The following is a 53424-nucleotide window of genomic DNA, read 5'->3' as shown; positions in this document are numbered from 1 at the left end:
CGGAAGGCTGGGTCGGCCCGCAGCTCGTGGAGGTCTTCGCGAAGCACGGCATCGGCGAAGTGGTGGCAGCCTGATGGCATCGAAGCCGCTCGCCGAGTACCCGAAGAGCGCCAACGGCGGCATCCTCGAGTACAACTACAACCGCAGCATTCCGATGGTCCCGAACACGCCGTTCGAGGCCACGCTGGAAGTCGTCGGCATCGAGCGCGGTCGCTCCGCTGCACGGTTCCGGCTCAACAACGTGGACACCGAGGCGACGTACCCGATGTTCATGACGGACATGCTCCACATGGTCCAGACGGCGACGATCGACGCCGGCCGAATCCGCGGTACGTGGATGGCACAGAAGCGCGGCACGAACTACGGCGTGAAGCTGGTCAGCCAGTGAAGATCGGATTGGATCTCGACGGCTGTCTCTACAACTTCGAAGACAGCCTGAGAGAGTTCCTGCGCTCCGAGGACTACCCCGAAGGATTGATGACCGAGCCGCAGCGCTGGTCCTTCCACGACGACTGGGGCCTCTCCTATGAGGAATTCCGGGACGCCTGCAATGAGGGCGTGGACGAGGGCTATGTGTTCTCTTGCGGCGAGCCATACGAGGGCGTCCAGGAGGGCGTGCGGCGCATCAAGGAGATGGGCCACTCCATCCACATCATCACCGCCCGCGCCTACGGCAGCCCCGGTATGGCACAGCTCAATACCGCCCGCTGGCTCGCCGCGTACGGCATCGAGTACGACACGCTCACGTTCTCGCATGACAAGACCGTGGTCCAGACGGACGTGATGCTCGAGGACAACATCGGCAACTACGAGGCGCTGGAAGCAGCCGGAACCATCGCGGTCCTGATGGACCGGCCATGGAACCGGGGCACCCCCGAGGACTACCGGCGCACGCGAGTCCTCTCCATGGACCACTTCGTTGAACTGATTGAGGAAATGCATGACTGACGAGATCCGCTCTGTATCGAGCACGGGTGGCGAGAAGGGCGTGAAGCTCGCTCGCTACGACCTCATTCCCGCCGTCCCGCTTCGGGACCTGGCTGAGCACTATGGCCGTGGCGCGGAGAAGTACGACGACAACCAGTGGCGCAAGGGTTACGAGTGGAGCAAGAGCTTCGCCGCCCTCCAGCGCCACGCCTGGCAGTTCTGGTCCGGCGAGGACTATGACGAGGAGACTGGCTCCCCGCACATGGCGGCGGTCGCCTGGCATGCTTTCGCGCTTCTCGAGTTCATGCGTACGCACCCGAACTTCGATGACCGGCACACCGCGACGCTCCCACCCGACCTTCCGCCACTGAATCCGGTGATCGGCACGATCGAATCCGGCCTGATTGGCGCATCGTTCGACCCGAAGGTGATCACCTCCACGGTCACCAGGCAGCTCCCGGTCGACACCATCGTTCTGAACCACAACCACGACGTACAGGGCTTCAACGTCGGAATCACCGGAAGGGCAGCATGAGTCTCAAGGAAGACCGCTACGAGGTCACCACGCATGAGGGCGAAGAGATCGTCGTCTTCGACTGCCGCCTGTGGTGGGTGATCCGCGACGGTATGCGCTGGAGCTACTACCTGGACGACCATCCGGAAGACTACGACATTCCCGGTCTGAAGAAGTTGGCGAAGGAATTCGAGCTGTACGTGACATCTGCTCACGGCCAGGACGCCGACTACGACGGCCAGGATCGGTTCCACATCATCCGTCGCCTGTCGGACGACAAGCTGTTCGGCTTCGACTTCTACCACAGCGGTGGGAAGTACGGCGAAGCGTTCATCGACTCGAATGGCGGCAACTTCGACATCGAGTCCCACGAGAATCCCGACTATGACGAGGATTACGACGGCTTCATTGAAAGCGAAGATGTCAATCCGGATTGGGTCGACTATTACGTTTTCCGTGAGGTCAGCCTGCAACCGCTTGAGGCCTACGGATACGTGAACTAGAACACTCTCAAAAAGCTGCACGGGGAATATTCCGTGCAGCTTTTTGCTATAGTGGACAGTAGGAATTCAGTTACGAATTCCTTATCCGAATCAGTCCCGAATAAAGGGCGTCGGACCACAACTTCATATTGCGAAACGGCGATCTGGCTATCTGCGCCTCGCCGAGCGTTACCGGGTCAATCCGCATATCTTTGCCGACCCGAAGCCGCCCGCCCGTTGGCTTCGCTACCCCACGGGCGGGCGCGACAACTTCCTCAAACACCGGAGACCGGCATGGACCGAGACAAACAAATCAGCACCATCCTTGACGCGCTGTCTGACCTCTCGGATCGAATAGTCCTCTCCCGGTTCATTCACGAACACCAGCGAGCGAACGCCCTCCGGGCCGAATACGCGGAGCTGGAGAACGAACTCTTCAAGCTGATAGACGAGGCATGAGCATCCTTCCCCAACCCAAGCCGGCGTCCGGTGTCATCTTCGCGCAGGACCGGGACCTGAACCTGTACATCGGGCAGTCCACCGATGTGGAGATCCGCACCGAGCGGGATTTCAATGACGACTACGGCTACTTCAATGAGCCTGTGGTCACCCTCCGTAGTCAGACCGTCACCTACGTGTGCGGTTGTGGCCACGAGGTCACCCTGAGGCCCCCGAATCAGGGCCTCACTTGGCAGCACAAGATCGTTCGCGGTGCCGCCCATGATCTGATTATCTTCCGAGCGCTCGGCCCGCTGTGTCCGCACTGGACACATGTCGCGCACGGCAAGCTCGCAGTCTGAGCCTCGGGACTAGCGGGCCAAAAGCCTCCCCCTGAGGACGTGAAGAAGCCCCGCACAGCTAACCGTAGCCGTGCGGGGCTTCCTTGTATCTATCTGGCCTTCAGCGACATGAGGATGAGGTTGTCGGATGCCATATTGGCTATCAGGCCGTCTTCAGCATACGCCAACGCCAACCCGTAATCGCCATCCTCATGCGCCTCTTCGGCCATTGCCAGGTACGCCCCGGCCTCGTAATCCAATGCCTCTCGCGCGTTCGCACGGACGGCGATCTCGACGTTCTTCTCTCTCTGCATCTGTCGCAGAGTACTCGCGTCCGCTACGTTCTGAAAGAAACCCGGCATACAATCAATCTCCTCCCAGATTGCTCCGGAAACGATCGGCCAGGGTCTGTGCTGCACGCTCTGAACCGGCCGTTGCCAGCTGCTTCCCGTCCGAATCGAACAGGGTAATAATTCCCGAATCAGTCACAGTCGTTTTGAATTCGGGACCAAGAAAAAGGGACATTGCAAAGCCTTCCAAGGAAATGGGATAGAACTTTCATTTTATCCCATTTCCCCGGTCCGCGATTTAACCGATGTCCCAATTCGGATTGCCGGGGAACCGCACCTCAACGCAGCCCCAGTTCGCCTGCCCGTAGTCATGCAGCGGTGCCACCAGCACTTCCTCGTCCGGCTCCGCGTCGCCCGTCCAGACGATCCAACCCGACGCCATGCGACGCTCCTTCAGGTTGTCGTCCGGGCCGTCACGGTCCACGTACAGGTCGAAACGGGCGCGGTGGTAGTCCTTCTCGATCCGCAGACCCTCCTGGATGCGCGCCAGCTGCACGGTGATGTTCTCCGGTGCCTGGCCCGGCCCCATCACGCCGACCGAACTATCCTCATCCTCACGCGCGAAGTGATCCTTCGTGATCACCCAGCCCCACGTGGACGGCTCCTCTTCGAATCCCATGCTGGCGATTGCTGCAAGGTAGTAGCTCATATCGATTCCTTCCAGAGTGTTGTTGCTCGGCTGATCAGGCCAGGCGATCGTTCAGTTCGGACGAGATCTCAGCGACCCGCTCAGCTGCTTCCGCGACCTTCTTCTTTGCCAGCTCACGCGCCCGCTGCCGGGTGTTCGGGTCGCGGGCCACATTCACATCCGTCCGGCCATTCCACGACACGTAGTGGCCCTTGCAGTGCAGAGTCTCGCAGTCGCATGCCACGTCCGGATCGACGGCCTGTGAGCTGCGGTCGACCGTCCACTGTCCGTCCTCGAAGCCCTCGTACTCGTAGTCGATGCGGCAGGCGTCATAGCCTTCCTCGGTGGACACCTGCCAGCTGTCCTCATCCACGTGAATCAGCGGCAGGCCGCTCATCAGCTTCATGCCGAGACTGCTCGCCGCGTCGATGTACGCCGAGAAGTTGTCGCGGAACGCGTATGCGCCGCCGTTGTGCCAGCCGTCGCAGTCACGACCAGACTTATACATCACAGCCATCAGAAGTCTCCCATTAGTTCGATTACCTGCTCCGGGTAGTAGGCGCGCGCCTGGTAGCTGGAGATGAAGATCTTCAACACCTGCCGCGTTCCGTGACCCTCGTATTCCCAGTGATAGCCAAGGATCGTGAACCATCCCGGTCGGGGTCCGGTGTTGTCGAACCGGATCAGCGATCCGACGTGCTCGGGGCCGAAGTTCTCTGCCTCAACCATCTCCAGCTTCATTCGTCCTCCTCAGGGATTTCTACGACCTGATACATCGACCAGTCGCCTGTTTTCTGCATCTCGGTCATGCTCTCCATCGCCCCATCCAGGCTGATGAAGCAGTAACCGACGTTCTCGTACTCGAACCAATCAGGGATGCCATAGAAGATCCCGTCCGAGTTGATGACCTTGAAACCAGTTGCAACGCTTGAACTCATTCGGTCCCCAATTCTGCCCACTGCGCACGCAGCTGAGCGATCTCCTCGTTCTTCGCCTCCAGCTCGCGGTGCAGCGCCAGGATCTCTTCGACCTTGTGCCGCTCCATCGTCTCGAAGACCTCTTCGACATCCTCCCGGTCGTACGGGTCGAAGTCGTACCCGACCGCGAACGACAGGCGCGGCATCGGAACATCCCCAACCGCCTGTGCCATCGTCATCAAGCCGTCACCGTGCATCATTGTCATCTCTCCTTGTTGATTGTGATTGTCAGCCGACGCTCTGCAAGAGCTGCCCGCGCCAGTATTCGGTCTTCCCGAGCTTCTTTGCCTCCGCGACCACCAGCTCCCGCGCCGCGAACGTCCCGACAGCTGACACCAGCACGTCCCACGCGTTCTGCACATCGCCGCCCAGCTCGGCCGCGCGGATCACGACACGAGCCGCAGTATTCGGGTGGCGCATAGCGATTTCCGTTCCACTGATCATCTTCATCCCTTCCATTCTGGCGCCCATTTAGCACCCAGAGCGCCCCCGCGCGGATTCGAACCGCACACCTTCGCCAACGGGGGCAACCTCGCTAGTCCTTCTTCACAGGCGGATCAACCCACCCTTCGACCTTCCAACCCGCGCCGGCTCCGATTCCGAGCTCGAATGCGTGACCGATTCTGATCAACGCTTCGGTCAGCGAGACCTCATCAGCCCCATCGGAAAGCTCGACCGTGATCGTGATCTTCTTGCTCATGCTGCTTCCTTCACCCTGGTCCTGCTGCTTGCCACCATCAGCGCGCCAGACAGCCCGAGGATGATTGCTTCAGCTTCCGCCCGCGTCCACGAGCGGCCGAACATGATTACCTCCACGTCGTCCGGATTCGTTACATCCAGGACGATCGGTTCCGGGGTGTCCCAACCGAGCACGGCCCCATTCGCCGAAACGTACGTCGGCGCGAAATCCTTCACCTTTGCCATCTTCATCCCTTCCAGAGGATTCTTGATTCTCAAACTGCTGTCATACGGAACGTGTGTCCCGTGAACAGCTTGGACTGGACAACGGAGTTGTTGTCGTGGTCCAAGAACATGACGGCCTTGAACAGCTGGCGGACTACGACGCGCACCGCGTCCAGTTCCTCGCCGCGTTCCGGCCGGACTGCCTCCAGCGCCCATTCGATCGTCTCGTTGATCGATTCATGACTCGGCACGACGCCCAGCGTGTCGACGCTGCCCGTCATCCCGCAGATGATGTCCAGCTCCCACCACTGCTTCTCGTCACCCATGTTGATCAGCTCCTTCTCGATTTGAATGGTCATCGGTTCTCCATCTCCTTGTGCATCGCGGCCATGATTTCCCGGATTCGGTCTTCGACTGCATCCTGCGCGTCGCAAATATCAAGCGAATCCCCATGTGCAACCCGGTCGCTCAGTCGGGTCAGCTCCCAGTAGAAGCCGTTCTCGTTGGTCCAGATCTCGGCATAGAAGGTCCAGATCATGAGCGTTGCATGCGGCCCCTTCATGGCAGGGCTACTAAACTTCCACTCAGCGGCGTACGGCGCATTGATTCGCATGTCAGGCCTCATTCTTTCCGTCACGGGCGGGAACGTACGAACGCCACACCAACTCGTGGCCGATTAGGTAGTACGGCCGATCGCCGCTGCCGTCGTCGTACGGGCTGATGATCTCCACGTAGAGGCCCGAGTCCTCCGACTTTGATTCCACCACCTCCACGGCCGTCACGGTGCGGAACGAGTGGTAGCTGAACGAGATTCGGTCGCCAACCTGGATCTCATTGACGGGCACCCTCTTCGCTGCGAAATCATTGATCACCTCGTCATCCACGATGCGATCAGCCTGGCAGAACGCCAGTAGACCGGCGTTCGTGTCCGGCCAGTAGTTGATGCAGTCCTGGTCCTGTCCGTTTCCGGTCATGCCCTCCCGCATGAAGCTCAGGAACTTATCCCAGTCCGACCAGGATTCGATCCAGCGATCCAGCATCATCATCGTCTCGATCTTGAGCGAGTCCTCCCTGTATCGGGAGTCGATGAACGAGAAGTAGCCACTGCACGACCCATGCCGACCGCCGTCCGCCATCTCTGATTCGAACGTGTATGTGGTTGTCTCCCACCACTCCAGCAGTGCCGTCAGATCCACGGTGTAGTTGCCGTAGAACGCGTCGGTCGTGAAGTTGTACTCCTTCGGAGATACCGTCTCCACGAACTCGATCGACTTGATGATGTCCTCAGGCTGCTCCTCGAGGAGGTACTGGATCAGCGTCTCGGACAGCATCTTCTTCCAGAGCTTGTTGTCGTACCTCCAGGTGAAGTCGTCGTAGGACAGTTCACCCTCGCTGCCCGTGTACGTCTCCATCAGGTATTCCTGCTCGTAGGACTCGTAGTCGCCACCGCCGACCGGGAACAGGTTGTACGTGTCGATTGAGACATCCTTCAGATCGGTGGTGCCGATCTCGCAGGTGACCAGGGTGTGGCCGGTTGCGCCGTCGGCGCGCATGATGGTTTCGATGACGTCAGTCATTGCATTCACCTTCCAGAGTGATTCGGTTGTCAGCGGTTGTACTGCGGGTAGTAGCTCTTCATGACCTGCCCGTCCGGGCAGACCTCAATTCCCGAACCGTGGATCAGGAACTCCACCGTGCCCGGACCCATGAAGGCCCACTTCGTGGAGACCGCCGAGTCCACCGTGTCGCCCTCGCCGAGCACGATGACAGCCTTCTTGTACCCGCCGCCGATGTCCTCGCCGCGCTCCAGCATTCCGTTGTAATCGATGTGCGACATGCCATTCACCTTCCAGATGATTGTGTTGGGACAGGACGGCCCGGCCTGAGGAATTCAGACCGGGCCGTGTAGATGTGGATCAGATCATATGCTGTATCTTCCGTGCAGCATACAACAGCTAGACCTGACTGACCAGGTGCCTGACCATGCGGGATGCGTCCGCCTTTGCCTTGATCAGGTTTGCTGCCGCCGCCGCCTGCTTCGCCAGCTCGCGGTAGATGTGAGCGCCGATGTCGTTCGTGACCGCATCCAGCATTCCCGACTTCTCGTGGTCGTCGCCGTAGTAGCCCCAGCAGGAACTGTCGATGTCATCGCAGATGTAGCCGTACACGTCCCCGCGCACGTAGGCGGCGTACACATCCCATTCCGGCTTCGGATCAACCCCGGCCGGCGCGAGGATCAGAGCCCTCCACTCGTCGCCCTGCGAGTAGCCGTTCGTCCCGTGCTCGGTGAGCGTGAATGTCCGATCTCCGGTGATTGCCTGCCACTTCGCGAACCGCCGCATCACGTCCTCGGCCAGAGACTGCCATTCGCATTCCTGAATGAACGCATCCAGCGCCTTAGCTGACGGGATTGAGCCGCAGTAGCTCAGCTCATTGAGTGAGCAGGACCATCCGCGGTCCAGTGTCCACACGAACATGATCGTGGTGTCGGCCTCGTACACGCGCGGGCTTTCCGCGCTGACATCCTGCTCCACCGTCGCGATCCACTCCGAGTTGGTGAGGCGGTCGAACAGGACCAACTCGTTGCGGAGGTCGTTGTCGAACCAATCGAAGTCGATTGACGGCTTGTCGGGGAACGTAGCGGTGTAGGTAAGCATGGTATTCATCGCCTTCCAGAGCGTTTGTGATGGATTGGGTGAAGCTAGAGGCGGATCAGACCCACGGCTCGTCGTCGGGCTTGCCGGTGATGCAGTGGCTGCCGGGAGGGTTGTCGAACGCCGCCCTCAGCTTCTCGCGGACAGCCGGGGATGCGTTCGCCAGCGATTCGTCGCGGTGGGCCTTCCAGTCTTCCCATTCGTGGCCCGCGCCAGCGTCGATCTCGTAGTAGTGGATCTTGACCGGACCATCCTCGCTGATCTTTTCGCCATCCAGGAACATGTCCGGCTCGGACTCGTATCCATCCGGATCGCGAACGTCGATCACCTCAAGGATCGGCTTTTCCGTGCTCTTGGTGACCGTGTAGCCGAGAGCTTCGGCGAGCATGAACATTGCTTCCTTCGCGGTCGGGAAGTCCGCCTTCTCGCCCATGATTCGCGTGATGCGGTCGCACTCGTCCTCGTCGCCGCACTCGCAGTTCGCGTTCACCGGGCCGTTGTCGTAGTTGCTCCAGAGCACGTCGCCGTCCAGGCAGGTCGGGTCGATGTGCCATGTGTTCGTCTTGCCGCTGGGATCACGCTGGAGGTAGAGCGACACCGATTCTTCGATGTAGTGCTCGTATTCAGTCGGTCCGTCGTTGAGGATGCGGTCGAAGGTCATTTCAGTTCTCCTTGTTGTTGGTGGTGGTGAATCCGCAGCCGTGGTCGCATTCGCCATCGTTGCGGAAGTCGTCGCACTTCTCACCGGCCGGTGCGGGCGTGACCCAGTAGTAGCCGTCCATCGATCCGTCACCGAAGGACATGCGGTAGCCGTATTCGCGGCCCGCCTCGAGATCCGTCCTCATGCCGGACAGGATGTCGCGGAAACCCTCAGCATCCATGAACATCGTTCCGTCCAAGTCCACCGGGATGTATTCGTACCTCAGCAGTTCGATCATTCCCGCGTCGGCCGCGCTCTCGCAGTCGGGGTCATCCTGGCACACCTCGTCCGAGTGCTCGAGGTCCCGAACTACCTCATCGACCAATCCGATTGCGAGGTACCGCAGACCCAGATCTGATCCATCCCAGTGCATCACGGACAGATTGTCGGGGTCGGGAGAGTAACCACCGTACATCTTACCAACGGTAACCAACATTTCATTCACCTTCCAGTGTGATTGATAGAGAACGGTTTACATCAAGTGATTGAGCGACGATTCGATGTCACGCAGACGACGCTCCGCGTTATCGATCTCCAGCTGCTCCTTGCGGATGCGACGCCGACGCATCATGATCGCCGCCTCAACCTCGCGCTTAGCTTCCTGGAGCTGGACCACATACTCAGCGCGTTCCACACGGCTGATCTTCGAAAGATCCTTGACCACTGCCATTGATTCCTTCACACCCTTTCGTTGGTGAAATGGATAGCGATTGACGCTATTCCGCGCCCCGCGCAGGATTCGAACCTGCAAACCTCGCCAACCGGGGCTGTGTGTAACTACTGAGTGAAGACGTAAACCTTGCCGTCGTAGTCCACGAATGACCAGCCCCAATTGCACTTAGCGATCATTACGGCCTCGTCATAGTCAATCTTTATGAGCAGTGCCATTTCTTCGCCGTGCTCCTTGCGGGCCATTTCCTTCACGGACTCTTCGAATTCCTCGGTGAATGCCCATGCCCAATCCCTCTCGGATTCGTAGGTGCCATAGAGGCGGTCCGCATCGAAGTCGTCAATGTAATCGACGCTCTGATCCGAAATCCACGCGAGAACTGTGTCGCCATGCTCCACTATCAGCTCAGCCAGCTCGGCCAGTTCCTTGATACCCATGTACTCACTGAGCCGGACCGGGCCAAACCCTTCGTAGTCGTGGATAGCCCACTCCTCCGCGCCATGCTCCGGGGACTGCTCAAGCATCTTGCGAATCTCGCCGTAGATACTCTCCTCGTCGGTGTGGATGCTGAGATCAACCCACACTCCATGCAGCGTTCCGGCGTTGTAGGCAGCGAGATCCGCGAAGTAAACCCTGACATCCGTCATTTCTTCATTCCTTTGCTTGATTTCCAGAGGGCGCAATCGGCCGATTTGCCGATTGCGTTGCGTCGCCGGATGGGATCGAACCATCTGCCCATTGAGATGAGCAGTCACCAGACCGGGACAGCCTTGCTGATTACGCGGGTGGACCTGCCACCTCCTTGCCTGCCAGTCGGCGCGTCACAGGAATATCTCTGCGCCGACGAACATCATCAGGTAGCCAGCGATCATTAGGGACAACAGTCCGGCGAGCGCCAGCAACCAGTGGAACGTGTTTTCCCAGCTGAAAGTCTTCACAGGATGATCCCCCGGTAGCGCTTCATCGAACGACGGTGGCGCATATCGAGATCACGCTCGCGATCCAACCGACGATCAGCTCGGATATTTCTTTCATGCACGCGAAAGCCAGCCATGATTAACACCTTCCAGAGTGTTTTCGAACAGAGCATCAGGAATTTGACACCCCAACCCAGATGCGGTCAGATTCAGCCGGCCGCATCCAGGAGTGGAATCAACGCCTACTTGCTACGGATTTCCTCAGCGATCACACGGGCGAGATCCTTCGCCACGTCCTGCATATCGAAGCTGTCGCCACCGGGTGCATCGGGGTGGTATTCCAGGTATTCCTGTTCGCCGTGCTCCATTGCGTATTCGTCTGCACGTTTGCGATCCACGTGCTCATCCGGGAAGTCGTCTCGCTTCTCGAAGTCGATCAGCTCTTCCAGCTCTTTGCACACGTCCTGAATGAAATCGTCCAGGCCTGTGTCGTCCCAGTGCTCGTCCCGCGCCTCAGATTCGCGGTTTGAGTGATCCTCAGAGTCGTACTCGGCGTGTTCGTCCGCCAGTGTGGCGATTGTGCGCGTCAGATCCTCCGGGATGTCCACGTTCACCGGGATTGCCAGGCGCTTACCGCCATTGTTGCGTCCGTAGCTGATTTCGATGAACAGTCCCAGCATTCCGAAGTCCCGAACCAGGCAGTAGTAATTGGATTCGTGGATCAGGTTGTCGCCGTCATCGTGCGCAGTGGCCGGGACCTCGAACCAACGCGGATACTCACCGTTGTAGGTGGATTTGTCGAGCACGCTCGCACTGCCGGTGGATTCCATTGCATATGCGCCACGCGTGCCAGCGCCCACACCATCGAGATTGTCGGCGTCCGTCGTCATCTCCAGGCAAGGCAGCTCGTCATCCTCGCCGTGCCACGCGTAGACAGTGGGCACGTTACAGATTCCCTCGAGCAATTCCCGCACCGATTCGGATACGCGCGGGGAATCAGCATTCTCGGCCGTCCATTCGCCCTCAGCGGCCACGCCGTCGCGGTGCGGCCAGAAGAACCTGCCGGTGGCGAATTCGTCGCCCTGCTCTGTAGTCACGAGGAGCTGCACACCGATTCCGTAGAAGTCCGTTGCGATTCGCTCAATCTTCTCGAGCGCGTCATGCATGTCTTCGAAGCCGTCCAGCTCGAACGGGTTTTCATTCGCGATTCCATTGATCTTGAACATTTTCTTCATTCCCTTCAGAGCGTGACGAGGCTGATTGACGGAGAAATTGACGCGTACGGATTCACGTCGGTGATGATCCAGTGCCTGATGTTGAATACCGGGCCGGTGCCGTCGCGCCGCCATTCCTGCATGATGTGGCCCGGTGCTTCGTCGTACCACTGAGGCAGGCCGATCTCGATGAATTCCGGCGACTTGTCTTCGGCGATCTCGTTGTCGACGTACGCCTGCGCCTCATCCTTCGATTCGAACGCGTGGGAATCCGAGCGCGTGCATGAGACGTTAATGCCGTTGAACCACTGATCAATGTTGATTGCGTAGAACATTCTTCACACCTTCCAGAGTGTTTAATTGATGGATGAATCAGGAATGCGAGGAACCGTCAGGTTCGATCGCGATAAAGATTGTCTTGTTGACGCCCTGGTCGCCGCCGACCCAACCTTCCACGAATCCCGGCGTCCAATTGCCGTTGATGTCGTGCATGAAGTAATCGTCGCGAATGAACGACACGTTGTAGCGCTCGCACAGATCTTTCATCTTTGCGATCTGCGGATCAGTCCAGCCGTTGTGCATTGTGATGGCATCAGTCAATTCGCCATCGGTGAAGTTGATGAATCCCTCGAGTCCCTTACCGTCCAGCACGCGCAGGCCGGTGATCATTCCGCCGCGATCCTTTTCCTGCCGCACAACCTGGAATTCGGTGCCGACGAATTCGAAACGACGACCGGGAACGAAATTGCTGTACGTCCAACGCTTCATTTTCTTCATCTCCTGTGATTGTGAATCGGGGTGAGCGCATCTTGTTTGATACCTCGGCGAAAACTCCCAACAATTGCTGGAAGCTCTCGCCGTTTCATCAGGCAGGACGCATCATCAAGAATTGCTGGAAGTCCACGAGAATGTTTTCACTCAGCATCAGTGCCCACGAATCGGGAATGATCTGCTTTTTCTTCGCCAGCGACACGCCAGCGGGACGGGCAGGCTTAGCGAGAGAGACCTTGTTGTGAACGCGCATTTCTTTCACCTTCCAGAGCGATTGTTGATTGACGAATTCAGAACTGTGAAACGGGCGTGTATTCGATCAAGTGCTGAAACTTTCCGCCCTGCACAAATCGTTCGCATGCATCCACCACGCGGTCACAGTTATTCCACGACGTGAGGGATTCGCTGTGATCCAGCTTGACGACCATTCGACGCCGGTATTCCATCATTCGGCCGTGAACGTCGCGGTAGCAATACAGCGCGGAAATTGTGGTGGACTTCAGAACAGTTTTCATTGTCTTGACGTTCATTTTTCATCACCGTTTTTCTTTCTTATGCCACAGTTCCGAATGAACTGTGACGTAGTGGAATGAGGAGAATCGAACAACCTATTAACCCAACCAAACCATTGCAACGTCTCCCGACGATATGCGTTTGGTCCGTTACATTCCGGCCAGAATCGACGCGCGTATCTACGCGCGCCACGAAACATTGGAGCGGCCAAAGCATCATTCGAGCCAGGGATTCAAGTCACCTTTTCTCTCGAGCGCTAGGCAATGGATTAACCAATGCTTGATTCGCACACTATGAACCCATATGACGTGTTGCAATTTGTCGGGTTATTTATTTGACGACAACAGTTTTGTGTATCTACGCGCAAGCGTCCAAACTGTTTCGGTTTCTCGAATATTCGAGCCGCTGAAATTCTCACGTTCTCAGAATCTCAAATTCAAATGATGTCTATTTGAATCCGCACACTGTGCGGTATGCGTAGCCGTGGAGCGGGTGGAGCGTGGAGCGTGGAGCGTGGAGCGGGTGGAGCGTGGAGCGGGTGGAGCGGGTGGAGCGTGGAGCGGGTGGAGCGTGGAGCCGGTGGAGCCGGTGGAGCGTGGAGCGGGTGGAGCGTGGAGCCGGTGGAGCCGGTGGAGCCGGTGGAGCGTGGAGCGGGTGGAGCGTGGAGCCGGTGGAGCCGGTGGAGCCGGTGGAGCGTGGAGCGGGTGGAGCGTGGAGCCGGTGGAGCCGGTGGAGCCGGTGGAGCGTGGAGCCTTACGGATGATGCCACAAACATAATTCTTACGCCATTTGACGCCGTGGAGCGGGTGGAACGTGGAGCGTGGAGCGGGTGGAGCGCCTGCCGCTGGCGAACTGTGATGCCAGCGGCAGGCAGTCAACTACTGGCGAACCAACGCCGTGGAGGTTTCCACGGGTGCCGTATCGGCAGACTTAGAGCGCTTGACGTAGACGCGCGGCGCGCGTCCACGCTCCACGGCAGCGGCAACCATGTCGGCCGTAAGGCCTGCCGTTGCGTTCTCGCGAATCACAGCGACCAAACGCGCTGCCATGCCCTCAGCGCGCGTTTCAAATTCCACAGCGACTGCCGTAGCAATTTGCGCGTCTGCCTCAGCCTTTTTGTATTCCACAGTCGCGACTGCCAGCGCGTCGCGACGCGCCTCAGTATCAGTCTTTTCGCATGCTGCCGCTGCCTTCTCGGCAGCCGTAGCGCGCTTACCCAAACGGGTTACGGCGTTCTCGGCAGTCTTACGGCGTGCCAGCGCCTGCCGCTCGGCAGCGCCTGCCTTACGCGCTGCCTTCTCAATAGCCTCGAGTGCTGCCGCTATCGGGTCAACCGTGGAGCCGGTGGAGGTGGAGCCGTAGACGCGCTTACCGCGCGCCTTCTCAGCGGCTGCCGTTTCGCGCAAGTTCCAAACGGAATCGCCGATAGTGGCGAACGCGCGCGTTTCGACGTTGGCCACCGGCTGGCACAGGTAACCCGTTTCGTTGCGCATAAGCGTTCCAATGAATTCCGCGCCAAACCAAACACGTCGGAATCCCATAGTTTCCTGTTCCACGTTGCAACCGTGGATAACCGTCACGCGTCGCTTACCGCGCGCGCTGCCGCTGCCGATAGCGCGCTGTGCCGTATCGGCAGGCGCTGCCTCCACGGGTGCCTCCACGGCAGGCGCTGCCTCCACGGGTGCCTCCACGGCAGGCGCTGCCTCCACGGGTGCCTCCACGGCAGGCGCTGCCTCCACGGGTGCCTCCACGGCAGGCGCTGCCTCCACGGGTGCCTCCACGGGTGCCTCCACGGCAGGCGCTGCCTCCACGGGTGCCTCCACGGCAGGCGCTGCCTCCACGGCAGCCGTTGCGCTGGCGGGGAACAGGGACGCGTCGAAACGGTGGAGGCGCGCGTCAAGTTCGGCCCGCTCGAGCGCCTTAAGGCAGGACTTGCACGTAACGGCAGCGTCCACGGTGGTGGAGGTGGAGGTGGAGCGCTGGCAGCGCGTAAGGGCAGCGTTCGCATAGACGGCGTGGACTGCCTTACCGCTGCCAACCGTGACGTTGGTGGAGGTGGAGGTGGAGGTGGAGGTGGAAGACATTTTCATCCCTACTTTCTGAGGTGGAGGTGGAGCCGGTGGAGGTGGAGCCGTGGAGGCAGCGGTATGGCTGCCTCCACGTGGAGCGCCTAGCGTCCCGAGAACGCGCGCTGTGCCTTACGCCCGTAGTGCTCGGCAGTCTCAGCGGCAGCGGCAGCGGCAGCGCTAGCGGCAACGTGCGCAACATGTGCCCTACGCATGCCAGCCTCAGCGGCTGCCGTATCGGCAGACAAACCGAACGGGTCACTAGCCGTAGCGGCGCGCCATACCCGCACAGCGTGACGGTAGGCAGCGGCAGCGTCGGCCTCCACGTAGTCGGCAGCAACGGACACGCGCTGTGCCTTCTCTGCGCTGTGCTCGAGCAACGTGGACGTGAGCACAAGCGACCCGAGGATAAGGGCGGCAGCGACTACGGGACCTGAGGTGAGGAAGTCGAGAAGCAACATGGTCAACACATCCTTGCGAGTGAGTGAGGCGAACTAACGCGGATAGAACTGTGGTGCCGTCTCAGAAAAGTCTTATATGGAGAACACGTCAAGCCGAATGTGACCGACGTCACACGAAATAGACGGTAAAACAGACATATCGGGCGCACTATCTCAACACGTGGGAACACGTCCCAACACGTGGACACTCTCAAACGGCAGTCGAAACACGTCGAAACAATGGCCAAACGATCGAAACATGTTGGAACACAACGACACTCACAACACGTCACGAAACATGTTGGAACACAACGGAATAGGGCACAGCACAGCGCTGCCAGGCCTCCACTGGCAGGCAGCGGCAGGCAAGCGCGCGCCTTACGTCACAGTGACGGAATGCCAATGGAAACGGGTGGGGGCCGCACCCCCCTCCCCAGGGTCCAGCCCGCTGCGCAGCACTCAGTGGCTCGCTGGGTGTACGGGTTTCCAGGTCGTTTCTGACAATCATTTTCATTACCAGGGCCGGGAGCGACGCAGTTCTGGGGTCTTCCTATAACGTCACGTTCTGTCACTGTGACGTAAGAGAAAGCATTGACCACCTGCACAAATGCTGTAAGCTGTACGTCATATGCAGCATTTCGCGCATACACAGAAGGAGTGACGGAACAGCGTGGCAACACTGACCTCGAAAGAACGCAAGAAGCTCAACAACCTGAAGCGGCGGCGCACGCATCTTCAGGACCGCATAACCGATCACGCGACCAACCCGAACTGGCGCGGATCGTCGTGGGACGAAGCGGAGTTCGCCGCCCTTGACTGGGCCATCGACTTCATCGAGAAGGCCGAGGACGCCGAAGAGGCCGTAGAACTGACGTGCGCCGCATGAAGAACTGGCTCGGGCAGGACATCCAGGAGGGCACCTTCATCGGTCGCGGCTCCCGCGATGGCGATCACTCGTCGTACCGCATCGGCCGCGTCAAGGCCCTGAAGGACAAGGGCGCGGTCTCGGTCAGGTGGATCGCCGAAGTCCAGAGCTACGCACGCACGCCGGTCGCGCGCGAGCTGGACCTCACGAGCAACGTGAACGTCCACAGCCTGATGGCGATCGATCCGACCACGCTCGGTCCTGAGATGGAGGGCTTCGACCTTGCCTAACAAGCTCATCTCCCCCGAGGTGGAGAAGTTCGCTCAGGAGCTGGAGAGCATTCTCCAGACCGGCCGGCACCTCCTGGTCATCGGCGAGGGCGATTGTGAATCGATCGTGATGTGCTCGTGCGGCGTCGACATCGGCGTGTATCGCCCCGACGTTGCCGCCGATCTGATCGTGAACGACTGGCAGCGCCACTCGATGGGCCTGCCGTGGGCTCAGTCCCGCTAATGGCTCCTCCGATTGGCCTGATGCGCAAGCCGATCGCGCACGGGACGAACAACGGCTATCAGCAGCACAAGAAGCACAAGACCGAGGTCTGCGTCGCGTGCCGGATGGCGCACAACGCCTACAACGCCGAGAGGCGTCGACTGAACCGCGAGGAGAACCCTTCGGTGACGATCCCGATCGCTCTGCTCGACAAGATCTACTGGCAGGCCTCTCCTGAGGTTCTGGCCGCTCTTGATCAGCATTTCGGTGCTAAGAAGCTCGACGCTCTCCTGAGCTAACGACCGGCCCGTCTGGATCTTTCGCGTCCAGGCGGGCCTTTTCGTGTCCGCAGCATGTCCCGCTCCAGTTGCAGCTTTCGCCCGCGTAATTCTGGTAGCCTGTCGAGTTAGGAAGGGATTCACATCACGGGTGCAGGGCGCACCTCGTCGCTATCTCCACGAGTCCGACGTAAACCGACCGTGACCGGGTAATTGTCCACTTACTAAGCAGGCCTGAACCGGCAGGACTGGACCGTCTCTTCGTCTGATCAACGTTGGGGTGGTAATACCAAAAGCCTTGTGTCTCAGTAGACACGAGGCCAGAGGCGTTGGGGTAGCAAGCGGTGGGCGGCAAATCTGGTGGGCGGTCCTGGTGGGCTACAGGACTTCTGGGTTTACTCCGTCTGGAGTCTTTAGACCTGTTACCCACCCCACTGAGATCATCTGGGAAACCCTCCACGCACATGAAACGATGTGGGTGTGACTATCAAAGGAACCCTCGCTCCCATCGGATCTCTCATCCTTGAGACACCTCCGCTGGAAGAACTCGATTCGTACGACTTCGCGGCATCTGTCATCAATGGACATCTGATTCCCCATCTCCGTGCCGACGAGTTCAAGATCATCCCGTACGAAGAAGGCATCGTTGTCAGTGGATTGAACCTCGTCGTCAGGACCGCATTCATTTCGGACGATCCTGACCAGTTCGAAGATCAGGGTCCACTGGCGGCTCGGGTTGCGGTCGACCACGAACCAGGCGTCAATCCGGACTACATCGCGAACGGCCTCGCTGAACTCCTGGACGGTGTGCGAGACAAGACCTCGGACCTCACATGGGGCGCGGGCGCATTCGTAGACGGCGGGCCTGGTGTACGGATCACCGTGGCGGGCGGATCGGTTCGGAAGACGTACGAGCTGAAGATCAAGGAAATCGACTGATGCGGTACGACGAAGCGGGCGACCTGATCATGCCCGACACGGGCAACTGGCCCGAGCCTCAGCCCGTGGACATCGACATCGTGGAGCTGGTCCCGGACGAGTACGCCGACAACCTGGCCTTCAACATGGGCGCGCACGGACTTATGAAGACCAATGCCCTGTTCGTGAACGGACAGCGCGTCATGGTCCCTCGGGGTGCCGCCGTGAGCGTCGACAACCTGATGCCCAACATGGACGGCCAGTGCGTCGCCGTGACCATGACGGTGTACGCGCGCACGGTCAACATCACCAAGGCACTGGCTCGTGAGTTGGTCTGACCAGCGGGGCGAGCACACGAACGACCCCGAGTTTCGAGCGAACCGGCCGAAGGTTCTGGCGCGCGACGGCAACCGCTGTCAGATCGCCGGCTCGGGCTGCGAGGGCACGGCGACCGAGGTCGACCACAAGCGAAACTTCAAGTCGGGCGGGTCGCATGACCTGGCGAATCTCCAGGCCGTCTGTGCAACGTGCCACCGGAAGAAGACGCAGGCCGAGTCGGCGCGAGCCAGGGCGAAGCTGAAGCGTGATGCGATCCATCCTGATGCTCGTCGGAAGCATCCGGGCCTGAAGTAATCATCTTGATTCCGCTGGATTTCCATCTACCATTTAATGGTGTAAGATGTACAGTACGTGCAGGACATCGTTGAGATGTTGCATGCACGTCCCGGCTGAGGCTCGGGAGCGCTTGGTGTAAGGGCAGCACGCCACCGCGCGCAGGAGGAGGGGTTCGAATCCCCACGCTCCTGACCCTCGGCATCCGGTCCCCTCGACAGAGAGTTGAGGGGGGTAAGCGGGGCATACACTCCCCGGCCACGCCGTCCGGTCCTTGCGGCTACGAGCAAGGTGAATTGGGAGTCCTCCCCTCCCAGCCGGACATTAGGCGGAGTAGGGCAGCTCGGTCCAGCCCGCGAGGCTCATAACCTCGAGATCGTCAGTTCGAATCTGACCTCTAGCCACGAGTGCCATTGCAAGGGGCCGAATACCTTGCACGTGCTGAGCCGTGGCACGTAAAACGCACGGTCAATCGGGACGTGGCGCAGCTTGGTAGCGCTCCTGTTTTGGGTACAGGAGGTCGGAGGTTCAAATCCTCCCGTCCCGACTGTGTGCCGAGCAACACACGCAAAAAGGCTCGGATCTCTTGTAGCTCAGCGGTAGAGCAGCCCAATCGGTGGGTGTGTCGCAGGTTCGATTCCTGCCAGGTGATCATTTCTGCGCAAGGTTAGTTTCCTGCGTAGTTTGAGCAGTGGTCCGTGAGACGAATGAGAACTCGGGCGCGACTGACGTTCCTGATGTAGCTCAATGGCAGAGCCCCGGCTTGTGGTGCCGGTGATTGCGGTTCGACCCCGCACTTTGGGGCTGATTTACATTGGCCTGTAGCTTAATTGGTAAAGCCCTGGACTGTTAATCCGGTGGTTGTAGGTTCGACTCCTGCCAGGTCAGCGCCTCCGCGACTAATGGCGTCGCAGGTGAGACCGGCCACCACGTGCTCTGCCGGTCGAGCTGCTGGTGTTGTCTAACGCCAGGGAAGGCTCCAATGCCCTCTCGTCTAGCGGCAGGACTACCGGTTCTGAGCCGGTCAACCGAGGTTCGAATCCTTGGGGGGCAGCCTGTTACGTCTCCGTAGCTCAGTTGGTAGAGCAGCCGCCTCTTAAGCGGCGGGTCGATGGTTCGAGTCCATCCGGGGACACCGTTCGTCCATAGGAGTCTCATGGCACGCATGCTCGGTATCGCCACCGCGATTGGCTGTCGTTGCAGGCGTCACTGCCCCGCACAGCTTCGTCGCAATGGCGTCGCACGGCACCGAGAGAAGCGTGTCACGCAGAAGTGGTTGGACGAGTACGAGAACCGACCAGACGAGGGCCTGTATATGTGCCCTCGCGATGGACTGTCATGCGTCTGCCTGGCAGTGGGAGACCTTCACTGCGAAGCGTCCCACCTTAACAATCCGGGAGACTAGATGCCGTACCCGCTGCGCTACATGACGGTTGTGGGCAACCTGTCCGCGCTCGTCGCCGATGGCGCTGACGTGGGCGACGTTCCCGACGCCATGCCGATCACCGGCAAGGTCGAGTTCCGACTGATCACGTCGGACGACTACGTGCTATGTCCTGATGCCACAGGCGGGCCGACGATCAAGTACGTCGCGCCGATCATCGCGAACATTGATGTCGACGGTGACATTTCCTGGCAGGGCCTGAAGAGCGTGAAGCTGTTCACGCCCGACGCGCACACCAACCCTACTTCTGCTGCCTACAACGTCCGATTCACTGGACTGAAGTACGGCACAACTCCGGTCACCATCGAAGGTTTCAACTTCGACGCGGTTCCCGACGCCACGATCAATCTGACGAGCGTGGCACGGGTTCCGGGCACGAAGCCTTCTCCAGTCACAGTCGGCCCTCGCGGGCGTGGTGTCGACAGTGTGCGCCTGGTCGGGAACACCGTCGTCTTCTCTGACGACTCCGGAACGGACTACCCGGCCGTACCTCTCGGGTCGCTACTCGACTCCGTGACGATCAGGCAAGCAATCGCATACTCCGTCGCACTTTCCTCATAGGAGCCAGACTTACATGAAGCAGCTCATTTCGAACTACATCTTCGACGCTTCGGCGAAGACGATCACGCTTCCCGATTTCGACAAGGTTGAACTCGCGCGGATCATCCTGATCACCGACGTTACGAACGGCGTCAATCTCTTCAGCTTCACCGATCCCCTTCTGGGCGCAACGGTTTCCGGCAATGTCATCACTCTCGAGGCTGACACGACCAGCGAGTGGTTCGCCGACACCGACAAGCTGGCGATCCGCTACGACTCCCAGTTTGGCGACACCTTCTATGGCAAGCCTGAGGTTGTCGGCAACACTCGGTCGAAGTTCCGCGACGGCTTCTCGAGCACGGACGTTTCCGGCGTTCCGAAGACCGAGATCTGGGACACGGTAAACCAGAACAGCGACCACATCCTCAACTATGGCGGCAACAGCCAGGGTAGCTCCTACCTGCGCATCTCGCTCAGCCCGTTCGTGGATGACACCGAGGTCACGCTGACCTCCAAGGAAACCTTCCAGATGCCGATCCGGGTAGGCTACGGCCTGTCCATGTCGCAGCGCATCATCGGCCAGGAGTGCTTCATCGGCCTGGTCGAGTCCGGTGACAACGGCGTTGGAATCGACACGCTCACTCCGGACGCGGACAAGGCCATCACCGGCTCCACGATCTCCGTCACGTCGAACGTTGCCACGATCACCCTGACCAACCACGGCTTCGTCGGTGGAGACCGGATCTCGATCTACGGCAGCGCTGAGCGTCGCATGAACGTCGGCCCGGTCCTGGTGACCCCGGTTGACAAGAACAACTTCACGGTCCCGCTGACGATCGGTAACGGCACCTACTCCTGCACGGGCGGCATGATCCGTCACGCCGATCCGTTCCGGTACGCCAAGAACGGCGTGGGCCTCGTCTTTGAGAACGCCACGACCACCAACGGCACCTTTGTCTCCCGGCGCAACGGTGAGAAGTACCGTCAGGTGAACACCACCACGGCCACCACGACCGCGGTTCAGGCCAGCACGTCGCCGTACACCGATGCTTTCAACGCAGCATCGACGCAGGAGTTCTACGCGACGATGGACGAGGCGTACTTCCGCTCGTTCCCGTCCGACTCCAACAGCGGCCTGTCGGGCAGCGCGAAGTGGTCGCAGGGCATCCCTGACGAGGACAAGGACTACAAGCTCCACATCCGCGCCCGCAACCTGTCTGGCATGAGCCGGCCGATTGCGCGCATCACCGGAATCTCCAAGTCGGCCAGCGCGACCGCGACGGTCACGACCGATGTTGCACACGGCCTCGTCGTTGGCGATTACGTCCAGATCTACGGCGTCGCTGATCAGACCAACTTCGCGAACACTGCGGCCCAGACCGTCATCGCATCGGTCCCGAACTCGACCTCCTTCACGCTCGTGATCGGCTCGTCGGCCACCGCCTCCAGCTCGGGCGGCACGGTCATCAAGAACGAGGGCTCGGTCCTCGCTCCTGGTGCTGTCGGCCAGGTCGTCAACAGCATCTCGCGCACGAACAACGTCCTGACCCTCGTCGGCAACACCACCTGGACCTCGGTCCTTGCTGGTGAGTACGTCCAGGTCCACGGCATGACGGGTGGAGCTGCTACCTACGAGGGCGCGTACAAGGTTCTCCGGATCAACGGCACCGCTCTGGAACTCGAGTCCACGGGCGCGGACTTCGGAACGATCACTACTGGTGGCGCGGTTCTTCGTCGCACTGACATCCGCCTCCACTTCACCCGCGTCATTGACTACACACGCCACGTCGTGGAGGTCAACGGCGGTCGCGGTGGCACCTCGGACGGCAACAATGCGGTCCCGGTCTCGATGACCGCAGCTGCGACCGTTCCCGTGAGCCAGTCCTCGGCGTCGTCCACGGTGACGTGGAGTGCGGCCGGTCCTGGTGGCTTCCTAGTCAACGATGTCGCCTCGGCTGCAATCACCAGCACGGCGACCACCTCCGCTACCGTTCCCGGCCTCTCCAGCAACATGGGTACGTACGCGCACTCGTTCAACGTTGTGGTCACGGCAGTATCCGGAACTACCCCGACGCTGGATGTTGGTGTCGAAGAGTCGATCGACAACGGCACGAACTGGGTCAGGATCTACGACTTCCCCCGAATCACGGCGACCGGCGCGTACACCTCGCCGATGATCCGCGCACAGTACGGCACCCGGTATCGGTACGTGCAGACGGTGGCTGGCACGACCCCATCGTTCACTCGCGCCGTCAACCGCTGCATGTTCTCCTCGAGCGGTCCACTGGTTCGCGAGTTCTTCGATCGGTCGATCTCCCTCACCACACTGAACTCCGCTACGCCCGTGTACAACATGGACGGCTGCACCTCGCTGGCGCTGATGATCAACCTCGGCGCAGCGACCACGCCGCCCGTGCTCACGCTGGAAGGTTCCGAGGATGGTACGAACTTCTACCAGCTCGGCGGTGCGACCCTCACTGGTGTCGCCAGCTCCACGGCGCTGATGTACGTCAAGGACGTGATGCCGAAGTTCGTTCGCGCGCGAGTCTCCACGGTCGGCGCGACTGTCACCCCCGGATATGTCCTGATCAAGGGCCTCGGGGCCTGATAGGCATAGGGACTTAGCTCAGTGGTAGAGCAGCGGATTCCAAACCCGCGTGTCGGCAGTTCGATTCTGTCAGTCCTTGCAAACGGAGCAACCCTCCGCTGTTCAGTTTCTGACGGTTTTCAGTAAAGCCGAACAGAGACAAATACTGAACGGTCGACAGTTGCCCGGATCACAGCTGGTAGCCACGGCAGGCTGTGATTACCCAAACCTACGCAGGAGTGTCGCTGCGTGCCTAGCAAGTAGATAACTAGGTGAAACCAAGTGGCACATACGCTCTCGTAGCCCAATTGGAAGAGGCACAGGTTTTAGGTACCTGTCAGTGCGGGTTCGAATCCCTCCGAGAGCACGACTGAGATGTCCGAGATTTAGCGCGCCTTAGGTGCTTGGCGCGAGCGAACAACGGACTAGCTGACATCTCATGTGTCCGCCCTGGAGAGTGATCCGCAATTGGTTGTGGGACCGTCTCGAAAACGGCTCGGTCGTGTAACAGCGACAGGTGTTCGATCCGCCCTCTCTCCGCATTAGCAGGGTTTTGCGTTACGGCAGTGACTAGGACTCACCGGGCTCAAGATCGCGCTCCCTCGGACGGAGCATCCTGCTAGTCCGACCGGGTGCCGCATGGCGCGGACGGGGACTGTAAATCCCTCGCCTTTGGGCATCGGTGGTTCGATTCCACCCTCCCGGACTTCTTCTTACGCAACGTATTCCGACATGGATGTTGCGATCTTATCCCGTCATGGGAGGTATGACAATAATGAACAACGAATCGATTTTGCTGGCCGTTGACGAACTGGATGCCGAAGAGTACTTCAAGCAGTTTCAGGGCCTGACCAAGATCCCACTACGCATCTTCTACGAAGCCGACAAGGTTCCGGACGGAATGGTGCCACGACGCCACGTGTATGCGACCCCCAAGGCGATCTACGAGATTCCAGACTTCTGGAGCCGACTTCGTGTGATCCGGGGCAGCTTCATTCGTAGCCGACTACCCCTGCCGGTGGCCTGACATGGGCGCACGAGGACCGGCACCGAAGAATCCTGAAGATCGAATCCGGCGCAACGCTGATCCCATCGCGGACGCGAACGGCTGGATTGAACTCGAGCGGACGCCGAATGAAAACGACGTGCCGCCTATTCCCGTTTGGGTTGAATGCAGCGAACAGGCTCGAATGATTTACGAGGAGATCACCAAGCTGCCACAGGCACGCCTTTGGGGTCCTGGTACGTACTTCGAGATCCATCTCGCTCTCCCCCTACTGGACAAGTACCTGGAGAAGCCTGGCAGCGACGGTTTCAAGACCATCGTGAGCGCATGGGGCGCAGGCCTGCGGCTCACCGAGGACGACCTTCAGCGTGCCCGCATCCGGTTCAAGAAGGAGATCGATCCGGACGAGCTGGAGGACGCGAAGAAGGACCCGAAGGTCATCGACATGAAGAATCGTCGTGATCGGTTGCTGGGCAAGCAGAACGCCAATCGCGGGCTTGCTGAGGGGGCGTAATGCCTCACGATATTGTCACTCTCCCTGAGCATGATCGCGAGTGCTCGCTGGGCTGGCTCGCCATTGCCTGGCTGGAGTACTTCGCGATCCATGGTCCCGGCGACGTTGCAGGAGATCCTGTCGCGCCGATCATTGACGAGTACTGCGGATTCCTTCTGGACACGTACGCGCTCCAGCAGTCCGAGGACCCGAAACTGGACGGACGGCGGCTCTACGACCACGTGTTCCTGAGCCGGCCGAAGGGCTGTGCGAAGTCTGAGATCGCCGCGCTCATCGGAATCTTTGAGGGCCTTGGGCCTTGCCGGTTCGACGGCTGGGCTGAGGGCGGCGAGGTGTTCCGCGACGAGTGGGGTCTGGGCTTCGAGTATACGTACGCTCCTGGCGAGCCGATGGGCAAGCGCCTGAAGAACCCCTTCATTCGCTGTGTCGCAACCGAAGAGGGCCAGGCTGGTCTGATCTACGACACGATCCACCTGAACCTCACCGAGGGGAAGCTGGCGGGCGCGATGGCGTCCAAGACCAGCGCCGGTCTGACGAAGATCGCGATCCCCGGTGGCGGTGAGATCGTCCCGTCGACCGCCTCGGCCGCGTCGAAGGATGGCGGTAAGGACACCCTGGTCCTGTTCGATGAGACCCACCTCTACAACACTCCGCAGCTCCGTCAGACGTACAAGACCCTGACGCGAAACCTGGTGAAGCGCCGCAAGTCGGCACAGACGTTCGCCGTCGAGACCACCACGATGTTCCAGCCCGGTGAGGAATCGATCGCCGAGCAGACGTACCAGATGATCAAGGACATCCGGGCGGGCAAGTACAAGCGCCAGCCTCGTCAGCTGTTCGATCACCGCTACGGCGAGATCACACCGGCCGAGCTGGAGGATGAGGACAAGCTCCGCGCTGCCCTGATCGAATCGTACGGCGACTGCTGGTGGAACGACATCGAAGGCCTGATCGAAGAGATCAGCAACCCTCGTAACGACATCACCGCTTCCTTTAGGTATTGGTTCAACTCTCCGACGAGCGCCGAGAATGCCTGGATCGCTGAGTACGAATGGGCTCGCTGCGCACCGCAGGAGGGCGAGGAGTACCGCCCGATCCGCGAGGGCGATGTCATCACCCTCGGCTTCGACGGTTCGCGCCAGCGGCGCAAGGGAACCACCGACGCCACGGCCCTGGTTGGCTGCCGCGTCTCGGACGGAATGATCTTCGAGATCAAGATCTGGGAGCAGCCGGTCGACTGGAAGGGCGACGAGGGCTACAAGATGCCCGTCGCCGAGATCGACCGAACCGTCAAGGCCACGTTCAACAAGTACAAAGTGGTCGGCTTCTATGCAGACCCCGCCAAGTGGGAAACCTTCGTGGCGGCATGGGAGGCGAAGTTCGCCGAGAAGCTGAAGGTCAAGGCCACGCAGGCTCACCCCATCGAGTGGTGGATGACCGGCCAGCGGAACCTGAAGGTCGTTGAGGCGCTTCGCGAGTTCCAGGATGCGGTCCTGGACCGGGAGATCAAGCACAACGGCGAAGAGTCCCCGATCCTGTGGAACCACGTGATCAATGCCCGCCGAAAGGTCACCACCTCGGGCATCCAGATCGCGAAGGAGAACCCCGACTCTCCTCACAAGATCGACGGTGCCGTGGCGGCGATGCTCGCCTGGACTGCCCGCGTGGACGCGGTGGCGAAGGGCCTCGCGCAGCGGAAGAAGAAGCGCTATGCACAACGAATTCGATAGGGAGCCATCATGGCTGACGTAGAACCGATTAATCAGCCACCTGAATGGTGGTTCGAATTTTTGATGAACAAGTTCGATGCCAAGCTGCCTCGGACTCCTCGAGCTAGCTCCACAAACACGCCTGGCACCCGCCGCGAGCGGATGGATCTGCTGTGGGATTACTACATCGGCGACCCGCCGCTGCCGTTTATCCAGCAGAAGTACCAGGACACCTTCTCCGAAGTCATGCGCAAGGCTCGCGCGAACTACGCGACCATGGCGGTCGACGTGATGACGGATCGCTCCATCCTCCAGGGCGTTTCGACTGAAGCGGACCCGGACGTGGACGGTGACGACATCGCGCGTCAGATCCAGGACACCACCGGCTTCGCAGCCGTCCAGCGTGACGTGCAAACGTATCTTTTCGCGCTCGGTGAGGCCTACGTGACCGTGGTGCCGCCGCTCCAGGGCGTGCCGGACGCACTGCCGATGCTTCTCGCTGAGGACCCTCGTCGGATGGTCGGCCAGAAGGACCCGCTGAACCCAACCCGTCTCATTGCAGCCGTGAAGGTCTACGACGATGAGATCGCGGACCAGCAGGTTGCGCTCCTGTTCGTCAATAACAACCAGTACACGTTCCGACGTGAAGTGGGCCAGTACTCAACGTCTTTCAACGTCGACCAGTGGACCATGGACGGCTCGTTCAACATCCCCGGCATCGAAGTTCTCGGCGGCGTCCCCGTTGTGCGCTTCGACAACAAGATGGGTCTCGGCGAGTTCGAAGCCCACCTGGATCTGCTGGACCGGATCATGGATGGCGTTCTTCAGCGCATCGTAATCCAGTGGTACCAGAGCTTCCGGCAGCGTGCCGTGAAGGGCGACCTGGATGGCGGCGAAGACCTCTCCGACGACGACGAGACCGACAACCTGATCCGGTCGGTCGGCGACACGTCCATCTCTGACCTCTTCCAGGCAGACCCTGGCGCACTCTGGCTCGTTCCTGAGGGCGTGGACTTCTGGGAGTCGGAGCAGGCCGACCTGACGCCGCTCATCATGGCGATCCGCGACGATGTGAAGGAGTTCGCGGCTGCAACCCGGACCCCGCTGCACATCATCACCCCGGACGCCGCCAACGGCAGCGCTGAGGGCGCGTCGCTGATGCGTGAGGCCCTGGTGGACAAGATCACCGACCGACAGGCTCGGCAGATCCCCGGATGGCTCCTGGTGTACCAGCTGGCGTTCTCTCTCGCCGGTCAGGAGACTCGCGGCAAGGGTATGCGCCTGATCTGGTCCAAGATCGAACGCAACAGCCTCCAGATGAAGGCTGACGCTATGGCGAAGACGGCCGGGATCATGTCCCGCAAGCGCCAGCTGATCGAGATCTTCGAGATGGACCCGGTGACGGCGAAGCTCAACGAGACCGAGCTGGTCCAGGAGATGATCCTCCTCGAGGACCAGGCGCAGACTGCGACCACCACGGGCCAGCCTGCCTCTACCGGCTCCACGTCCGGCCAGGCCTCCCAGACCGCCTCCGCGCCAGCGCAGGATGAGCAGGCGGCTGCGGCGTGATCACTCGCACGTTGATGCGGACGCTGACGGGCCGCATGACCCGTCGCGCCCGCATCCTCCTGTACGCCGAGCAGCGTATCGAGCGGCTGTGGCGCGACACGGACCCCTACGACGGCAACGCCGTGCAGGAGTTCTCGGAGCGCGCGGCCGAGGTGATGATCTCCGCGCAGCAGCAGGTGGTGTCGCTAACAACTGCGACTCAGCTGCGTTATTGGGATGAGGTCGGAGTTTCTTTCGACTTTGTTCCAAACGTCCCGGATGATGTCCGACTATTCGGAACTCGCGAATCAGATTACGTCTCACCTAAGACTATTTCTGTAAATGGAAAGCCATCAGATCGGCTTCCTACCAGCGAGATCTTCAATCGGCCGGCGCGGGAATATCGCGCCAAGGTTGCCGCAGGTATGGACCCGGCTAAAGCTCTTGAAATCTCCGTAAATCGTGCGAAGATATACGTGGGAACAAATGTTGCGCTTGCTGAACGCGAGACAACGTTCCAGATTCTGGATGAAGGTAGTCGTCAGACTCCTGACTTTCTCGGCTGGCGTCGAGTCATCCATCCTGAAGCGTCCACCACGGGCGTGTGCGGCCTATGTCTTGCCGCGTCGGATCGGATCTACTCGCGCGACAAGCTGAAGCCCATCCATGACCATTGCTGCTGTGAAGTGCTGCCGGTCACTCAGGACAACGATCCGGGTGACGAGCTGAACCAGCAGGATCTGGCAAACCTTTACGACCTCGCTGGCGGCACTGCCGCAAAGCATCTGGGCGAGGTCCATTACAAGATTGACGAGCATGGCGAACTTGGGCCTGTTCTCGTCCCACCGCGCAAGAAGTACACGGTGCCGCACTTCACGATTCAAGACATCGTGCAACCGAACGAATCTGAGCCGGTGGACCTTGATGCGCTAGTTCCCGTTGGGGTCTAGCTTCCTTGATTTCCGTCTTTGACGGCATTGCGGAGTCCGACATGGACGATCGCTGATTTCTTACCTACCCGACAGGGGAACAACTGCATGACCGCTCCAAACGCTCCGGTTCAGGTTACACCAGCTGCCGGTGGTTCCGCAACGGAAAATCCCACCACAGCGCCTCCAGTCGTCACAGAGGTGACACCGGAAACGGTAACTGAGCCAAACGAATCCGGCCTGAACGAGTTCGGCTACCCCGATGGCACTCCACTCGCGGAGATGACCGTCGAGCAGCAGGCCAAGTACTGGAAGCACAAGTCTCGCAAGCACGAGGACGCCGCCAAGGTTTACAAGGACGGCCTCACTGCTGAGCAGGCAAAGGCTCTACAGGACAAGATCGCCGAGCTGGAGAACGCTCAGCTCACTGCCGAGCAGCGCGATTTCAACCAGCAGCTCGAGGACGCGAAGAACGCCGCGCGTCAGGAGGCTCGCAACGAGCTTCTTCCGGTCATCCAGGAATCCCAGATTCGTGGTTATGCAGGCACTGTCGTCACCGGCCCGCGTCTTGACGCATGGGTCCAGGCAGTCAATTCATCGATCTTCATCGGTGAGGACGGCCAGGTCGACGGCAACCTCGTCGTGCAGCACGTCACCGCTCTCTTCGGCGAGCAGACGCCAGCTCCGACGACCCCACCTGTCGTACAGACACATCCCAACTTCGGCCAGGGTGCCCCCGCTGGCGGCTCCGCAAGGCCGTCCCATCGTGACGCGGGCCTTGCGGAAGTCAATAAGCGGTTCAACAAGGCCGCTTAATTTCACCAATTACCTGAAGGGGTAACCAATGGCCAACATTGCCGTGCGGAACACCGGTACGTACACCGTCGAGAACCGCTCCTACATCTACCAGGACCCGGGCGTCTGGACTCGAGGCTCTGTGACCCTCGACATCACCAAGTTCGTTGCGGGTACGCACTACCCGGCTGGCTACATCAAGTCGGGCACCGTCCTCGGCAAGGTCACCGCCACTGGTCTCTACGGCCCGTACGACAACACCGCCAGCGATGGCCGTGAGGTTGCAGTGGGCTTCCTTTGGGACTCGGTTACGCCTACCAGCGACAAGGAAGCCGCGCCGATCTGGCTCTTCGGCTTCATCAAGGAGTCCAAGCTGCCTGCGGCTCACGGTCTCGATTCCGCGGCCAAGGTCGACCTCGCCGGTTGGTTCAAGTTCTTCTGATCCGGTCCATCCACTAGCTACCTTTCACAGGAGAGATTATGTCTCTGATTTACGATGGCCCGGTTCACCCCGACGCCGCAACTGTTTTCGTCCGCAATGTGCCAAGCCCAGCGGACCACAAGCTGTCTACGTTCCTGCCGGACAAGACGATCAACGACATTCGTGTCGACTTCGCCTCGGCCGCGCGAGTGAACCGGACGGCCTCCTTCCGAGCGTTCGACGGCAATATTCCTTACCTGGAACGCGACTCGGTTGAGACGCGTCAGATCGACCTCCTGCCCCTGAGCATCATGGGCGGCAAGGGCGAGTACGAGCGCCTGAAGCTCGAGCAGCAGCGCCAGGCCGGTGGTTCGCTGACCGCGATCACCGAGGCGATCTACAACGACCTCGAGATCGGCGTGCGGTCCATCCGTAACCGTCTCGAAGTTGCGCGTGGTCAGGTGCTCTCCACCGGCAAGCTCACCCTTGCTGGCGAGAACGGCATCTTCCTTACCGCTGACTTCCAGGTCCCCGGCGACCACTTCGTCACTGCCGCAACTCCTTGGTCCACCGTGGCCACGGCTCCGGTTGTGCAGGATCTGACGACCTGGGTCGAGAAGTACACGCAGGACAACGGTTTCGCGCCTGGTGGCATGATCATCTCGCGCAAGACCATGGGCTACCTCCAGCGTAATGCTGAGTTCCGCCTCCTGCTGTCCGTCATCCAGGGTGCGCCCGGTGTTGTCGGCCGCTCGGCAGTCGATGCAGTCCTCGCGGACTACAACCTGCCTCCGATCGTGGAGATCTACGACACCGTGATCAACGTGGAGGGCGTGGACACCCGCGTCATCCCCGAAGACAAGGTGATCTTCGTGCCGCCTAACGCTTCTGACCTCGGTTACGTGGCGTACGGCATCACCGCGACCGCGCAGGAACTTCTGGGCGCTGCTCAGTCGGATCTGTCCTTCACCGACGCTCCCGGCCTTGCCGGTGTCGTGATCAAGGACGGCCCGCCTTTCCGTGAGCGGACCATGGTCGACTCGCTCGTCATGCCGATCCTCGAGAACCCGAAGGCTCTGTTCGTCGCAGACGTTTTCTGATCCTCTTTCCACCTTCATTTACCTCCGGATGCTGTAAGAATTTCGGTTCTCGCAGCATCCGGGGGTGGATGCAAACTCGATAGGCAATTGAATGGCAAAGCTAGCCGGTTACGTCCACGTCGCGGACGACGAAGGCTACATGTTCCAGTTTGGTCCCGAATCGGACGTACCTGACTGGGCGGCAAAGAAGATCGTCAATCCACGTGCATGGGAAGCGGCTCCTCAGGTTGAGGATCTACCAGAGCTTGATGACGAGCCTGACCAGGACGAAGATGACGCGCCGGCCGATGAGCCAGCCGCGCCGAAGCGCACTCGCCGCACCGCAAGGAAGACGGCTGACTAAGTGGGCGCATATGCATCAGCGACGGATGTCGAGGACCGTTTCGAGGGCTCACTCAGCTCTGAGCAGCTGACGTGGGTCGGCGTGATGATTCTCGACGCCGAAGCGCTGCTGTCCTCTCAGATCCCACGCCTCGCTGATCCTTTCACCGCCTCGGCGGCTGACCAGGCGAACGCGAAGCGCGTGATCTGCGAGTCGGTTCTGAAGGTTCTACGGAACCCTGGCGGCTTCCAGTCGGAGTCGACCGGCCCTTGGACCGCAACCCGATTCCCTGATGGCACACCAGGCCAGCTGTCCTTCACCAAGGAACAGCTCGCAGTGTTCCGCAGGACACGCAAGAAGCGCGTCGGAATGATCGGCGTCGCTCCTGCCCGATGGGCGGAAACCAGCTGATGTTCGCATACGGAGATTCTGTCGTCGTCCTCCGATCCCCACAGGGTCGGGACAAGTTCGGCGACAAGGCCAGGGATGTCAGCCACGAGCTGCACAACGTCGGTATCCACTACGTCGAGACCGAAGAGATCAAGCCGACGACTTCACCATCTCAGGTGGACAACAGGCAGACCATCGAAACCGATGTGGATCTGTACCTAAGCGTCGGAGATGACCTTCTACCAACGGATTACGTCGAACTCCCTGACGGTGAGGTCTACAAGGTCCACGGCAAGATCCTCCCATCCAAGTCCCCACTGTCGGGTTGGAATCCAGGGAAGATCGCCCACCTGAAGCAGATCAAGGGCTGATCAATGCCGAGCTTCCCCAACGATGGCAAGTTCATCTACTACCGAGGCACCGGGACGTTCAACAACCCGCGTAACCCGGCCATCCTTCACATCCTGAAGAGCCAGGAAATGAAGCGACTGATGATGGAGTACGGCCTTCTGGGACAGGCCCTGTATGCGAAACGCGTTGTCAAGGGCGAGGACAAGCGCCCACACCAGCGCAACTTCGAGTCCACCCGCCTGAGGGCGTACCGAGCTGGCGTCGAGAGCACATTCAGTACTGATCTAGGTGCCAAGGACCGCTACATGGTCGACCTCGAGGCGTATGCCCGACATGCTCTCGCCCGTGAGTTCGGCCGCAAGATCGCGCACGACGAGGAAGCGCCAGAACGTTGGCGTCCATCCCGCAAGGAGAAGCCAGTCAGTCGGCGCGAAGAGGCTGAACGCGTACTCGGTGGTTACCGACGAGCACAGAAGAGCATTGTCGAAACCATTGAAAAGAAGAAGTTCTGATGGCTTTCCCTGACGCAGAGCTAGTCCTCCTGTCCCTCCTGGACGATCTGGGCTACACCTGCACGGCACTACCTGATCCGGATCAGTTCGACGCTCAGATGCCGATCATCGTCTGCAACCGAATCGGCGGCGGCGTTGATGGCCTTGGCATTACGGACAACGCACTCTGCGCGATTCTCGTGATCCACGACACCCGGCCGCTCGCCTGGCAGGTCACCGCCCAAGTCCGGCAGCGGATTCTCAAGGCTGGATGCACCGAGGTCGACGGAATCCTCATTGACACAACGTCTGAGGTCGTTGGAAACCAGGAAGTCATGGATATCAACCCCGAGAACCGGATGGTCGATTCCACCTTCTACCTGAGCTTCCGCGAGATGCGATCTTGATCTCTTGCTCGCGATGCGGCCTAGACAAGGACGAGACCGAGTTCCACCGGAACGCCTCACGGGCATCCGGACTCGATTCCCAGTGTAGGGCATGCGCAGCAGAACGAAAGCTACTGAGGCGCTACGGCATTAGCCGATCTCAGTACGACGAACTACTGGAAGCCCAGAGCGGCCTGTGTGCCATCTGCGAACAGCCTCCAGCCGGAAACCAGCCCCTAGTCGTGGATCACTGCCACGACGGGGACCAGCAGGTGCGAGGGCTTCTCTGCTCTCCCTGCAACGCCGCAATCGGCCTCCTGAAAGACGACCCGTTCGTCATCACCAAGGCCTCCGCCTACGTCGAGCTGCACAAAGCCGCCTGACGTTTTCAACTCCCGCTCTCCTTCAGGGCTGCGCGGGTCTCTAGTCCCTCACACGAAGGAGAGGCACTATGCCTAATACCGACATTGCCACAATGCGTAACCTCAAGCAGGGCCTCATCCGCAAGCCCCTCGCGGGTGCAGTGCTGATGGCTCCGTACGCCACCGCGATCCCCACCGCGTTCACTGCGGCCACGACCGCCGATCTCCAGTCCCTGACCGGCTTTACGTCGCTGGGCCACATCTCCAAGGAGGGTAGCCCGACGTTCTCGGTCGAGACTGAGACCAACGATATCGAGGCGTGGGGTCTGCCGGAAGCTGCTCGTACCGACATCATCTCGCGTAGCACGTCGGTTTCGTGGACTGGTCTGGAGACCCACAAGACCAACCTGGAACTTTTCCACAACACCACGATCTCGGCGACTCCTGACGCTACCACGGGTGAGGTTTCGTTCACGGACCCGACCACGCCTTCGACCGTCTACCGGCGCGCGATCTTCGTCTCCGTCGATGGTGCTGGTACCAACGCCATCTTCATCATCAAGGTGATGCCGAAGTTCACCGTCACCGAGATCGGCGAGCAGCAGTGGTCCGAAGAGGGCGCTCTCGAGTACCCGATCACGGGCGTTGCCAAGACCGACGACGTGCTCGGCTACGCCGTCCGCACCGTGTTCGGTGGCCCAGGCTGGAAGGCTCTGTCGGCTTCGCACGGCTTCTGATCCTGATGGATCGTGCATGACTGCCGCCCCGCCACTGGTTTCCCCGGCCGGTGGCGGGGCGGTCTTTTCTTATTCGGGGAATCTTATTACGGAGGAATTCCAATGGCTGAATTCGAGCCTGTCCTGCTGGTTGACCCTAATGGCGCTGAGTACCTGGCCGTCTCTCCAGTGACTCTCAATAATCTTGTGTGCGCCGGATATACCAGGAAGAATGGAAACGTACAAGTAGCGCAGGAAAAGCCGGAAATTGTCGCAAACGACACCGAACCTGCCGCAATTGCTCCTGATGCTTCTGACGCATCCGAGCCAGAAAAGCCCGACGCGAATTCTCGCCGTCCACGGGCAACCAAGTAAACCTTTCTACGGGGAGTTATAAATGGCTGTAAAGAAGGCTGTCACTGTCGAAAAGCCTGTGTCCAAGTGGGCACAGCTGAAGGCGGAAGCGAAGAAGGAGTACGAGCCACCGAAGCCGTACCTGTTCGACGCATACGATCCGCCGATTGAAATCTCGGCACCTGACTCCCTCGAGCGCTCTCTTGCCCTGGCTACCCTCACTGACCTGCGCGGTCAGGTCGCCGTGAAGGACATGAAGCCGATGATTGAGGCCCTGGTCGGCGCGGACGCGTTCCCGTTCGTCTGGGCTGAGATCGCCGACGAGCCGGTCGAGGTCACCCTCGCTCTGGTCGAGGACATCAACGACCACTTCAACGAGGGCGCAGACGATTCGGCAGGTTCCCTTCCGGGGGGAGAGTAGGGCTCGTCGCGCTAATCCAGAAGCACGCCGAGTCCATTGAATACGATCTCCATCAGTATTTCGAAATGGACTTGCTGGACTTCTTTCGTGGCGTTTATCCCTGGCCGAAGCTATATCGCATCCTGAGCCGGCTGCCCGAAGGTTCTGAATATCGGGCAGACCAGGCTCTGGATACCGAACTCGCTGAAGAGTATTACGCCGTCTGGGCGGCTACTCAGGGTCCGGATCAGGGCAAAGATGGCGAAGACAAGAAGCCTCAGCTCCGATCCTCATCTGGATATTCCATGCAGATCCAGGTCCTTATGGCCATCGCGGATCTCATTCAGCAGCTTAATTCAACTCTTATTGCCGTGAATCTCCCCAAGGGGAAAAAGCCACCGAAGGTGCGTCCGATGCCACGGCCTGTTTCCGCATTCGATCTCGTTCGTGCTCGTCACGAAAAGGACGAGGTTGACAATCTTCTCTCCATTCTTCTTCCCAATTAATTTCTAGGTCAGATTGAGGTATTGACATGGCCGGTGGGCGTACAGCTGGCGTTGCCAAGATCACGATTCGTCCTGACCTAAAGCACTTTAAGCGGGACCTGAAAGAGCAGGTCCGGTCTCACCTCAAGGAATACACCCTTGAGGTGAAGCCGGACACGAAGAAGTTCGACTCTGAGATTAAGAAGAAGGAAAAGGAGATCCGGGACCGGCTTGGCAAGGCTGGCAAGGATGTTCCGATTGGGTTCGACAAGACCTCCAGCCGTAAGGCCCTGGGCCAGCTGGAGGCTATCGAGAAGCGCCAGAAGCGACTTCACGAGCAGCACAAGGAGTTCGCCAAGGAAGAGGCGGACCTTCGGCGCAAGCTCGGCGGTCGCGCTGCCGACATTGAGCGCGGCAACGACATCAAGACGACTCGTCAGGCCATCAAGAACCTGAAGACTCGCCAGCGGGAGATCAAGCGCACCTCCGATCAGACGCGGGCTGCCGCCGACATCGAGAAGGATCTACGCGAAAAGCTCGGCCCCACTACGCAGATCATCTCTGTCGGTTACGACCTGAAGTCTCACAAGGCTGCCATCAAGCAGCTCAACGACCTGGACAAGAAGTTCCAGCAGGTCTCCCGGAACCGTGAGCGCGACTTCGCGGACATGGAGCGGAAGTTCCAGAACCACCGCGACCGCAACAAGAACCTGACTCAGATCAAGACTGAGTTCGACGTTGACGACTCGCCGCTCACCAAGGCGTACGACGATGCGAAGAAGCATGTCGCCCAGTACGGCCAGCTGACCACGAAGGCTTCGAAGGTAGCCGCGAAGAATATCGACTCCCAGGCTCAGGCCGTCGACAAGCTGGACAAGGCGCAGCGCGAAGCTGCACGCGCAGAACTGAACAACAAGGCGGCGCTCGACAGGGCTGAACGCCGACTTTCGCGTACCCGCGCCATGGACGCGCCGGATCGCGACACCCTGAAGTCTCACGAGGATTCCGTCGAGACCGCGCGACGCAACTACAACACATCTGTCGGCAAGAACCGCCAGGCAGAGCTTGACCTGACCCGTGGCCGTAAGAAGCTGACGGCACGCAAGGACGAGCTTGCTGACACCTTCGGCCTCCCGGCCGGCGTCGAGGTCACGCAGGCTGATTCCGTCAAGGGCCTGAAGGCTCTTCGTAAGGCACTCAGCGGACTTGGCAACGGCAGCAAGCAGAGCCTGTCCATCGCCCACTCGAAGAACGTTCTCGGTCGCGGCCGGGATCAGTCGCTTGACCGGCTGAACGGCATCGACAAGAAGGTCGTCACCGACTACATCGATCTGGGTCGGAAGTGGGACAAGGCCAGCGAAGACCTGGTTTCCGCGAACCGGAAGGTCACGTCCTCCCTTGAAGGGCTCCGTATCGCCCGCATGGCGACGACGCAGGCCGAGGGCGATCCGTCGCGTAACGCCATCCGTATCGCACAGGCACGCCGCGCTGAGGCTGCCGCCGAGGATATGGTCACCGAGGCCGTAAAGCGCCGCCGTAGGGCCGCTGTGGAGGTCGTAGAGAAGCGCAAGCTGCACGAGGCGGCTGGCAAGGAAGTTGACCGTCGCGGCAAGGATTCCGGCATCCGTCGCGGCACCGAGTTCATGGACCGGCTCCAGGGTGCCATGTTCAACGGCATCAACGAGAAGATCGTCTCGCTGGGTCGTTACCTGACCGCTATCACCTCCATCAGCCGTGCCGCTGCAATGGGTATCGCTGCAATCGGTGCTGTCAACCTCGTTCCCGTCATTGCCTCGCTCGCTCAGATGTCGTCGGCTCTGATGGTGCTTCCGGCTGCCGCCGTCGCGGGTGCCGCAGCTATCGCTGCCATCGCGATCGGTGCCAGCGGTATCAGCAAGGCGTTCAAGGCTGCGTCGGCTGAGACCGAGAACTCGCGGAAGGAGTCGGAGCAGGCTGCGAAGGCTCAGGCGAGCGCTCGCAAGCAGCTGGGCAACGCACAGAAGGCTCAGGCTCGCACCGCTGTTCAGGGCGAGAAGTCGATCGTCAATGCCGAGAAGCAGGTCGGCACCGCGTACAAGGGCGCGGAGCGCGCTCAGCGGTCGCTGAACGATGCCCGCGAGGACGCCGCCGACAACATCAAGGAAGTCAACCGGGCGCTGAGGGACACCGTTCTCGATGAAGAGGACGCCGCTCTGTCGGTTGAGGCTGCCCGCATGCGGATGGCTGAGACCCTTCGTGATCCGAATGCAAATGCTCATGATCGCAAGGAAGCGAACCTTGCTGTCCGACAGGCGATTAGCAATGCACAGAAGGTCAAGGAGCAGAACGAGGAGATTCGTCAGAGCGCATCCAAGGCCAACCGTGAAGGGATCGAAGGATCTCAGCAGGTCAAGGACGCCAAGGACAACCTCGTTGAGGCCAATGAGCGCATCCGCGAGGCCGAAGAGGGCGTAGCCGAGGCGCGGCAGAACGCTGCCGACGCGAACGCCGACGCCGCCGAGCGCGTTGCTGAGGCGCAGCAGTCCGTCGTTGAGGCCATGAACGACAGCGGCAACTCTACGAAGAAGTACGAAGAGGCCCTGAAGAACCTTTCGCCGTCCGCTCGCGCCCTCGTGGAGACCACGCGTGGCATGAAGGACGCTTGGAAGGATCTACGTCTCGACACGCAGGAAGCCCTCTTTCAGGGCTCCGACGTGGCGATCAAGGATCTGGCGAACACGCAGCTGCCGACCCTGAAGGACGGTCTGGTTGGTATCGCGAAGGAGCTGAACGGCGGTTTCCGTGACTCGCTGAACGTCTTCTCGTCGGCTGCCGCCAAGTCCGACTTCGCCGAAACTCTTTCGAACACTACCGAAGCGACCGGAATCCTCTCTAACGCAATGGGTCCGCTCTCGCAGGCCTTCATTGACATCGCCACGGTTGGCTCGAAGTTCCTCCCACAGCTCGCTACCGGGCTTGGTGAGGCTGCCAGCAAGCTGGCGACGTGGCTGTCCGACTCGCGCGACAGCGGCGCACTCGAGGCATCGATCCAGCGTGGAATCGAGAAGACCAAGCAGTTCGGTCGGATCATCTCCAACACGTTCGCATCGATTCGGGCCATCTTCTCGGCGACGCGCGGCGACGGCGACGGCATGGTCCAGTCGCTCGAGCGCGGTACCCGCCGCATGGAGATCTTCCTGAAGTCGGTCGACGGACAGAAGTCGGTCCAGGAGTTCTTCTCCTCGGCACGGGAGAAGCTGGATCAGGTACTTCCGCTTCTGGGCCAGCTGGGCAGCATCATCGTCAACCAGGTTCTTCCTGCGTTCCAGCTGATCTCCACCGTCACGTATCCGATCATCAGCGGTCTGCTGAGCCTGATCCAGTTCCTCGGCCCAGCCGCGACCACGTTCTTCACCGCGATCCTGGCGTACAAGCTCCTGAACCCCATCTTCTCGGGCGTTCGCACTGGCGTGCAGGGCATCTCGGACAAGCTCTACGCCCTACGTCAGCAGAACTCGGGCGTGCAGGGTCCTCTCCGTACCCTCAGCTCGCAGCTGGGCACCCTCGGCAATGACCTGCGAAACACTGGCGGCAAGTTCACCGCGCTGAACACAATCGGCTCCACCGCAATGAACGGACTGAAGACTGTCGCTGGCAGCCTGATGACGTACATCGGCGGCGCATGGGGCGGTGTGCTCATCGCGGCCACCGTGCTGATGTGGAAGTTCGCCGACAGCAACCGGAAGGCTCGTGAGGAGTCGGACCGTCTGCGCCAGTCTCAGGAGGATCTTCAGTACACGCTGGACGAAAACTCCGGTATGGCAACGATGGAGACCAAGAACTCCTACATCAAGCGAGTTCAGGACAACGGCGTTCTGGGCAAGGTCGAGCAGTTCGGCCTGTCCAAGGAGCAGCTGATCAATGGCGGTCTCGGCAACGCCAACGACAAGGCCGCGGTCGACGCTGCCACACTCGGTCAGATCCGTTCGTCGCTCAGCAGCACAAACGGTTTCGCGAACGAGGACTACGACAAGTACGGCCTGACTGAGGACGATGTTGTCCGCGCCCTTGCGGGCGAGGCGGACGCGCTGGCGAAGTTCAAGGAGGCCGAGAAGCGGTTCAACACCGAGGCTCAGCTGACTCGACCTGGCGGCATCAATGCCAAGTTCCGCGACCTCGGCTCGCTCCGTTCGACGTTCGACCAGCGCGGTCAGGACGCGGTAGCCGTCGCTGGCGAGTCGAACTGGCAGCAGATCCAGGTCGGCGAACAGGGTGGCGAGGTCCAGGAGCGCCACGACATCGCGCACGGCAAGTTCGCAGCCACTGAGTGGGCTGACGAGCGCATGCGCGGTAGCGGCCTGAGCCTGGTCAAGGCTGTCGGCGACGACGAGATCATTGTCAGCGGCGTCATGACCGAGCCGATGAAGGAAGGTCTCGAGGCTGACGGATACTTCGTCAAGCAGCTGGCCAACAACAACTGGTCCATCAGCGGTCGCGGCACTCACCAGCAGACCGGCGCTAAGCTGCCGCACCTCGGTTCCGCCCTGGCGGACGATAACGGCAACGCGCTGCCGATCGGCCGCAATGGCAAGCCTGTCGATGAGTCGCTGACGCCTGTCCAGACGCCGCCACCGCCGTCCGCGCCGGCCGGGGGAACTCCCGCCGATCCGAACAGTGGTCGCACCCCCGAAACTGGTGCTCGCAGTGGCCAGCCCGTTGACGAGACCATGGTCCCGGTTAACAAGCCTGCCGCGCCGACCCCTCCCGCGCCCGACAACGGCGCAGCCGCTCCGGACCTGAACGCTCCGATCGTCACCGATCCCGCGCTGTCTGATCCGGCGATCGACGTTCCTGGTGCTGTTACCGAGGTTCCGTACGTGGACTACCAGCCTGCGCTGGGTGCCTTCACGACGTACGGCGATGCGATCAAGAAGATCTCGGACGAGAAGATCCAGCCTTCGCTCGATTCGATGCTGGACAAGTTCACTCGACTGAACCAGCTCGTCGTTGACGGCAACACCGGAATGCTGCCCGCCATTGAGAAGCTGGGCGTGGCCATCACGACCCTGCGTGGCATTTTCGATGATCAGATGGGCGCTGGCGTCCTCCCGACTTGGGAACGGCTGCTTCCATCCGTTGACTTCGGAGTCAATGAGATCACGGGCAAGCTGATTCCTGCCCTGTTCACTGGGCTCGATTCCATGCCAGGCAAGTTCGATGAGGTCGTTAAGGCTGCGGAGAAGAGCTGGAAGGGAATCCAGGCCGCTATCGCAAACCCGGTGAACTGGGTCATCCGCGAGGTCATCAATACCGGGCTGAAGAATTCCTGGAACAGCCTGCGCACCACCATCCCTGACCTTCCCGAGTGGACCGTCACTGCGCCTGAGATCTCGGGCTACTCCACTGGTGGTATCCACGGCGTCCGTCCGGGCTACACGCCTGGCCGTGACACGCACACCATCGCGGTCGGCGGCGGCGAGGCCATCATGCGTCCCGAGTGGACGAAGGCGATGGGCTCGAACTACGTCAACACGATGAACGCTGCGGCTCGCCGTGGCGGCGTCGGCGAGGTTCGCCGGATCGCTGGCTACTACAACAACGGCGGCATTGTCGATTCGATGCGTGATGTTGTCGCAGAGAAGTTCCCGATGATGGAACTGACTTCGGGTCTTCGCTTCACGGATAACGGTCTTCACTCGAAGGGTCAGGCAGCTGACTTCTCGAACGGTGGAGACGCCGGTACGCCTGAGATGAAGCAGCTCGCAGCCTGGATCGCGGGCAACTGGAAGGACAAGACGCTCCAGCTGATCCACAGCCCGTTCAACGCGAACATCGGCGATGGTCAGTTCGTCGGCGACGGCATGGGCTTCTACACGCCAGGCACGATGTCCGAGCACAGGAATCACGTCCACTGGGGAATCCGCGAGGCCCTTGATGGCCGTCCGGCGAACCTACCTGGCATCGGTTCGTCCGTCGATCTCGGCGCACGTGCTGGCGGGGCAATCCAGAGCCTGTTCAGCAAGCCAATGGCTGACATCAAGTCGAAGATGCCTGACTTCGGTGCTTCGCTGTTCGGCAAGCTGCCGACGCAGATCTTCGACACGATCACCGCTCGTGCGCTCGCGTCCATCAGCGGAACCGCTGGCCGGTTCGGCTCGCTGGATGCTGGCAGCACGCCGTGGAACATCTCGGCTGGTGTCGAGCAGTGGCGTCCGAATGTCATTGCGGCGCTGAAGCGTGAGGGCTTCCCGGTCACCGAAGCCAACATCATGGCGACGCTGCGTCAGATCCAGACCGAATCGGGTGGTAACCCCAACATCATCCAGCAGGTCAAGGATCAGAACAGCGGCGGCAATGAGGGCGTCGGCCTGATGCAGGTCATCCCTGAGACCTTCGCATCGATGCGCAACCCCGAACTTCCGAACGACCGTACCAATCCGGACGCTTCGATTTCGGCCGGTCTGCGCTGGTTCAAGCACAAGTGGTCCCCGCTGTACGGCGACAACCTGTCCGGCTACTGGGGCCAGGGTCACGGCTACGACCAGGGTGGCGTCTTCGAGAACGGCACTGTCGGCTGGAACACGTCCGGCAAGCCTGAAGCCGTCTTCACCAATGATCAGTGGGACAAGATCGACCGTCTCATTGAGGCTCTGACCCGTCCGGACATCTACGACAAGCTGACCGGCAACAGCTTCGTGAGCAGCCCGACCGCTCCAGCGTCGACCGATCCGGCCGCTCCTGTTGTGGACGAGCTGACCGGCGCGACCGATGATCTCAGCCAGTCCACGGACACGATGGCTCAGACCACCGAGCAGCTGGACGCCAAGGCGCAGGAGATGGACCGGCTCAACAAGGAGCTGCTGGCTGCGCAGGAGTCGGCAAAGACCGCTCCTGATGTGGAGGCCTTCCGCAAGGCGCAGGCGAACGTCGACTCCATCCAGGACCAGCTGAAGAAGCTGGAAGGCGATCAGGGTCTGCCTCCGACCGACGACGGCTCGATTCCATCGGCCCAGCAGGTCACTGAGGACGCTCTGAACACTCCTCCGGAGCCTCCGAAGCCGTTCCTCGAAGAGACGCCTCAGATCAAGGCTCTCAACAGCCTCGGCAAGGCGTTCGCACGGCCGGACATGTTCAAGCGTCTGACGCAGCCTGGCTACGCCGACGAGCTGGAGCAGTTCGCGAAGAAGCGCACCGCCGAGTCGGACGCGGCCTACGCGGCTGGCAACAAGGCCCTTGGCGACCAGCTCTCCGAGCTGCCAGCCGAGATGGGCTACGAGCCAGGCATGCAGGCACAGCTCGCGACCATGGGCAGCCAGCAGGAGCAGTTCGCCAACTGGCAGCTCGCTACGAACCAGAGCTTCGAGCAGTACTTCCGTGAGAACTGGCAGGACATGCTCGGGTCGGTCATCGGCACTGCGGGCAGCACGACCTTCCAGATCGGCAGCATCCAGACCAACAGCTGGGAAAGCGCACAGCGCGGACTCGAGCGAGGGGTGCGCCGCAAGACACGAGCACATTCCCGAAGTGGTGGACGATGAACCCTTTTCTGACAGATGACCGAACTCGGCTGGTGTACTTCGGAATTCCCGATCCGTACACCGGCAAGCGGCCAGTCTTCCACCTGGCCGGCTACGGCATGGGCAAGCAGGGTGTTCTGTTGGGCACCGATCCTGACGGGCTGGAATTCCCTCCGATCGAATCACTTTGGTCGGAGTCGGCACGGCAGATCGGTGCCACATACCGCGACACGGTGATCTCCCGCCGCGAGGTAGACATCGAAGCTCAGGTCTTCGGCGACACCATGCGGGAGTTCCGCCAGCGGCGTGAGCAGTGGTTCAAGGCCTGGTCGCCGCGCGCGACCGGCCACCTGGCCTGCTTCACCCGCTACAACGGCTGGCGCTGGCTGGGCGTCCGCAACCAGGGACAGGCCTCCCCCAACTGGGGCAAGGACCCGTCACTGATCCGGGCTGCCTACTTCGACATGTCGATCGTTGCGGACGACCCGCTGTGGCACACGTTCCAGGAAAAGTTCCTGTGGACCAATGCTGCACAGACCGGGCAAGGCGTCATCAAGATCCGCAACGCCTCTGAGTATGAAGCTCATCCGAAGTTCTACATGCCAGGTCCGGGCAAGTACTCCATCCAGGACGGCGCAAACGGCCCAATGGTCGAGCTGCCTGAGCTGGCGGACGGCGAGACCCTGGCGATCGATACGCACCCGCAGCGGCCCACGGCCCGCGTCTTCTCAACCGAGGGCGGCTCTGACTTCACGAGCGTCCAGAAGAAGATGCGCGGCAAGCGGTTCCGCAACCCAATGCAGCCCTGGACCTCCACCGAGCTGAAGGTGTCCGTCACTGGCGGTTCCGATGTCTCGCAGGTCTATTCCGTTTCTAGCCCGAGGTTTGATTCCCCATGGTGACCACTGCTCCATTCAACCCTTCGGGTGTTTGGAATCCGGCCAATGCTGCCGCGTACATGGACTCGCTCGCCGACGAAGAGCGCGAGCGGTTCCTGGACGTGTCCGTGGAGGTTCGGATCTGGGACAAGTTCTACGACTTCGTGGACTTCGCTCAGGACTACATCGACCTGGAGTTCTCTTTCATCCGCAACGGTGCCGGTGGTCTGTCGATGCTACTTCCGGGCGACACCGCGATCCGTGAGCACATCTTCGAAAACCCGGACGGCGCGAATGCGACGATCCCGATCACTGTTGACACGAAGGGCATGCAGTGGCCAGGCAAGATCGACACTGCTTCGATCATTCGTGACGCCGATGGTGTGGAAACTATCGAGATCACCGCGCTCCATGACTGGGAGCACGTTTCTCGAATTGCCATGTGGCCGAGCCCATTTGCGCCTCTCCAGGCACAGTTTCCCCGGCGAATGGTCCTGGTAGGCCCGACAGAAACTGTGATCAAGACATTCCTGGCTTGTAACCTACTCAGGTTGCAGCTACCCCTCTGGCGAGTGCCAGATATGGCGAACCTGTTCGATCCGTCAGCCTGGTTCGACCTCGGCAATGCGATGTTCCCGATCGCGGTTGTTCCGGTCAATCCTCTCCTGGATACGACGAAGTGGACCGCCATGTCCGCGCGCATGCAGATGGGCAACGAGCTGTTTGCTCAGTCCCTGAAGGATGCCGGTCTGGTCCTGACGGCGAAGCTGTACATCCACGGCGAGTCGGAACAGCCTTGCCCCGAATGGTTCATCCTGGATCGCACCACCATCGTCCTGGACGTTGAGGATCACTCTGGCGTGACCGGCCCGACCGGCACCGTCATCGACGGCCTCCTGGACTGGTTCGTAGAGCTGGCCGAAGACGGTGTGACGCAGATCTTCCACCCGATCCTGGACCCAGACGGCGATGGCAATTCGATCATTGACGACTTCGTGGGGATCAAGCACGAACAGCCCCACATCATCTGGCACGAGGGTCAGTACTCGAGTGTCGGTGAGTCTGAGGTGACGATCCACAAGCCTATTGCTCGCGACGTGATTGTTGGGGGGAAGAGTCCCGGCTGGGTCAATGCTGGCATAGAGGTTGGCATCCGCTCATTGCTGTCGGCTCTTGGTCTCGCCCTTGCTGTTCCGGGTCTCGACGCCCTGTACCAGGGGCAGCTGTCGGACGTGTTCCTTGCCTTCCAGCGCTTCACTGACGCCGAACGTGCGCGCCAGGGCGGGCCGTACATGTACCAGGAGTACGTCGACACAACGGGCGGCTCCGCATACACCATCGACGCCATGGTGGCTGGCCGCTCGGCTGTCTGGGACACGCGTGGCTACGTGAGCCATTCCATCACCGTCCATGACGGAAGTCCGTTCATTTTTGGTACTCCCGAGCGCGGCGGTCACTTCTCCATCGGACACCTCGTCGGCTTCGAACTGAACAAGACGATCTACACCGACTACGTGACGAAGGCGACGTTCAAGGACTCTCGGGACACGAGGGCCACCTGGACGATCACCATCGGCGACGGCTCGGACGAAGAGGGTGAAGCCGCACGTTCGGCCCGCAAGATCTCGTCGCTGTTCGGGATCGCGAAGGACATCGCGCTGGATACCGGCGCTGACCTCGGCCTCGGATTCATCTAGAAATCCCCACTGTCTATTGAGAGAATGTAAGGGTGTAAATGGCTATCCGATGCCTGCCCGTAAAAAAGGGCACTTACACAGTCAGTTCAGGATTCGGCGCACGCTGGGGCACCCAGCATCGCGGCCTGGACTTCGCCGCCGCTGACGGCACCCCGATCTACGCCTCACAAGGCGGGACCATCGCCTACATCGGGGCAGCCAGCGGATTCGGCCAATGGATCGTCATCGACCATCCCACCGAGGATGGATCTGGCACGACCGTCTATGGCCACATGTGGAACGCCTTTGCCGTGCCTGGAGTACGGCTGGGTGCCCGCGTGGAAGCCGGACAGCTCATCGCGTACGTCGGCTCGAACGGCGAGTCCAGTGGACCGCATCTGCACTTCGAAGTGCATCCCACAGTGTGGCGTCAGGGGTCTCAGATCGATCCCGCTCCATGGCTGAGCAACGCAACAGATCCTGGAGGAACCACGATGGGCCAGTTCGTCACCGACGAAACCAACCTCAGCTCGGCCGACGACGGCGTACGTATGGCCCGGACTCAGCTCCAGGTGATCCATACCAACGAACCTGGTCCCTACAAGGGCTGGGGCGCATCGCCTGGCACCGTTCCCGGCCTCCTGGCGTACCTGGCCGACCGTAAGAACGGCGGCAGCTACCACACGATCGTCGGCCGCGACGGACGCACCGGCCGCAGCAATGACGACGTCTACGCACCGTGGGCTGGCGGCTACACCGCGAACCAGCGCGGCCTACACCTGTGCGCGCTCGGCTGGTCCGATCAGCCTCGTGATGAGTGGCTGTCCTACGACGCCCAGCTCAATTCGATCGCCCGCATCCTTGCCTACAACGCAAGGGAATACGACATCCCGTTGGTCCGCGTCACGTCGAGTGACATCCGCGCCGGCCGGAAGGGCGTCTGCGGTCACGCGGACACCTCGCTGGCGTGGGGCGAGACCGACCACACCGATCCCGGCCACAACTTCCCGCTCGACGTGGTTCTGGCCAAAGCAAATGCCATCAATGGTGGCCAGTCCGAGGAGGACGATTTGACCCCGCAGCAGCACGACATGCTTGTCCGGATTCACCGCGAGCTGACCCAGCTCCACCCATCGCGCAGCCTGTACCGCAACACCTCCGATCCAGTGGACACCGCACCTGGTTTCGCGATCAACGCAGACGGCCGATCCCACGAGGCGCTGGTCGAGGTTCGCGCACTGGCAACCAAGGTCGCCGGTCTCGAGAACGACGTCAAGGCGATCCTCGCGGCGGTCTCCAAGTGAGCCGAACATGGGGTCTCTCGACCGAGGACATCGACAACCGATTCGATTATCACCGGCCAACCCCGGAGAAGGTCGTAATCCATGAGGGAATCCGCTCTGCGTGCGGCGTTCTGGCCCACCTCCTTGACGAGCAACTGCCGCCTGGCCGCGAGAAGGCCACGGCCCTGACGAACCTAGAACAAGTCATGTTCTGGTCGAACGCTGCTATCGCTCGCAGCAACTGAAAAGGAATGGTTCATATGGCATTTCAGCCAACCGTCGCACAGCGTGCATATCTCTACAAGATCGTCCTGACTCTGATTCCGGTCCTCGTCATTCTGGGTGTCGCTCTTCCCGGTGACATCGACGTGTACTTCGCTCTCGCAGCTGCGGTCCTCGGCGTCCCGGCAACTGGTGTCGCGCTTTCCAATGTGTCCGAAGGTCCCAAGGATCTCTGACCCTAGATAGTTCCCTCGAAGGGGTTACAACTCATGGCTACTACATATGGTGATCTGTTCGGCGATCCCGTACAGGTGATTCACCCAACCGTGTACATCTATGCCGTCGATGATGACGGTCAGGTGCCGGTTCGGCAGCTGTCGTGCGTTCTAACCCCCACCGAGGGGGCTATGGAGATCGCCCGCGGCCTTCCCGGCGAGCAGGGCGAAAAGGGTGATCCGGCCCGTCCTTACAAGGACCAGGGCGATATTGCCAACCAGGCTGCGATCGACCTTCTCGAACTCAGCCTGGACGATGAGGGCAAGGCCTGGCGCAACCTGGCCACGAACGCCCTGCACTACTGGACCGGCTACGGCTGGATCGTCCACGCCAACGCATTCGGTGTCGCAGGCCCGCAGGGTCCGTTCGGCGCTCTGGCAGAAGTGACGATCGAGATGGTCGACCCCGAGGATGACCCCGAGGCGATCCTCTCCGGTGGTCCCGGTAGCCAGTCGATGCACGTGAAGATCCCGGCCACTCCTGGCCCAATCGGTCCCACCGGCACCCCCGGTGCGATTGAGGTCGCACCCGACTACGCGGACGGCGGCACTCCCGCTGTTACCGGCGACTCGCTGATCAAGCGGTCGGACGGCAAGTGGGGTCCGGGTAAGATGCGCGGGCCGGTTGGTCCGTACTCCAATGGTCCCGGCCAGTTCACCGCTGTTTCAACCACGTTCGATGCACGCAGGCTCATCTCGTCCATTGCGCTTCCGGTCCTGCCATACGCAACCTACCTGGACCTGGATGGAATGCTCCGGGTCGATAACAAGGTGCTCGGTGCATCTGTTGGCGTTGAGGTTCGTCTGGGCAACGAAGAGACCGGCGTCATCATCGGCAAGGGCCTGAACACGACCGATGGCGGCGACCACGTTGTTCGCATCGGCAACTGGTACTCGAGCAACGTCGCGCCGAACAGCCCCACCACGATTCAGATCCCCGCCAACCACACTGGCACTCAGGGCACCGTCTACGTCTCTGCCGTCCGCGTCAGCGGCCTCGGTAGCTGGAGCTGCGACAACGCTGAGGCCAACCTGACGATTCGCAGGTTCCCAGCATGATCACTGAATTCGCAGGATCACTAGACACCATGCTGCCCTACGCAGCCTCCCTCTTCACGGGCATCGGCCTGATCCTCTACTACCTGCGCAAGGGCGACGCGGAGAAGATGAAGCAGCTCCGGGAGGACATCGCCCAGCTGCGCAAGGACATGGACGAGCAGAACGAGCGACACGCTCAGGAAGTCGCGTCGATGAACCAGCGCTCCAGCTTCCTGGACGGCGTGATCGCGACGCTCCAGCGCGAGCTGATCGAAGCCCGTCTGTACATCGCGATGCTGCGAGGCATCCTTGCGGACAAGGGCATTCCAACTCCCGAGCCTGATGTTTACCAGCCCCCCGGAGGGAACACTCCGTGAGTTCGCCCGTCAACCAGGCCGCAGCGCAGCTGATCTTCGGCACGCTGGCGAGCAAGCTGGATGTGGAGTCGACGCAGGCCAACGTGTCGACGGTGGAGAAGTCCGTCGTCACCGTGGTCGATGCGATCAATTCCATGTCAGCACAACCGTTTTGGGTCTCGCCGAACCCATTCGAAGACGTTTCGTTCCCGGTCAACGACCTGAAGCCGGTCACCGTCCCGGCTGCGAACACGGGCGTCTCCAACGGTGGCGACGGCGACGGATCGATCCCGTCCAGCGGTAACCACTCGCACACCATCGGCACGGTGACGCAGCAGCCGCTGATGACGGCTGCCACCGGCCGTCTCTACCTGGTCCCAATCCAGACGGCGCAGGACCGGATGTACTCGACGCTCGGCTTCGTCACGAACGGCACAGCCGCGATGACCAGCTTCCATACGGGCATCTATCAATTCGACCGAACGACCGGCAACGCGAACCTGGTCTACAGCTTCGGCAACGTCAAGGGCAACCTCCTCACCGGCAGCGGCATCTTCCACCAGCGCATGATCACGTCCTACGACCTCGGTGCGCTGAAGGGTGACTGCTACTACGTGGGCTTGCTCTCGATTGGCGGCACTCAGCCGCAGCTGGGTGCAATCCCGTCTGTGGTTGCTACGCGCGCCGACAGCCTCCATCCGAAGGCGCAGACGCTATACATCGACGGGCAGTCCTCGCTCCCATCGACAATTAGCGGCTCATCCGTCCAGTCGAACCTCGGATACCAGGTGTGGACCTGCCTCGGCCAGCCCACTGAGGCGTACGACCCGGCAGCCCAGTTCTCCTACACTGAGACCTTCGAGCGGCCGGACAGCACGAACTACGGCGCTTCGTACATCACCCGTGGCACCGCGCAGGGCATCCGTTCAGGCGAGGCGACTTCCACGGCAGTCCTGAGCTACGGCCAAGCCGGTTCGCTACGTATCAGCCCGACGAACACAGACAAGCAGCGAGTGGGTATCACCCTCGGCGACTACCGCGTTGCGGACTCGCAGACCGGCGTGCGCGCCATCCTCCGGGCGCGATCGGACTACTCCACCTACGCCTGCTTCCGCGTCCATCCAGACACGCTCTCGATTCGGTCAGGCGCAGGCTTCGGCAACGAAACCGTCCGGGCGTCCATTCAGAACCCCGGCATTCCGACATCCGGCGAAGAGTACGTCCTCGAGGTCGACGGCAACGTGTTCACGGCCTATTACCCCGGTGGCAATTTCTCCTGGACAGACTCGGGTGGAATTGTCCCGACTGGCACGCAGTGTCGATATGTCGGCTGGGGTCTGGATAACACTCTCCTGTACGGCTACTCGGCTTCGATTGAAAGCTGGTATGGACGCGACTGGCTGTAGCACGCCTTCTCGTATTTCTGTCATTCTTCATGTACCATCCCGTTCATGAACGCATTAGACAGACACGAGGACGTAAGGAAATATCCAGCCAGTGCCGACTTCGTTGAATGGATGAAGAAGAAGCTGGCCGAAGAGACAGGCGAGGAGTTCACGGACGCCAGCCTGGCTCGCCACATCGGCACGACTCAGACCTCCATCCACCGCTGGCGGACTGGTACGTCCGTACCATCGAACGAGATGCTGCGCAGGGTCTCTGAGCTTCTGACTGTCCCGATGATCACGCTGCTGATCAAGACGGAGCAGCTGACCGAGGATGAGGTGAATCCGAAGCTGGTCCAGAAGACGGACCTCAGTGACTTCAGCACGAACCAGCTGATGTCGGAGCTCAAACGAAGAGTTCATTGACATGGCGAAGTGGGACATAGGAACCCCACACGTCATGCAGAGAATGGCCTATCTCCACGAATCCGGTCTAAGTCCGGACGAAGTGAGGTGGGCCATTTTTCGTATGTTCCTGAAGGTCACAGCTGAATGTGAATGCCCAGCGTGCGGCAAGGTTGAGGTCCACTGGATGCAGCCGAAGAAGGTCGGACTGCAACGAACGTGCAGGGGATGTTCGTTTAAGTGGAGGCAAGCCTGATGTAGCCTCTGCCACATGGCGACAGCGACAAGGGCACGACCCAAGCTCAATATGACGTACACAACCAACCCGAACCTGAATGGGTTCGACAAGAAGGCGACCAAGCTAGTCAAGGACACCCTGAAGATGGGGTGGGTTGCCAAACGGGGCAAGAAGAGCCACATGGTGCTCCAAGCGCCAGACGGCAAGACCATGGCAACCGTGCAGCCCAACCTAGAGGCAGCGCGCCTGTACGACCAGGCAGCAGCGCCCATTGAGGCCTGGCGGTCCAAGAACTCCGTTGAGGTCAAGGAAGAGGATGGCAAGTTCATCTGCGGCCTCTGCGGGCATGAGACAGACAACCGCATGTCCATGCTGGGCCACACGACCAGTAGGCACTCGGAGCCTCGCGTCTGCCCAGTCTGTAAGAGGAAGCTCAGCACGCCCTCCGCGTACGGCCAGCATCTGAAGACGCACCGCGACATCCTCAACCCGCCGCCTGAGCCGGAACCTGAGCCTGAGCCTGAGCCGGCAGTGGAAGAGCAGGCCGTCGAGTCGATCTCTACTGAGATTGAGGTCATTGAGGCCGATGAGATCGCTAAGCGCCGCGCGAAGTACGCGAGCATGTCCACCTCAAAGCTGGTTGAGGAAATGCTGAAGATGTCCGAGTTGCTTGGGGAAGCAGCAAGTCGGCTCAGCCATTACGAAGAGAAGAACAAGTTGATCGATGAGGTTCTGAAGATGTAATTCAAGACCGCCTGATCATCTGGAAACCCTTGATACTCCATTAGATAATGGAAGTCAAGGGTTTCTTTTTGTCAATTTCAAGGCGGTCCATTAATGACGAGTGGTGTCAATTTCCCACTGTTCGCAACAGACGTGAATGTTGAGGCTCTACTCCGAGACCGCAATTCGCTTGTTGCTCGAGCACTATCTGAACGAATCATCGAAGACTCTGGCCTGAATGGCAAGGCTGATCTGGTCGGCGGCAAGATCCCGCAGTCCCAGATCCCAGCAATCGCCATGACTGAATTCCTCGGCACTGTCGCGTCGCAGGCGGCGATGCTGGCGCTGACCGGCCAGCGCGGAGACTGGTGCACGCGCACCGACCTCGGCACCGACTTCCAGCTGATCGCGGAGCCGTCGTCCACGCTCGCGAGCTGGCGACAGATGACCTACCCGGCATCGCCGATCTCCACGGTCGCGGGGCGCACGGGCGCAATCACACTCACCTCGTCCGACCTCACCGACTCCACGGCCACCGGCCGCTCGGTCGTCCAGGCGACAGACGCTGCGGCTGCGCGCACGGCAATCGGCGCACTCCAGTCGCAGGCTGGCGCGAACTCCGTCTACGTCAAGAACGGCTCCAGCGCAGACGCGCTCATTTCCTACAGCTCGGCCACCACAGCCTCGACCATCATGTACCGGACCACTGGTGGTGTGACATCGGTGGGCGAGCCGACTGTGAGCACGCATGCGGCGACGAAGAACTACGTCGACACCACGACCGTCACCAACGTCTCTGGCGCGGCAGGCCTTTGGATCGGCCCCGTCGGCAGCCTTCCCGGCACAGGCACCACTGGTGTCCTGTACGTGACGTACTGAGGTCTGGGCATGGCACTGAAGCGCTGGAACGGCACCGCATACACCGACGCCGACTTCGATCTGTACGGCACAAACGTCAGGCCGCAGAAGGCATGGCGATGGACCGGCTCTGCATACTCCGAAGTATGGCGAGCCGGATTGATGCTCGTGGAGACCATCCAAACCTCGAATACGGCTGGGGTCAGCACTTCGATCTCGGCTCAGTTGCCGCCGAATAGGGCCATTGGGGACCTGATGGTCATCATCGGATCGAACTACAACGGCTCCATAACTGTGCCCAGCGGCTGGACGTTGATCGACCAGAGCACGGGCACGCGACAGCGAGTGGGTGCGATCTACAGGGTCTGCACGGGCGGTGAGGGCAGTACTGTATCCATCACGTTCGGCGGCAGCGCCGATTCCATTGCAGTGAGCGCTCTGCTGTTTAGGAATCAGCATGCGACTACTCCGATCAATGCGTCGGATAATGGTGGCGTCACGATCTCTTCGACCACGCACACCACACCGTCTGTAACGACCACATCGGCGGCAACAGCCAACGAGGCCATCCTGATTCGTGCGGCAACGACGTACATCGACGGCATTGGACCTGGAACCAACTACACCTGGTCCGCCGACAACATGACTGAGATCGTTGACTTCGTGGCGTCCACGTCCGGCGACTCCACGAACGCGGCTCTGGGTGTCGCCATGCGAACGCTGACCACTGTCGGGTCTCAGGGCACTGCTGTTGCCACCTCCGCTACCAATCGTGCGTACGGAACGCTCACGTTCGCCATCGCCCCCGCTCCCTGATTGAGAAACACCCCTAGCCCCTGTGCCGCAATGGCACAGGGGCTTAGCCGGTTCGCAGGGGTTACCGGCCGGGCGCAGTCAAGCGTTGACGGGGATCTGCTGCTCGGTAACAGCGTGGATCGGAGCAACCATGATGGTCTGAGCTTCGACCTGCGGCTGAGGAGCGACGACCGGCGCGGGTGCGGCAACCTCGGGAACTTCGGCCGGCGCGACCTCCGCAGCCTCGTTGGCGCGCTTCTGACGGCGCATGAGGAT

Annotated in this window: 72 protein-coding genes and 8 tRNA genes (2 of these 80 running past the window's edge); 55 read left to right on the top strand and 25 right to left on the bottom strand. The window is 60.6% G+C overall.

What is annotated here, in order from left to right; translation table 11 throughout:
• From CJ179_RS38640 to CJ179_RS38620, 7 genes are all read left to right on the top strand, one after another.
• Nucleotides 1–74: the 3' end of a hypothetical protein gene (locus CJ179_RS38640; RefSeq protein ID WP_095865025.1), read on the top strand. It extends 583 nt beyond the left edge of the window; the window shows 74 of its 657 coding nt (coding positions 584–657); its start codon lies off the left edge, out of view; it ends in the stop codon at nucleotides 72–74.
• On the top strand, nucleotides 74–388 hold the full coding sequence (locus CJ179_RS51765) for a hypothetical protein (protein WP_179377834.1): 315 nt from the start codon (nucleotides 74–76) through the stop codon (nucleotides 386–388). Before CJ179_RS38640 ends, CJ179_RS51765 begins: the two co-directional genes overlap by 1 nt.
• The gene (locus CJ179_RS51760; protein WP_179377833.1) at nucleotides 385–948 is read left to right on the top strand and encodes a hypothetical protein; all 564 of its coding nucleotides are present in this window, start codon (nucleotides 385–387) and stop codon (nucleotides 946–948) included. Before CJ179_RS51765 ends, CJ179_RS51760 begins: the two co-directional genes overlap by 4 nt.
• Complete coding sequence (locus CJ179_RS38630) at nucleotides 941–1462, top strand: dATP/dGTP diphosphohydrolase domain-containing protein (protein WP_095865023.1); 522 nt, start codon at nucleotides 941–943, stop codon at nucleotides 1460–1462. Before CJ179_RS51760 ends, CJ179_RS38630 begins: the two co-directional genes overlap by 8 nt.
• Entirely contained in the window at nucleotides 1459–1944 is a 486-nt protein-coding gene (locus CJ179_RS38625; RefSeq protein ID WP_095865022.1) for a hypothetical protein, read from the top strand. Before CJ179_RS38630 ends, CJ179_RS38625 begins: the two co-directional genes overlap by 4 nt.
• A gap of 273 nt (nucleotides 1945–2217) precedes the next feature.
• Nucleotides 2218–2382: a hypothetical protein gene (locus CJ179_RS51755; RefSeq protein WP_179377832.1), complete on the top strand. Its 165-nt coding sequence runs from the start codon at nucleotides 2218–2220 to the stop codon at nucleotides 2380–2382.
• Complete coding sequence (locus CJ179_RS38620; RefSeq protein ID WP_095865021.1) at nucleotides 2379–2723, top strand: hypothetical protein; 345 nt, start codon at nucleotides 2379–2381, stop codon at nucleotides 2721–2723. Before CJ179_RS51755 ends, CJ179_RS38620 begins: the two co-directional genes overlap by 4 nt.
• Before the next feature lie 89 nt (nucleotides 2724–2812).
• On the opposite strand, the gene CJ179_RS38615 is transcribed toward CJ179_RS38620, so the two are convergent.
• The 24 genes from CJ179_RS38615 to CJ179_RS51740 form a co-directional block, all read right to left on the bottom strand.
• The gene (locus CJ179_RS38615; protein ID WP_143549016.1) at nucleotides 2813–3016 is read right to left on the bottom strand and encodes a hypothetical protein; all 204 of its coding nucleotides are present in this window, start codon (nucleotides 3014–3016) and stop codon (nucleotides 2813–2815) included.
• 274 nt (nucleotides 3017–3290) lie between these two features.
• Nucleotides 3291–3701 carry a hypothetical protein gene (locus tag CJ179_RS38610; RefSeq protein ID WP_095865019.1) on the bottom strand — a complete coding sequence of 137 codons (411 nt, stop codon included), beginning with the start codon at nucleotides 3699–3701 and terminating at the stop codon, nucleotides 3291–3293.
• 34 nt (nucleotides 3702–3735) lie between these two features.
• Nucleotides 3736–4188 carry a hypothetical protein gene (locus CJ179_RS38605; protein WP_143549015.1) on the bottom strand — a complete coding sequence of 151 codons (453 nt, stop codon included), beginning with the start codon at nucleotides 4186–4188 and terminating at the stop codon, nucleotides 3736–3738.
• 8 nt (nucleotides 4189–4196) lie between these two features.
• Entirely contained in the window at nucleotides 4197–4421 is a 225-nt protein-coding gene (locus CJ179_RS38600; RefSeq protein ID WP_095865017.1) for a hypothetical protein, read from the bottom strand.
• Complete coding sequence (locus CJ179_RS38595) at nucleotides 4418–4618, bottom strand: hypothetical protein (protein ID WP_095865016.1); 201 nt, start codon at nucleotides 4616–4618, stop codon at nucleotides 4418–4420. The genes CJ179_RS38600 and CJ179_RS38595 overlap by 4 nt, the downstream gene beginning before the upstream one ends.
• Complete coding sequence (locus CJ179_RS38590) at nucleotides 4615–4863, bottom strand: hypothetical protein (RefSeq protein WP_143549014.1); 249 nt, start codon at nucleotides 4861–4863, stop codon at nucleotides 4615–4617. The genes CJ179_RS38595 and CJ179_RS38590 overlap by 4 nt, the downstream gene beginning before the upstream one ends.
• Before the next feature lie 22 nt (nucleotides 4864–4885).
• Nucleotides 4886–5107 (bottom strand): hypothetical protein, encoded by a 222-nt coding sequence (locus CJ179_RS38585; RefSeq protein WP_143549013.1) that lies wholly within the window; start codon nucleotides 5105–5107, stop codon nucleotides 4886–4888.
• An 85-nt stretch (nucleotides 5108–5192) separates the two neighbouring features.
• Complete coding sequence (locus CJ179_RS51750; RefSeq protein WP_179377830.1) at nucleotides 5193–5357, bottom strand: hypothetical protein; 165 nt, start codon at nucleotides 5355–5357, stop codon at nucleotides 5193–5195.
• Nucleotides 5354–5614: a hypothetical protein gene (locus CJ179_RS38580; RefSeq protein WP_143549012.1), complete on the bottom strand. Its 261-nt coding sequence runs from the start codon at nucleotides 5612–5614 to the stop codon at nucleotides 5354–5356. The genes CJ179_RS51750 and CJ179_RS38580 overlap by 4 nt, the downstream gene beginning before the upstream one ends.
• Nucleotides 5611–5919 (bottom strand): hypothetical protein, encoded by a 309-nt coding sequence (locus CJ179_RS38575; RefSeq protein ID WP_095865012.1) that lies wholly within the window; start codon nucleotides 5917–5919, stop codon nucleotides 5611–5613. The genes CJ179_RS38580 and CJ179_RS38575 overlap by 4 nt, the downstream gene beginning before the upstream one ends.
• Entirely contained in the window at nucleotides 5916–6173 is a 258-nt protein-coding gene (locus tag CJ179_RS38570) for a hypothetical protein (RefSeq protein ID WP_095865011.1), read from the bottom strand. Before CJ179_RS38570 ends, CJ179_RS38575 begins: the two co-directional genes overlap by 4 nt.
• Nucleotide 6174: 1 nt before the next feature.
• Nucleotides 6175–7137 carry a hypothetical protein gene (locus CJ179_RS38565; protein WP_095865010.1) on the bottom strand — a complete coding sequence of 321 codons (963 nt, stop codon included), beginning with the start codon at nucleotides 7135–7137 and terminating at the stop codon, nucleotides 6175–6177.
• A 29-nt stretch (nucleotides 7138–7166) separates the two neighbouring features.
• Nucleotides 7167–7397 (bottom strand): hypothetical protein, encoded by a 231-nt coding sequence (locus tag CJ179_RS38560; RefSeq protein WP_095865009.1) that lies wholly within the window; start codon nucleotides 7395–7397, stop codon nucleotides 7167–7169.
• 118 nt (nucleotides 7398–7515) lie between these two features.
• Nucleotides 7516–8226, bottom strand: coding sequence for a hypothetical protein (locus CJ179_RS38555; RefSeq protein WP_095865008.1), 711 nt, complete (start codon nucleotides 8224–8226; stop codon nucleotides 7516–7518).
• Nucleotides 8227–8272: 46 nt separating this feature from the next.
• Complete coding sequence (locus tag CJ179_RS38550; protein WP_095865007.1) at nucleotides 8273–8875, bottom strand: hypothetical protein; 603 nt, start codon at nucleotides 8873–8875, stop codon at nucleotides 8273–8275.
• Between the two features lies 1 nt (nucleotide 8876).
• Nucleotides 8877–9350, bottom strand: a complete 474-nt coding sequence (locus tag CJ179_RS38545) for a hypothetical protein (protein WP_143549011.1) — start codon at nucleotides 9348–9350, stop codon at nucleotides 8877–8879.
• Nucleotides 9351–9386: 36 nt separating this feature from the next.
• On the bottom strand, nucleotides 9387–9584 hold the full coding sequence (locus CJ179_RS38540) for a hypothetical protein (protein ID WP_143549010.1): 198 nt from the start codon (nucleotides 9582–9584) through the stop codon (nucleotides 9387–9389).
• A gap of 107 nt (nucleotides 9585–9691) precedes the next feature.
• Complete coding sequence (locus CJ179_RS38535) at nucleotides 9692–10231, bottom strand: antirestriction protein ArdA (RefSeq protein ID WP_179377827.1); 540 nt, start codon at nucleotides 10229–10231, stop codon at nucleotides 9692–9694.
• A 512-nt stretch (nucleotides 10232–10743) separates the two neighbouring features.
• Nucleotides 10744–11727 (bottom strand): hypothetical protein, encoded by a 984-nt coding sequence (locus CJ179_RS38530; RefSeq protein ID WP_143549008.1) that lies wholly within the window; start codon nucleotides 11725–11727, stop codon nucleotides 10744–10746.
• A gap of 14 nt (nucleotides 11728–11741) precedes the next feature.
• Nucleotides 11742–12050, bottom strand: coding sequence for a hypothetical protein (locus CJ179_RS38525; RefSeq protein ID WP_095865002.1), 309 nt, complete (start codon nucleotides 12048–12050; stop codon nucleotides 11742–11744).
• Between the two features lie 37 nt (nucleotides 12051–12087).
• Nucleotides 12088–12492, bottom strand: a complete 405-nt coding sequence (locus tag CJ179_RS38520; protein ID WP_095865001.1) for a hypothetical protein — start codon at nucleotides 12490–12492, stop codon at nucleotides 12088–12090.
• 88 nt (nucleotides 12493–12580) lie between these two features.
• The gene (locus CJ179_RS51745; RefSeq protein WP_179377825.1) at nucleotides 12581–12739 is read right to left on the bottom strand and encodes a hypothetical protein; all 159 of its coding nucleotides are present in this window, start codon (nucleotides 12737–12739) and stop codon (nucleotides 12581–12583) included.
• 37 nt (nucleotides 12740–12776) lie between these two features.
• Nucleotides 12777–13016 carry a hypothetical protein gene (locus tag CJ179_RS50985; protein WP_143549007.1) on the bottom strand — a complete coding sequence of 80 codons (240 nt, stop codon included), beginning with the start codon at nucleotides 13014–13016 and terminating at the stop codon, nucleotides 12777–12779.
• 861 nt (nucleotides 13017–13877) lie between these two features.
• Nucleotides 13878–14555 (bottom strand): hypothetical protein, encoded by a 678-nt coding sequence (locus tag CJ179_RS51740; RefSeq protein ID WP_218834904.1) that lies wholly within the window; start codon nucleotides 14553–14555, stop codon nucleotides 13878–13880.
• 803 nt (nucleotides 14556–15358) lie between these two features.
• Between CJ179_RS51740 and CJ179_RS52335 the strand changes: the two genes are divergently transcribed.
• The 48 genes from CJ179_RS52335 (at nucleotide 15359) to CJ179_RS38275 (ending at nucleotide 53169) form a co-directional block, all read left to right on the top strand.
• A complete protein-coding gene (locus tag CJ179_RS52335; protein ID WP_218834903.1) occupies nucleotides 15359–15502 on the top strand; it encodes a hypothetical protein in 144 nt (47 codons plus the stop codon).
• A gap of 673 nt (nucleotides 15503–16175) precedes the next feature.
• Nucleotides 16176–16391, top strand: a complete 216-nt coding sequence (locus CJ179_RS38505; protein WP_095864999.1) for a hypothetical protein — start codon at nucleotides 16176–16178, stop codon at nucleotides 16389–16391.
• A complete protein-coding gene (locus tag CJ179_RS38500; RefSeq protein ID WP_095864998.1) occupies nucleotides 16388–16660 on the top strand; it encodes a hypothetical protein in 273 nt (90 codons plus the stop codon). The genes CJ179_RS38505 and CJ179_RS38500 overlap by 4 nt, the downstream gene beginning before the upstream one ends.
• Nucleotides 16653–16883, top strand: coding sequence for a hypothetical protein (locus CJ179_RS38495; protein WP_143549006.1), 231 nt, complete (start codon nucleotides 16653–16655; stop codon nucleotides 16881–16883). The genes CJ179_RS38500 and CJ179_RS38495 overlap by 8 nt, the downstream gene beginning before the upstream one ends.
• A gap of 20 nt (nucleotides 16884–16903) precedes the next feature.
• Nucleotides 16904–17161 carry a hypothetical protein gene (locus tag CJ179_RS38490; protein WP_143549005.1) on the top strand — a complete coding sequence of 86 codons (258 nt, stop codon included), beginning with the start codon at nucleotides 16904–16906 and terminating at the stop codon, nucleotides 17159–17161.
• A gap of 459 nt (nucleotides 17162–17620) precedes the next feature.
• Entirely contained in the window at nucleotides 17621–18079 is a 459-nt protein-coding gene (locus CJ179_RS38485; RefSeq protein WP_095864995.1) for a hypothetical protein, read from the top strand.
• Complete coding sequence (locus tag CJ179_RS38480; protein WP_095864994.1) at nucleotides 18079–18396, top strand: hypothetical protein; 318 nt, start codon at nucleotides 18079–18081, stop codon at nucleotides 18394–18396. Before CJ179_RS38485 ends, CJ179_RS38480 begins: the two co-directional genes overlap by 1 nt.
• The gene (locus tag CJ179_RS38475) at nucleotides 18383–18691 is read left to right on the top strand and encodes an HNH endonuclease (RefSeq protein WP_095864993.1); all 309 of its coding nucleotides are present in this window, start codon (nucleotides 18383–18385) and stop codon (nucleotides 18689–18691) included. The genes CJ179_RS38480 and CJ179_RS38475 overlap by 14 nt, the downstream gene beginning before the upstream one ends.
• Before the next feature lie 306 nt (nucleotides 18692–18997).
• Nucleotides 18998–19074 (top strand) — tRNA-Met (locus tag CJ179_RS38470).
• 69 nt (nucleotides 19075–19143) lie between these two features.
• Nucleotides 19144–19217 (top strand) — tRNA-Pro (locus tag CJ179_RS38465).
• Between the two features lie 33 nt (nucleotides 19218–19250).
• Nucleotides 19251–19324: transfer RNA gene (locus tag CJ179_RS38460), tRNA-Arg, on the top strand.
• Between the two features lie 79 nt (nucleotides 19325–19403).
• A tRNA-His gene (locus CJ179_RS38455) sits at nucleotides 19404–19474 on the top strand.
• Nucleotides 19475–19485: 11 nt separating this feature from the next.
• A tRNA-Asn gene (locus tag CJ179_RS38450) sits at nucleotides 19486–19558 on the top strand.
• A gap of 174 nt (nucleotides 19559–19732) precedes the next feature.
• Nucleotides 19733–19805, top strand: a tRNA-Lys gene (locus CJ179_RS38445).
• A gap of 270 nt (nucleotides 19806–20075) precedes the next feature.
• Complete coding sequence (locus CJ179_RS38440) at nucleotides 20076–20675, top strand: hypothetical protein (RefSeq protein ID WP_095864992.1); 600 nt, start codon at nucleotides 20076–20078, stop codon at nucleotides 20673–20675.
• Between the two features lie 13 nt (nucleotides 20676–20688).
• Nucleotides 20689–23262, top strand: coding sequence for a hypothetical protein (locus CJ179_RS38435; protein WP_095864991.1), 2574 nt, complete (start codon nucleotides 20689–20691; stop codon nucleotides 23260–23262).
• A 7-nt stretch (nucleotides 23263–23269) separates the two neighbouring features.
• Nucleotides 23270–23341, top strand: a tRNA-Trp gene (locus tag CJ179_RS38430).
• Nucleotides 23342–23534: 193 nt separating this feature from the next.
• Nucleotides 23535–23608, top strand: a tRNA-Leu gene (locus CJ179_RS38425).
• 408 nt (nucleotides 23609–24016) lie between these two features.
• Entirely contained in the window at nucleotides 24017–24268 is a 252-nt protein-coding gene (locus CJ179_RS38420) for a hypothetical protein (protein WP_095864990.1), read from the top strand.
• Between the two features lies 1 nt (nucleotide 24269).
• Nucleotides 24270–24761, top strand: a complete 492-nt coding sequence (locus CJ179_RS38415) for a hypothetical protein (RefSeq protein WP_143549004.1) — start codon at nucleotides 24270–24272, stop codon at nucleotides 24759–24761.
• The gene (locus CJ179_RS38410; RefSeq protein WP_095864988.1) at nucleotides 24761–26491 is read left to right on the top strand and encodes a terminase; all 1731 of its coding nucleotides are present in this window, start codon (nucleotides 24761–24763) and stop codon (nucleotides 26489–26491) included. Before CJ179_RS38415 ends, CJ179_RS38410 begins: the two co-directional genes overlap by 1 nt.
• Nucleotides 26492–26500: 9 nt before the next feature.
• The gene (locus tag CJ179_RS38405; protein ID WP_095864987.1) at nucleotides 26501–28039 is read left to right on the top strand and encodes a phage portal protein; all 1539 of its coding nucleotides are present in this window, start codon (nucleotides 26501–26503) and stop codon (nucleotides 28037–28039) included.
• On the top strand, nucleotides 28036–28968 hold the full coding sequence (locus tag CJ179_RS38400) for a hypothetical protein (protein WP_095864986.1): 933 nt from the start codon (nucleotides 28036–28038) through the stop codon (nucleotides 28966–28968). The genes CJ179_RS38405 and CJ179_RS38400 overlap by 4 nt, the downstream gene beginning before the upstream one ends.
• 87 nt (nucleotides 28969–29055) lie before the next feature.
• Nucleotides 29056–29763 (top strand): hypothetical protein, encoded by a 708-nt coding sequence (locus tag CJ179_RS38395; RefSeq protein WP_143549003.1) that lies wholly within the window; start codon nucleotides 29056–29058, stop codon nucleotides 29761–29763.
• Nucleotides 29764–29791: 28 nt separating this feature from the next.
• Nucleotides 29792–30184, top strand: coding sequence for a head decoration protein (locus tag CJ179_RS38390; protein ID WP_095864984.1), 393 nt, complete (start codon nucleotides 29792–29794; stop codon nucleotides 30182–30184).
• Between the two features lie 98 nt (nucleotides 30185–30282).
• Nucleotides 30283–31263 (top strand): major capsid protein, encoded by a 981-nt coding sequence (locus CJ179_RS38385; protein WP_218834902.1) that lies wholly within the window; start codon nucleotides 30283–30285, stop codon nucleotides 31261–31263.
• A 91-nt stretch (nucleotides 31264–31354) separates the two neighbouring features.
• Entirely contained in the window at nucleotides 31355–31606 is a 252-nt protein-coding gene (locus tag CJ179_RS38380) for a hypothetical protein (protein ID WP_095864982.1), read from the top strand.
• Nucleotides 31607–31996 carry a hypothetical protein gene (locus tag CJ179_RS38375; protein ID WP_095864981.1) on the top strand — a complete coding sequence of 130 codons (390 nt, stop codon included), beginning with the start codon at nucleotides 31607–31609 and terminating at the stop codon, nucleotides 31994–31996. It abuts the gene before it with no gap.
• On the top strand, nucleotides 31996–32346 hold the full coding sequence (locus tag CJ179_RS38370) for a hypothetical protein (RefSeq protein WP_143549002.1): 351 nt from the start codon (nucleotides 31996–31998) through the stop codon (nucleotides 32344–32346). Before CJ179_RS38375 ends, CJ179_RS38370 begins: the two co-directional genes overlap by 1 nt.
• 3 nt (nucleotides 32347–32349) lie before the next feature.
• Complete coding sequence (locus CJ179_RS38365) at nucleotides 32350–32838, top strand: hypothetical protein (RefSeq protein ID WP_095864979.1); 489 nt, start codon at nucleotides 32350–32352, stop codon at nucleotides 32836–32838.
• Nucleotides 32838–33224 carry a hypothetical protein gene (locus CJ179_RS38360; protein ID WP_095864978.1) on the top strand — a complete coding sequence of 129 codons (387 nt, stop codon included), beginning with the start codon at nucleotides 32838–32840 and terminating at the stop codon, nucleotides 33222–33224. Before CJ179_RS38365 ends, CJ179_RS38360 begins: the two co-directional genes overlap by 1 nt.
• On the top strand, nucleotides 33221–33586 hold the full coding sequence (locus tag CJ179_RS54240; RefSeq protein WP_179377823.1) for an endonuclease VII domain-containing protein: 366 nt from the start codon (nucleotides 33221–33223) through the stop codon (nucleotides 33584–33586). The genes CJ179_RS38360 and CJ179_RS54240 overlap by 4 nt, the downstream gene beginning before the upstream one ends.
• Before the next feature lie 68 nt (nucleotides 33587–33654).
• Entirely contained in the window at nucleotides 33655–34302 is a 648-nt protein-coding gene (locus tag CJ179_RS38350) for a hypothetical protein (protein WP_143549001.1), read from the top strand.
• 102 nt (nucleotides 34303–34404) lie between these two features.
• Entirely contained in the window at nucleotides 34405–34656 is a 252-nt protein-coding gene (locus CJ179_RS50980; protein ID WP_143549000.1) for a hypothetical protein, read from the top strand.
• A gap of 22 nt (nucleotides 34657–34678) precedes the next feature.
• Nucleotides 34679–35056 (top strand): hypothetical protein, encoded by a 378-nt coding sequence (locus CJ179_RS38345; RefSeq protein WP_143548999.1) that lies wholly within the window; start codon nucleotides 34679–34681, stop codon nucleotides 35054–35056.
• A gap of 65 nt (nucleotides 35057–35121) precedes the next feature.
• On the top strand, nucleotides 35122–35541 hold the full coding sequence (locus tag CJ179_RS38340) for a hypothetical protein (RefSeq protein WP_095864974.1): 420 nt from the start codon (nucleotides 35122–35124) through the stop codon (nucleotides 35539–35541).
• A 26-nt stretch (nucleotides 35542–35567) separates the two neighbouring features.
• Complete coding sequence (locus tag CJ179_RS38335) at nucleotides 35568–43037, top strand: transglycosylase SLT domain-containing protein (RefSeq protein ID WP_095864973.1); 7470 nt, start codon at nucleotides 35568–35570, stop codon at nucleotides 43035–43037.
• The gene (locus CJ179_RS38330) at nucleotides 43034–43918 is read left to right on the top strand and encodes a hypothetical protein (protein ID WP_143548998.1); all 885 of its coding nucleotides are present in this window, start codon (nucleotides 43034–43036) and stop codon (nucleotides 43916–43918) included. The genes CJ179_RS38335 and CJ179_RS38330 overlap by 4 nt, the downstream gene beginning before the upstream one ends.
• Nucleotides 43912–45591, top strand: a complete 1680-nt coding sequence (locus tag CJ179_RS38325) for a phage tail protein (RefSeq protein ID WP_143548997.1) — start codon at nucleotides 43912–43914, stop codon at nucleotides 45589–45591. The genes CJ179_RS38330 and CJ179_RS38325 overlap by 7 nt, the downstream gene beginning before the upstream one ends.
• Nucleotides 45592–45629: 38 nt before the next feature.
• A complete protein-coding gene (locus tag CJ179_RS38320) occupies nucleotides 45630–46874 on the top strand; it encodes a peptidoglycan DD-metalloendopeptidase family protein (RefSeq protein ID WP_095864970.1) in 1245 nt (414 codons plus the stop codon).
• A 239-nt stretch (nucleotides 46875–47113) separates the two neighbouring features.
• Nucleotides 47114–47311, top strand: a complete 198-nt coding sequence (locus CJ179_RS38310; protein WP_095864968.1) for a hypothetical protein — start codon at nucleotides 47114–47116, stop codon at nucleotides 47309–47311.
• Between the two features lie 33 nt (nucleotides 47312–47344).
• Complete coding sequence (locus tag CJ179_RS38305) at nucleotides 47345–48409, top strand: hypothetical protein (protein WP_143548995.1); 1065 nt, start codon at nucleotides 47345–47347, stop codon at nucleotides 48407–48409.
• On the top strand, nucleotides 48406–48765 hold the full coding sequence (locus CJ179_RS38300; protein WP_095864966.1) for a hypothetical protein: 360 nt from the start codon (nucleotides 48406–48408) through the stop codon (nucleotides 48763–48765). Before CJ179_RS38305 ends, CJ179_RS38300 begins: the two co-directional genes overlap by 4 nt.
• Complete coding sequence (locus tag CJ179_RS38295) at nucleotides 48762–50150, top strand: hypothetical protein (RefSeq protein WP_095864965.1); 1389 nt, start codon at nucleotides 48762–48764, stop codon at nucleotides 50148–50150. The genes CJ179_RS38300 and CJ179_RS38295 overlap by 4 nt, the downstream gene beginning before the upstream one ends.
• 45 nt (nucleotides 50151–50195) lie before the next feature.
• A complete protein-coding gene (locus CJ179_RS38290; protein ID WP_143548994.1) occupies nucleotides 50196–50555 on the top strand; it encodes a helix-turn-helix domain-containing protein in 360 nt (119 codons plus the stop codon).
• A 250-nt stretch (nucleotides 50556–50805) separates the two neighbouring features.
• Entirely contained in the window at nucleotides 50806–51516 is a 711-nt protein-coding gene (locus tag CJ179_RS38285) for a hypothetical protein (protein ID WP_143548993.1), read from the top strand.
• A gap of 93 nt (nucleotides 51517–51609) precedes the next feature.
• On the top strand, nucleotides 51610–52374 hold the full coding sequence (locus CJ179_RS38280; RefSeq protein ID WP_143548992.1) for a hypothetical protein: 765 nt from the start codon (nucleotides 51610–51612) through the stop codon (nucleotides 52372–52374).
• 9 nt (nucleotides 52375–52383) lie between these two features.
• The gene (locus tag CJ179_RS38275; protein ID WP_143548991.1) at nucleotides 52384–53169 is read left to right on the top strand and encodes a hypothetical protein; all 786 of its coding nucleotides are present in this window, start codon (nucleotides 52384–52386) and stop codon (nucleotides 53167–53169) included.
• A gap of 78 nt (nucleotides 53170–53247) precedes the next feature.
• Here CJ179_RS38275 and CJ179_RS38270 read toward each other — a convergent pair whose 3' ends face one another.
• Nucleotides 53248–53424, bottom strand: partial view of a DUF2637 domain-containing protein gene (locus CJ179_RS38270; protein WP_095864960.1) — the 3' portion only. Its footprint extends 432 nt past the window's final position; the window shows 177 of its 609 coding nt (coding positions 433–609); its start codon lies off the right edge, out of view — the gene reads right to left on this strand; its stop codon occupies nucleotides 53248–53250.

The organism is Rhodococcus sp. ACS1 (genome assembly GCF_002300155.1).
Classification (GTDB): domain Bacteria; phylum Actinomycetota; class Actinomycetes; order Mycobacteriales; family Mycobacteriaceae; genus Rhodococcus_F; species Rhodococcus_F koreensis.
The sequence above is the reverse complement of the archived record's forward strand: the minus strand, read 5'-3'. Positions and strand labels throughout refer to the sequence as shown.

Excerpts from the sequence above, each read along its gene's own strand:
- CJ179_RS51765 (WP_179377834.1), top strand. The coding sequence starts at position 74 with ATGGCATCGAAGCCGCTCGCCGAGTACCCGAAGAGCGCCAACGGCGGC.
- CJ179_RS38630 (WP_095865023.1), top strand. The coding sequence starts at position 941 with ATGACTGACGAGATCCGCTCTGTATCGAGCACGGGTGGCGAGAAGGGC.
- CJ179_RS38625 (WP_095865022.1), top strand. The coding sequence starts at position 1,459 with ATGAGTCTCAAGGAAGACCGCTACGAGGTCACCACGCATGAGGGCGAA.
- CJ179_RS51755 (WP_179377832.1), top strand. The coding sequence starts at position 2,218 with ATGGACCGAGACAAACAAATCAGCACCATCCTTGACGCGCTGTCTGAC.
- CJ179_RS38620 (WP_095865021.1), top strand. The coding sequence starts at position 2,379 with ATGAGCATCCTTCCCCAACCCAAGCCGGCGTCCGGTGTCATCTTCGCG.
- CJ179_RS38615 (WP_143549016.1), bottom strand. The coding sequence starts at position 3,016 with ATGCAGAGAGAGAAGAACGTCGAGATCGCCGTCCGTGCGAACGCGCGA.
- CJ179_RS38610 (WP_095865019.1), bottom strand. The coding sequence starts at position 3,701 with ATGAGCTACTACCTTGCAGCAATCGCCAGCATGGGATTCGAAGAGGAG.
- CJ179_RS38605 (WP_143549015.1), bottom strand. The coding sequence starts at position 4,188 with ATGTATAAGTCTGGTCGTGACTGCGACGGCTGGCACAACGGCGGCGCA.
- CJ179_RS38600 (WP_095865017.1), bottom strand. The coding sequence starts at position 4,421 with ATGAAGCTGGAGATGGTTGAGGCAGAGAACTTCGGCCCCGAGCACGTC.
- CJ179_RS38595 (WP_095865016.1), bottom strand. The coding sequence starts at position 4,618 with ATGAGTTCAAGCGTTGCAACTGGTTTCAAGGTCATCAACTCGGACGGG.
- CJ179_RS38590 (WP_143549014.1), bottom strand. The coding sequence starts at position 4,863 with ATGACAATGATGCACGGTGACGGCTTGATGACGATGGCACAGGCGGTT.
- CJ179_RS38585 (WP_143549013.1), bottom strand. The coding sequence starts at position 5,107 with ATGAAGATGATCAGTGGAACGGAAATCGCTATGCGCCACCCGAATACT.
- CJ179_RS51750 (WP_179377830.1), bottom strand. The coding sequence starts at position 5,357 with ATGAGCAAGAAGATCACGATCACGGTCGAGCTTTCCGATGGGGCTGAT.
- CJ179_RS38575 (WP_095865012.1), bottom strand. The coding sequence starts at position 5,919 with ATGACCATTCAAATCGAGAAGGAGCTGATCAACATGGGTGACGAGAAG.
- CJ179_RS38570 (WP_095865011.1), bottom strand. The coding sequence starts at position 6,173 with ATGCGAATCAATGCGCCGTACGCCGCTGAGTGGAAGTTTAGTAGCCCT.
- CJ179_RS38565 (WP_095865010.1), bottom strand. The coding sequence starts at position 7,137 with ATGACTGACGTCATCGAAACCATCATGCGCGCCGACGGCGCAACCGGC.
- CJ179_RS38560 (WP_095865009.1), bottom strand. The coding sequence starts at position 7,397 with ATGTCGCACATCGATTACAACGGAATGCTGGAGCGCGGCGAGGACATC.
- CJ179_RS38555 (WP_095865008.1), bottom strand. The coding sequence starts at position 8,226 with ATGAATACCATGCTTACCTACACCGCTACGTTCCCCGACAAGCCGTCA.
- CJ179_RS38550 (WP_095865007.1), bottom strand. The coding sequence starts at position 8,875 with ATGACCTTCGACCGCATCCTCAACGACGGACCGACTGAATACGAGCAC.
- CJ179_RS38545 (WP_143549011.1), bottom strand. The coding sequence starts at position 9,350 with ATGTTGGTTACCGTTGGTAAGATGTACGGTGGTTACTCTCCCGACCCC.
- CJ179_RS38540 (WP_143549010.1), bottom strand. The coding sequence starts at position 9,584 with ATGGCAGTGGTCAAGGATCTTTCGAAGATCAGCCGTGTGGAACGCGCT.
- CJ179_RS38535 (WP_179377827.1), bottom strand. The coding sequence starts at position 10,231 with ATGACGGATGTCAGGGTTTACTTCGCGGATCTCGCTGCCTACAACGCC.
- CJ179_RS38530 (WP_143549008.1), bottom strand. The coding sequence starts at position 11,727 with ATGTTCAAGATCAATGGAATCGCGAATGAAAACCCGTTCGAGCTGGAC.
- CJ179_RS38525 (WP_095865002.1), bottom strand. The coding sequence starts at position 12,050 with ATGTTCTACGCAATCAACATTGATCAGTGGTTCAACGGCATTAACGTC.
- CJ179_RS38520 (WP_095865001.1), bottom strand. The coding sequence starts at position 12,492 with ATGAAGAAAATGAAGCGTTGGACGTACAGCAATTTCGTTCCCGGTCGT.
- CJ179_RS51745 (WP_179377825.1), bottom strand. The coding sequence starts at position 12,739 with ATGCGCGTTCACAACAAGGTCTCTCTCGCTAAGCCTGCCCGTCCCGCT.
- CJ179_RS50985 (WP_143549007.1), bottom strand. The coding sequence starts at position 13,016 with ATGAACGTCAAGACAATGAAAACTGTTCTGAAGTCCACCACAATTTCC.
- CJ179_RS38500 (WP_095864998.1), top strand. The coding sequence starts at position 16,388 with ATGAAGAACTGGCTCGGGCAGGACATCCAGGAGGGCACCTTCATCGGT.
- CJ179_RS38490 (WP_143549005.1), top strand. The coding sequence starts at position 16,904 with ATGCGCAAGCCGATCGCGCACGGGACGAACAACGGCTATCAGCAGCAC.
- CJ179_RS38480 (WP_095864994.1), top strand. The coding sequence starts at position 18,079 with ATGCGGTACGACGAAGCGGGCGACCTGATCATGCCCGACACGGGCAAC.
- CJ179_RS38440 (WP_095864992.1), top strand. The coding sequence starts at position 20,076 with ATGCCGTACCCGCTGCGCTACATGACGGTTGTGGGCAACCTGTCCGCG.
- CJ179_RS38435 (WP_095864991.1), top strand. The coding sequence starts at position 20,689 with ATGAAGCAGCTCATTTCGAACTACATCTTCGACGCTTCGGCGAAGACG.
- CJ179_RS38420 (WP_095864990.1), top strand. The coding sequence starts at position 24,017 with ATGAACAACGAATCGATTTTGCTGGCCGTTGACGAACTGGATGCCGAA.
- CJ179_RS38415 (WP_143549004.1), top strand. The coding sequence starts at position 24,270 with ATGGGCGCACGAGGACCGGCACCGAAGAATCCTGAAGATCGAATCCGG.
- CJ179_RS38410 (WP_095864988.1), top strand. The coding sequence starts at position 24,761 with ATGCCTCACGATATTGTCACTCTCCCTGAGCATGATCGCGAGTGCTCG.
- CJ179_RS38405 (WP_095864987.1), top strand. The coding sequence starts at position 26,501 with ATGGCTGACGTAGAACCGATTAATCAGCCACCTGAATGGTGGTTCGAA.
- CJ179_RS38395 (WP_143549003.1), top strand. The coding sequence starts at position 29,056 with ATGACCGCTCCAAACGCTCCGGTTCAGGTTACACCAGCTGCCGGTGGT.
- CJ179_RS38390 (WP_095864984.1), top strand. The coding sequence starts at position 29,792 with ATGGCCAACATTGCCGTGCGGAACACCGGTACGTACACCGTCGAGAAC.
- CJ179_RS38380 (WP_095864982.1), top strand. The coding sequence starts at position 31,355 with ATGGCAAAGCTAGCCGGTTACGTCCACGTCGCGGACGACGAAGGCTAC.
- CJ179_RS38370 (WP_143549002.1), top strand. The coding sequence starts at position 31,996 with ATGTTCGCATACGGAGATTCTGTCGTCGTCCTCCGATCCCCACAGGGT.
- CJ179_RS38365 (WP_095864979.1), top strand. The coding sequence starts at position 32,350 with ATGCCGAGCTTCCCCAACGATGGCAAGTTCATCTACTACCGAGGCACC.
- CJ179_RS38360 (WP_095864978.1), top strand. The coding sequence starts at position 32,838 with ATGGCTTTCCCTGACGCAGAGCTAGTCCTCCTGTCCCTCCTGGACGAT.
- CJ179_RS38350 (WP_143549001.1), top strand. The coding sequence starts at position 33,655 with ATGCCTAATACCGACATTGCCACAATGCGTAACCTCAAGCAGGGCCTC.
- CJ179_RS50980 (WP_143549000.1), top strand. The coding sequence starts at position 34,405 with ATGGCTGAATTCGAGCCTGTCCTGCTGGTTGACCCTAATGGCGCTGAG.
- CJ179_RS38345 (WP_143548999.1), top strand. The coding sequence starts at position 34,679 with ATGGCTGTAAAGAAGGCTGTCACTGTCGAAAAGCCTGTGTCCAAGTGG.
- CJ179_RS38340 (WP_095864974.1), top strand. The coding sequence starts at position 35,122 with ATGGACTTGCTGGACTTCTTTCGTGGCGTTTATCCCTGGCCGAAGCTA.
- CJ179_RS38335 (WP_095864973.1), top strand. The coding sequence starts at position 35,568 with ATGGCCGGTGGGCGTACAGCTGGCGTTGCCAAGATCACGATTCGTCCT.
- CJ179_RS38330 (WP_143548998.1), top strand. The coding sequence starts at position 43,034 with ATGAACCCTTTTCTGACAGATGACCGAACTCGGCTGGTGTACTTCGGA.
- CJ179_RS38325 (WP_143548997.1), top strand. The coding sequence starts at position 43,912 with ATGGTGACCACTGCTCCATTCAACCCTTCGGGTGTTTGGAATCCGGCC.
- CJ179_RS38320 (WP_095864970.1), top strand. The coding sequence starts at position 45,630 with ATGGCTATCCGATGCCTGCCCGTAAAAAAGGGCACTTACACAGTCAGT.
- CJ179_RS38310 (WP_095864968.1), top strand. The coding sequence starts at position 47,114 with ATGGCATTTCAGCCAACCGTCGCACAGCGTGCATATCTCTACAAGATC.
- CJ179_RS38305 (WP_143548995.1), top strand. The coding sequence starts at position 47,345 with ATGGCTACTACATATGGTGATCTGTTCGGCGATCCCGTACAGGTGATT.
- CJ179_RS38300 (WP_095864966.1), top strand. The coding sequence starts at position 48,406 with ATGATCACTGAATTCGCAGGATCACTAGACACCATGCTGCCCTACGCA.
- CJ179_RS38290 (WP_143548994.1), top strand. The coding sequence starts at position 50,196 with ATGAACGCATTAGACAGACACGAGGACGTAAGGAAATATCCAGCCAGT.
- CJ179_RS38285 (WP_143548993.1), top strand. The coding sequence starts at position 50,806 with ATGGCGACAGCGACAAGGGCACGACCCAAGCTCAATATGACGTACACA.
- CJ179_RS38280 (WP_143548992.1), top strand. The coding sequence starts at position 51,610 with ATGACGAGTGGTGTCAATTTCCCACTGTTCGCAACAGACGTGAATGTT.
- CJ179_RS38275 (WP_143548991.1), top strand. The coding sequence starts at position 52,384 with ATGGCACTGAAGCGCTGGAACGGCACCGCATACACCGACGCCGACTTC.